Below are 54,468 nucleotides of genomic sequence, written 5' to 3' on the forward strand. Positions count from 1 at the left end.
GCACATCGCTGCGCGATGTGCAAGTGAAGGCCCTCGCTGCGCGAGGGCTGGGCGGCCCGCTGCGCGGGCCTTGCCCCGGCTTCGCCGGGGCGGATGCCCTGCGCTGCGCTCCGGGCATCCAGGGCGCCGGCCCGCTGCGCGGGCAGGCGGGCCAGGTGCTCCGCACCCGGCCTTGGGGGTGGTGGTGAACGGGTGTGGTGCGGGCGGTAGGTGGCGGGGCGTCAAGGCCGCTCCGCGGCCGCGATGGGTGGGTCCGCTGCGCTCCCCCACCCAGACGGGGTCTTCCGGCTTCGCCTCCAGACCCCTACAGGGCCCGCTCCGCGGGCCCGGCCAGCAGCAGGGGGAGGGTGCGGGTCGCTCGATCGTGTCAGGTTTCAGTGTAGCAGTGCATCAACCAGATGCAGCATGTACCTTTGGCGGAAATCTGGTGTACCTGGTGATGTAGTTTCGGCAGCTCGGGATTCGAGAACCAGGAGTGTGTGTCATTTTTTTCGCTCAAACAATGCGAGGAATTTTCCACTTGAGAAGCTTAGGGCCTCGGCCACAGAACAGAACCTGAGATATGGGAAAGGCTGAATTCCGGCGAGCGGAGGCGCCTGAGCCGAACGGCCCCTCGGGCCGAGCGGCGGAACCCTCCACCAAGGTCAGCCACTCCTTGTTGGTGTTTGTTCGTCACGGTCGGCACCACCCGAGACTCAGAGCCGTTGATGCCGACCACGACCTGCACGGTGCCCACAGAGCCGCACGCGAAGCCGCCTCAGCCACGTGGGTCCGGGTGGCAGGTGGTGACGGCGGGATGGATGCGTATAGAGCGTTCACGCATCTCTGCAGGTCAGCGCCCATGTGATGTATCGCTGAGGGCTATTCGAATGTCACTTTGGGACGCACCTTTCCCCTGAAGGGGAAATGATCACGTGTCCGATCGGGGCTGGGTTCAGCGTGTCGGGTTCCCCTCCAGGGGAAACGCCACTACGGTCAGGGCACGTACAACGTTCCCCTCAGGGGGAAAGTCCAGGTGAGGAGCGGTATGGGCCGGGCAAGGCCAGCAGCGAACACTGCCACCGGCGAGTTTCTCCAGCTGGAGCTGCTCGACAAGAACGACAAGCCGTTCGCCTGGAGCGGCGGGGGCCGGCACGTCAACGCCAGCAAGAAGCTGGGCGCGGCGCTGTACGCGAAGGACAGCGGGTACTCGAAGAACGACAAGCTGGTCTGGGGCTACTACCTGTTCAACTCGCCGCCCGGGGATGAGCCGCTGAGGCTGAGCTTCCGCGAGATCGGCGTCGACCTGGAGTTGCGTCCGAACGCGGTGAGCAAGTCCGTGGGTAACCTTCACCGTGGGGGCTATCTCCTGGAGGCGGAGAAGGTGGGCCGGGTGAAGTTCTACAAGCTGAACCCGCGGGCCGCCTACGACGGCTCCTCGGGACAGCAGCGGCACGCCACGCAGCACGCGCGCCACCCCTCGACCACCTGCCCGCCGGAGAAGAAGGAGGCGTCATGACCATGCAGATCGCCGAGCCACTCGCGCCGCGCTTCATGGAGGCCGCCGAGCTCAACGACCTCCTCCTTCGCTCCCAGCTCAAGCAAGGCGCCGACCTCAAGGTCCTGATGTTCTTCGCCACGGCCGTCCCGATGGGCGAGCCGGTGCGCAGCACCGCCACCGACATCGGCAAACTGGTCGGCCTGAGCACCACCAGCGCCTCACGCAGCATCGGCCGGCTCGCCGAAAACGGCTGGCTCCAGCTCGCCTACACCGCCGTCGGCGTGAAGTTCTACCGCCTCGGCCCCAAGGTGGGCCTACCGCCGACCCCGACCCCCGAGGACGACGACGACGCGCCCCTGGCGACCGTTCGACACCTACACGCCTCCTGACTCAGCCGCCCACCCGGGCACCATGGCGCTGCACCCCCGGTGCAGCGCCATTCTCATGTGTGCAGCCCCAGGCGATACATCGTTCCCCCGCGAGGGAAACCGCAGCTAGGGCCGCCTTTCAGTGCCGTTCCAGGGCCTCTGCCAACCAGGCCGACCTGCAACGACAGCGACCAGGAGCGCCACCGCGATACATCGTTCCCCTCCAGGGGAACGCCTTGCGGTCGCCCGCGCGTTTTGCCAGGTCAGGGGCGTATGCCGTGCGGCGCCGGTAACGCTGGTGCTACCGACTTGTTCTAGAGGAGCAAGACAAAGTCCCTGTTGGGTGCCGTCCGCCACGAGCAATGCGTACATCGTTCCCCTCCAGGGGAACGATCCAGCGAGCAGCAGCCAGCCCGACCTCCCGCGAGCAGCAGCGAGCCGGAGCCGATCCTCATGCAGCGGCTACTTGCTGCCGGCCGTGCTGCACGAGCAGCAGCCGTGTGCCGCCCGGGTCGTGCGCATGCTGCGCTGCACCCGCGGAGTCAGCCGTGCTGCATCCGGCCGGACGGGATGCAGCACGGGCAGCAGAACGCCTTGCACCCTTCGCCGCCGAGGGCAGCAGCGTGCAGCACGGCCGCGCTGCACCGGACTGCCGCCGAGGCCCGCGGCCAGTCCCGTCCCGGGGAGCCGCCTTGCACCCTATTAGTAGGTAGTACAGGCAGTACCTATGTGCGGGTTGTAGAGCCCTTCCCCCTGAGAGCAGACCTCGGAGCCGGGAAGGGTCGAGAGGCTGGCGACGAGGACTTCTCCGCGTGGGCGCCGATGCTGGCCTTCCGTGTCGTCGGCGTCGCGCGGGCGCCCGAGGCGCTGTACGCCGCTGTGAGCGCCTGGGAGGCCCGTGGCCGACCTTCGGGGAGCCGAAAGGGTGTCAGGAGGCCGCAGGGGGGCGTACGAGGCCGGGAAGGATCATGTGGGCGGGCGGGGCGACGGCTTAGGTGCAGGTGACGGCCGGGAACGCCGCGCTGAGCCGGGAGGTCGGGTTGTGGGCTCGGCCGGGCCTGCAACGTGGGTGCAACACGCACCCGGACGGTCCCGCTGCGTGGGGGTGTTGTCGCAGGTCAGGCCCGCAACGCGGGCCTGTTGCACCTGGGGTGTTGCAGGGCCTGTTGCAGACCCGCGCCGGTACGCGGGCGATGGGTGCAAGGCTGGGCTCCGAGCGAGGTCACAGGCCCTGGGCGAAGGTCTCGCAGTACGCGAGGGATGTCGCCGCCACTCCGAGATCACCCTCAGCTGCGGCCCGCCGGGCCACGTCCATCAGCGCCAGCATGTTCTGCAGCGGGCTGTCCTCGCCGGCGGCCGCGGCCTCGTCGACCCGGGCCGCCAGCACGCGGTCGACCTGGTCCAGGACGTCGACCCACGCTCCCCCGTACGCCGCCGGGTCCACGCCGGTCAGGGGCGTCAGCCACAGGTCCGCGTGCGACTGGAGCTGCTGCTCGCCGGAGCGGTAGTCGAGCACGGTGCCGCACGGCATCGCCCCGGTGTCCGGGTGGTCCGCGGCGCCGGGCCAGCCGTCGAGGCCCACGGCGTGCGCGGGGCACAGGTACGCGAGCCAGGCCGCGCCCGGCCCGGAGTCCTGCGCCGGACCCTCGCGCAGCACGGTGGCCGTGACCGGGCACTCCACCACCCTGCGCAGCCCGCCGAGGTCACGGTGGCCGGAGAGCTCCTGGACGATCGACGGCACGGTGGCTCCTTCGCGAGTCAGACCTCGATGTAGGCGACGACGACCACGGTGCGCAGCGCCGTGACCCAGTACAGGAGCCGGACGCGCTCGATGTCATCGGTGTACTGGCGCAGCTGGGGGCCGGCGGTATCGCCGGGGAGGGCCTCGCCGACGTCGGGGTCGACGGAGACGACGACCAGGGCGCGGTCCAGGGCGTGGATCTCCGCCTCGCTGGTGATGTTCTCCAGCTGCTTGGCGGCGGAGTCGGAGAACGCGATCCGGGCGCGGCGCGGGCTGTGCTGCGGGACCATCAGGCGACGGCCGGGCGCTGGGCTGCGAGCCGGGCGAGGTGGGCCTCGCGCAGCTCCTCCCACGGCGTGCAGTTCTCCACCGACGGCAACCCGTTGGCGGCGATGTCCTCCAGGACGGCGGCGAACTGGTCGGCGTTCTCACGAGTTCTGGCCGCGTACGCGCGGACCGCGTCGGCGGCCGCGGGCTCCAGCTGCTGCCGGGCGGTGTCGGTGGAGGCCGGCTGTTCGCTCATTGAGGGCTCCAGGGCGCGTAACTGGCGGGCCTCACCACGGTATCGCCGGGCGGAAGAGGCCGGGACCACTCCGACCAAACAAGCCCGGTCGTCCCGAGACCGATCCCGGCGGCTACGTTCCGTATCCGCTATCGGGTGGGGCGTCACGCTGTCCGGTGGAGTCGAGAGAAACCGGGGTTAGCCCCGTGGATACGGGGCCGATCGGTAGCGTGACACCCGGCGTGACAGCCGGATCGAGGGCGCGTGACACCCCAGCGTGACAGCCAAACCATCACCCTCGGTAATTACCGGGCGGGGTACCCCGCCCGGCTCTGGGCGTCTCAGGCGTTCTTCCAGCCGGCACGGAACTGCTCCTGGGCTTCCAGGGAATTCTCGGCGTTCTCCCTCCGCGCGTACAGAATCCGCCACGAGGTCCTCTCGACATCCTGGAGCCAGAGATCCCCGAGCCAGTCGGGCGAAGAGCCCCACATGCCAGCTTCTTCGAGGGCCTCACCGATCACTGTGCTGGCGGCCTTGCGCTGTGGCGCGCTCATCTCTGAGAGGGCGGTGATCAGCTGGTCGGCCAGGGCCTTGCCGTCGCCCTGCAGAGACCGCAGCACCTGGTGCCTGATGTTGCCGGGCAGGAAGATGGGGTTGCCCGATGCCTGCCACAGCTTGAACCAGAAGTCATGGGGCTCATCGGAGGGAAGCGGCAGCCCGCCCACCAATGAGACCAGGTGGGCGTTGGCCGAGTACTCCTCGGAGTGCGCCATCGCCAGCATCGCGATGTTGGCAATCCGCTCCACATCGAGCCCGCCAACCTGGAACTCCGGAGTCAGGTTCAGATGCTGACGCAGGTAGGCCGCCAGAGACCCCGGCTGCCGGACTTCGGGAACCATCAGCGCTCTCCTCCAGTACGAGGGCCTGGCGATCCAGGCCGGCCCTTGATCGTTCCGAATGAGCTCCGCCACCGCTCCCGTTCAGGAAAAGATGGCTTGGAGTCACCACAGCACCGCCGCTCCGGACGATGAGCGAAGCGGCGGGGTGAGAAGGCGGCCTCGCGGGCAGCCGGGTCGGCGTAGTGCCCGCGGTGCGTGGCCAGGGCGTCGCGTACGGTTTCGTCGCCTTCGGCCGGCTCGGCCTGGTCCAGGATGCCGAGGTCGCGCAGCGCCTGGAGCTGGTCAGCGCGGGCCGAGATCCGGAGGGCTTCGCGCAGCTCGGCCTCCCGATCAGCGGCGGCCGCGGCGTCGGCGGCGGCGAGCAGCTCGGCGATCCGCTCCCACTCCGCGAGCGCCGCCAGGCCGCGGACCTCGTCGGCCAGGTCCTTGTGCTGGGACGCCTGCCGCGCGTTGAACCACGCGTCCTCGAGGGCCGCCGCGACGGCACCGGCGCCAATGCCCCTGGCCCAGCGCCGTACGACGCGGGCCGGGTCGTACGGCTCACGGGGCGCAGTGACGTGTGGGGCGAGCGGACGGCGCGCGGTGCGCCGGGGTGGCCAAGTCGGGGTCGTCGTCGGCCTCGCCCTCGTCGTGCGCAATCAGGGAGCGGGCCGCCGCCAGAGCGTACGGCGACCCGCTGAATATGGTTTTTAGCAGCTTATGAATTCGGCCGTGTCAGAACCGGAATTCTATGGACACTACGTGTGTGAAATCTGCTCTCAGGCCAGCGGCCCGGGTGCCCCATTCCGTGAAATAGGACTCGGTGATGGCCTCGGCGACTATCGGATGCAGGTCTTCCTCCGTCGCACCGGCCTCCTGGAGCTCCAGGATCTGCTTGGCGTATGTGGGCGAGATCGCCGTGGTGATGGAGCGCTCGCGGCCGTCATCCGAGCTGCCCTTGCAGGCGAATCCGAAGTAGGCGGTCACGTCCACCATCATGCCGCTGGACGTGGCTGCCCGTTCACGTACCTGTGCTCTGACCTGCGGTTGCCACTCGGATTCGGTTTCCTCAACCAGGGCGGCCTGGAGCCGCTTCTGTGGGGTCGTCAGGCTCCCTGCCCGGTAGCGCTCCACGGTCCGGCGCGAAATGCCCAGGCGCTCCGCCACGGCCTTGGTCGACCCCTTCGCCCGCGTGAGGAGAAATTTCACCTGAGCCTTTGCGGACTTCGGCGCGGGCCGGGTGAAGACCTTCCGTTCCGCCCGGGTGAGGGCGGCCAGGACATTGCCCAGACGTGGGGTCGGCTGCTGCTGCTCGTGATCGTTCATGGCACCAAGGAGGCCATGGTGCGCCTGTGGACAGACTCCGGAGCAGGCACAGGACCAAGCCCATCTTGGCGGGAACCGGGTAGGTCCGCGTCGGGCTCACGGGAGACTGAGCGACAAAGCCGACTGACCCCGGCCCGCCCGGCCGACAACACTCTGGGAGATCACGTGACGTCCGAGCCTTCCGCGAGCCAAGACCTGACGGAGGCCATCGGCCACTACATGAACGCCGTGGCCACCACCCTGCTAGACGAAGGCGTACCGGTCATCGGCGTACGAGGATCCGGCCGCGTGCGCGTCCTGACCGACGACGACTTCGAGACCGACGTCGACGGGCACCTCAGCTTCAACACAGCCTTCGAACGCGACCTGCACCCGGACTCCGAGAACGTCGATCTGCACTGGTCGGGAACCTCCGGCTGGTGCCTGCTCCCGCTGAAGGATGATGACGCCGACTACTACGGCCACGCCCGCTGGATCGGGGCCGGCCTGGTCCCGCCCGTCGACCGCGTCGTCTCCTTCGTGGCAACGGCCAGGCTTTCACCGACAGAAGCAGGGAGCAGCGAGCGACCGTTCTACCGGACTCCGGGAAGCGACCTCACCGAGCTCCACCAGCGCCTGGCGGCGTTCGTCCCGGCCCCGGGAACCCTGCGGGGCCGTACGTACGGCATGTGCTTCAACCACCTGGTCGACAGCGTCTACACCGCCAGAGTGTCCGGCGCCCTGGACTCGCCGGACGACACCGAGATCTCGGTGGCCCTGCGGCCCGGGGAGATCGACGCCCTGCGCCATCTCCTGGAGTACACCCAGACGCACGCCACCGGGCTGCTCGGGGCGTACGCCCGCTACCTGACCGAGGACCTGGACAACCGCTGCCAGTTCGCCGCGACATCCTCCCACCGGGCGATGGAGGCCGCCCGCTCGATCCGCCAGCAGCTGCGCGACCGGCAGCAGCGCGGGGAGTAGCCACCGACGGTCGCCGGCCGTTGAGCACGACACCGCGTGCATAAGCATCCGTTCCCCCGCGGATACGCGAGCGAGCCCCAGACCTTGAGGGTCCGGTGTGACTGAGCGCTCCATCTGGCGAGGCTCGCCAGCACAAGCGCTCAGCACACGACGTCCCCGTCGGCTATTGGGGGCGGTCGAAGGTGGGCCAAGACGAGGGACTTTGCCGGTCGGGTGCGGCTAGGGCGGTGGGAGAGGGATGGCATGTCCCCCCTGGGCCCCCGGTTCATGCTCGGGAGCGTGAGTCACCTGGTCAGGTGACTCGGCGGGACTGGACCGTGTCGGTGGGCGTCGGCTCGCCGGCTCGGAGGCAGGGTATGGAAGATCGGCAAGGTAAGCAGGTCCGGCCATCTCACCGAAGGGCTCAGCGCATGGACGCCCGCGCTCTACTGAACCATCCGGATGCCGGCCCCTGTGTAGGTGGGGAGGGGAAGGCGACGTCGAGTGCCGGTCAGGACATGTCCTACGTCGATGCAGTGGCCAAGGGCGCGCCCATCGCCGCGCGAAACTACACGTTCGGGTCCGACGGGAAGACGTACCCACAGATCCCGCTGGGTCTTGCGGTGTTCACCGGTGACGGCGAGGACAGTCGTCTGAACCGTGCGCTTCGGCATATGGCCATGCATGGGGTGACGAGGGCTTGGACGGGCGGGAAGGTCGATCTGCCGAATGAGGAGATCGAGAAGATGTCCGCCGAGGAACTCAGGGCTGCCCCGCTGACCCCTCCGCTCCTGGAGGTTTACGGGACGACCACTAGCGACCTCTTCGGACTGCCCGGCCTCGGCGGGGCACCAGCCCGACGGGACACCCTTCGCTACGAGTTCGTCTCGGCCGACCCCACAGAGCGACATGGCTTCATCGGTGCGTGCCGGCCCCCGACCGAAACCGAGCGGCGGGCGATCGATGGCCAGGTGATCCGCGATCCCTCCAGCGGCATGAACACCGGCGTGTCGGAGCGCGAGTGGCACAAGATCAATGGCAAAGCGATTGCGCGGATCAGCCCGGCAGCATCTGATGGCAAGCCCAGACTGCAGGTAGACATCGGGGCAGACCTGTTCGCCTGGTCGGGACTGGGCTGGCTTGGCGCGTGGGGGCGGGCGGATTCGGCCCGCGTCGTCGGCAATGCGACCTTGCACAAGCAAGACGAGCACGGCCAGTACCTCAAGGCGTCCAACTTCGTCGAGCGCCAGGTGGAGAACACCACCGCCGGTGGTTTCTACTACGCAACGCTGACCTTCAAACTGCCACTGAACTACGGGCAGACCTACGAACTGCGCTGGTCGTGCTCACGCCCCTCGGACGATGGCACCCGTGATCGGCAGGACGGAGTAACCGCCAGCGGAATGATTGTCTTCACCGCCTGACTTCACAGCCCGCCAACTTAACCGCCTACTCGCCACGTGCAGCGCTCAGTCACATCCGGGGCTCGCCGGCTGTACGGGGTGTGGCCTCTACAGCTCGAACTCCAAGTTGAGCACGTCGTTGATCTGGATCTCCTGGAGGGAGCCGGCGCGGCTGCCGCCGTCCTGGAAGTAGACCTCTTTGAGGGCTTCGGCGGTGAGCTCGCGCAGCCGGTCGTCGGTGGCGCCCTGCTGCTGGGCGTCGAAGAGACGTGCCGCGTACTGGGGCGGTAGGGCCACGGTGAGGTGGCGGATGCGGTCCTCGTCCGTCGTGTCCATCGGCGCTCCGGCGTACCCGAGGCGGGCGTGGACGTCGATGACGATGCCGCCGGTCGTCGCCGCCCTCTTCCTCGCCTTCGCCTTGATCTGCGGCTGCCACCGGGCCTTCACCTCACGCTCTATGCGTTCGGCGAGGTCCCGGCGGGGCTTTTTGATCTGGTCCTTCACGTACCGCTCCACGGTGCGCTGGGAGACGCCGAGCAGCTGGGCCACCTGCCTGGTGCCCTTGTGCTGCTTGACCAGGTAGCGCATCTGCGCACCGGCCGTCTTCGGCACCGGGCGGGTGAACGCCTTCGCCACTGCCTGGTCCAGGCCGTCCCCGAACTCGTTGCTCATGACTACTCCCCGGTGTCCTTGGTGCTGACGACGCCGCTCGTGATGTACCGCGCGAGGTTGAGCTCGGGCGCCTTGTGCTCCTCCCGGATCTCCTTGGCCCACTGGACCCCGTGGCCATCTGGGATCCGCCCGGCGATCCGCTCCTCCCGCGTGAGGGCGACGGGCAGCCCGTAGCGCGCCAGCGCGGCCTCGGTCAGCACGATCAGCGGATCGGCCGCCTTGCCCGGACCCGACAGCTTCGGCGCCCCGAGCTTCGCCTCCTTCAGTGTCCAGTCCACCAGCGACGGCAAGCTCTTGGCGGGCACGTCCAGGACCAGGCCGTCGACGCAGTACGCCAGCACCTTGCCGTCCTGGACATCGACGACCGCCAGAGGACCGTTCTCGAACTGCGGATCCCTCACGCCCGCCGGGGTCTGCGGTAGGTCAGCGGCCGCCTTCGATGCGCTGCGTGACGTCGAAGGCGTTGTTGCGCTCGCGGTGGGCTCCGCAGCCGCCGGGGCGGCCACCACAGCCGTTGAAGTGGGCTCGGTGTTCTCGGTCTCCGTCGCGGCCGCCGCGTCTGGCGCCGGCTCCGCGAGGGGAGACGGCGCTTCCGTCGATGCAGGGGCGGCGGTGAACGTGGCGGGCACGGCGACGGCCGGGGCGGGCGCGGCGGTGTCTGCGGGGTAGAGCGCCGCGAGCTGGTCCAGCAGCCGGGCATACGCCTCCCGCTCCGGCGGCCTTGGTTCGGTCTTGCCCAGCTCCCACCCGGACACCGTGGCCCGGCGCACCTTCAGCGCGGTGGCCACCTCGTCGATCGTCAGGCCGTGCGCGGCACGCAGCCGCTTGCGCTCCGCCGGGGGCGGCAGCACGGAACGGGACGCGATCAGCGCGTCGACCGCATCGAACAGCTCGGACATGCAACACCTCCAATTCTTCGATTCTATCGCGCGAAGCGCACGAATGGCGTACGTTCAGCGTACGAATAGCGTACAGAGGTGTAGGGGTTGCGTTGAGAGACGAGAGCATCGTTCCGGTCGCCTTAGCCGAGAGGCAGCACGAGGAGATCTTGCTGACGGAGATCCTGCCGACCTGGACCAAGGACGCCGTCCCGCAGGACCAGCCGGTGGCGGTGATCGTCGCCGGGCCGGCGGGCAGCGGGAAGTCCGAGCTGTGCGACCTCCTGCTGGCAGTCCTCGCCCGGCGGGGTGGCGCAGTGCTGATCGGCCGCGACCTCTACAAGAGGGCCCACCCCCTCTATGACGGCCTCATGCGCAGTGACGACCGCACGGCCGGTGTGCGGACCCGGCCGGATGTACTGCGGTGGCAGGCGGAGGTCGAGGCGTACGCCCGGAGCCGGCGCTTCGACGTGGTGCTGGAAGAGCCCGTCGCCGACGTGGAGGAGGCATGTTCGAAGGCCCGCTCCTACCGCGCGGACGGCTACCGCGTCGAGCTGGTGGCGTTGGCCGTTGCGGAGGCCGAAGCGCAGCTCAGCGGCCTGGACCGCTACCTGAGGCAGGTCGCCGAGGATGGCGTCGGCCGGTACGTATCGTCGGGCAACTTCGCCCGGTGCGCCCGTAACCTGCCTCTCTTCTTACAGGTCGTCGAAGCCGAGCGGCTCGCGGACCAGGTCATGGTGGCGCGGCGCGGTCTTCAAGTCATCTACCTCAACGAGCTCACCGACAACAACTCCTGGCGCCGCCCACCAGCCGCGCCCCAGGCACTGACCGCGGACTGGGCGCGTCCGTGGACCGCGCCGGAGACCTGGCAGTTCCGCCGACAGCTCTCCGGCGCGGAGCAGCGGCTGCACCCTGCCGCTCTCACGCCGGAGCGGCGCCTGGCGGTGGCCAGCGGGCTGGAGCGCGCCTTCGCCTTGGCCGAGCCGGTGCGCCGGATCGCCCAGCCGCTCACCGTGGCGCCCGGCGTCGATTACCACCGCCTCTCGGCCAGCGAGCACCAGTGGATCTTCGACGAGCTGGTCGTTCCGATGTTCCTGAGCGCCATCACTCCGCAGGACGACCCCGTCAGCCTGTACGTGATGGGCCCGCAGGGAGCGGGGAAGTCCTACATGGCGCGCATGCTGCGTCGGGCGTTACGCCAGCGCAAGCCCACCGGGATCGAGGGTGGCCGCTTCAAGATGCTCCACCCCGACTACCGCCAGCTCCTCGAAGAGGAGCCGCGTACCGCCTCCTCGAGGATCAGGCCGGATTACCGGGCGTGGCAGGAGATGGCCGAGGCGTACGTACGGGCGCGCCGTGGCGACATGCTGATCGAGATCGCCCCGGACAGCATCAGCCACTTCCTGAACAGTGCGCGGCGCGACCACCAGGCGGGCCGCCGCGTGGAGCTGGTCGTGATCGCAGGACGTGCCGCGGACAGCAGGCTGGGTACCGCGACGCGGTGTGCGGAGGTGGCCCGCCTCGGCGGTCGTCCGAGGTTCACCACGGCTGCCGCCCACGACGCGACGTTCGACATCATCGCCGCCGTGACTGACGCCGCCGAACAGTCCCCGTTTGTACACCGCATCTCCGTGGTCCGCAGGGATTTGACCTCGCTCTATCGCAACGAGCGCACCCCGGACGGCACCTTGAGCAGTCGGCCCCGGGCCGGGCACGTGGTCGAGGCTGAGCAGCACCGCCCGTACACCCCGGTGGAGGCGGCTCAGCTCCTCGCCACCCTCAAGCGCCTGCAGGGCGAGCTGCCGCAGTACCGGTCGGATCTGGTCGAGATCGCCGCGTTGGCCTGGCCGCTGATGCCCGCCCGCCTGCAACCGCGCACCCTCATCTCCACGATCACCATGGCGCCGCTGCCCGCTCTGCAGCACACGTACGACTACTGGCCGCCGAGTTCCTGGGAGCGGGCCGCGTAGCGGGCGGCGATCTCGGCCACCTCGTCCGCGCTGGCGTACTCAAGCGCCAGCAGATCGGCGCCGCACACCGCCAGCTCCTCCTTCAGCGTCTTCAGGCGTTCGGAGTTGGGGCCGGCGGAGTCCCGCTCCTTCCTGATCTCTTCCGCGTACGAGTTGCTCACGTCCTGCACGAGTTGCTCGACGGCCTGGGGGCTCACGTTCTCTGACAAGGGCTTTCCTTCGCGTTCGGGCTTTGGTGGAGGCGTCATTGTCTCTGGCCGAGACGATGCGGATACGGCACCCGCGTTGCGGAAAGCAGCCACACCGCACGGCACAGGCCCTACGGTTGATACCGCCGATGATCATTCCTGGGGGGACCGACATGGCCGACCTGCGTGCGCTGTTCAGCTCCAACAACCCGTCGGAGTACGACGCGGTGGAGGCGTTCACCGACCGCCAGTACCAGTGGGCAGTAACAGCCGCCGCACTCGGGGAACACCTCCACCACGTGGCCAGCGCCGGCTTCGACGTCGAAGACCTCGAAGCCCCCCGCAGCAACCTGATCATGTTCCACGGCGTGGGCGGCGCCGGGAAGTCAACCCTCCTCCGCAAGATCGAGGCGGCGCTGACCGCGGCCGAAGAGCGGCCCGCGCAGTGGGGCGCACCCTCCTGGACACAGCGGCTCCTGCCGATCCGGATCGACCTCTCCCGGTCCGCGTCGACGGGCGCGGACTTCGAGCGGGCGATCCTGACGATCCGCCTCGCGCTCGCCGGGGCGCTCGGCAGGGGTCTGCCCTCTTTCGACGTGGCCCTGCGGCACTACTGGGAGGTGACCCACCCCGGTGAACTTCTCGACGAGTACGTCCGGCGTACCGGGATCGCGGGACGGTTCACCAACCTGCTGCCAGGCCAGCTCCAGGCCGGCGTCGGGGAAGTCGCGGCCGCCCTGGCCCTGCCCGGGCTGATCGGCTCGGCCGCCGGACAGCTCACCTCGGCCCTGGTCACCGCGCTGCGCGAACGCCACGAGCGCGCCCAGGCCCTCGCCGGCGCGAAGCGCACCGTTGACCTGCTGGAAGCGACGCCCGATCTGGAGGCGTTGTCCTTCTACCCGCACCTGTTGGCCTACGACCTGGACCAACTGCCCGCGAAGAAGCGCATCGTCCCCGTGGTTCTGCTGGACACCTTCGAGGACACCGCCGACCGTCATCGTGACCTCGAGCGGCTCCTGCAGCGCCTGGTCTGGCTCGCGCCCAACGTCTTCTTCGTCGTCGCCGGGCGCAGCCGGCTGCAGTGGGCCGATCCCGCGCTCCACGGCCAGCTGGACTGGACCGGCCCCACCGCCTGGCCCGGCCTGGCCTCGTCCCGGACGGTCCCCGCGCCCCGGACCGGCGAGCACTCCGCCCGCCAGCACCTGATCGGTGACCTTTCCCCCCAGGATTGCGAGACCCACCTCGCCCGACGCCTCACCATCGAGGGCCGGCCCCTCATCGACGCCGACGTCCGGGCCGCGATCACCGCCCGCTCCCACGGCCTGCCTCTCCACCTCGACCTCGCTGTCAGCCGTTTCCTCGAGATCCGCCGCACCGGCCGCGCCCCGGTCCCGGCCGACTTCGACTACTCCTTCCCGGCCCTGCTCGCCCGAACGCTGTCGGACCTCACCGCGGAGGAACGCCACCTCCTGCGCAGCGTCTCCCTGCTGGACGCCTGGGACCTTGACCTGGCCACCCGGACCGCCGGCCTCACCCACCAGGCCCCCGCCCGACGCCTGACCGAACGGCCCCTCATCGCGGAGAATTCATACGCACTGTGGCCGTACCACCTGCACCGCGCGATCCGCAGCGCTGTACGCGAGGACACCCACAGCGAGGACCGCTGGACGCAAACCGACTGGAAGCAGGCCGCCACCCGCGCCCTGGCCGCCCTCGGCGACCAGTGGACGACCGCCGCCGCACTCGGGCCCAGCCGGCTTCTCCTGGTCGCCTGTCTGCGCCAGGCCCTGCGACTGGCCCGCGACTACCGACTCACCGACCTGGGTTGGCTCACCGACGCCGCGTACGCGTACGCGGACGACTCGGTGTGGGAGCCCCTCACCCTCCCCACCGACACCACCGCGGGCCCGGTACCCGACACGGCCGCCGACGCCCTGGCCGAGGTCCTCACCGCTATCACCCGCCGCCAGCACGAACACCGCCAGCGCACCGTCGATCGGTTGAGCGCCGTACTGGACTCCGGGCTGCTGTCCTCCGAGCTCCGCGAACTGGCCCTGTACTACCGAGCTAAGGCGTACAAGGACCTCGGCCAGGGCGACGCCGCCCGCGCCGGGATGCGGCAAGTCGCCGTCGCCGACGGCCGCCTCGCGCCCAAGGCCCGCCGCGGCCTGGCCAACCTGTCCCGGCTGGCCGGCGATTTCCCCACCGCACTGGCCGCCGTTCCCACCTTGGGCTGGAAGGGACGCCATCATCGCGTCCTCGGCGATATCCGCTGGTCCCAGGCCGACACCGCCCAAGCCGTCGTGGCGTTCGAAGCCGGTCGCGCCGAAGCCGAGGAACGCGGCGTGGCCGGGGAGCGCGCGATGATGCAGGTCCGCCTGGGCCTCGCGCTGTCCTTCGCCGACCCGACCCGCGCGGCCGTCGAGCTCTCCCTCGCCCACCAGCTCCTTGAGAGCCTCGACCAGCGCTCCAACACCCTCCTCGCCCAGACCGCGGCCCTGATCAAGGACGCCGGAATCGACGGCGTCATCGACCGCGCCCAGGTCCTGGACACCGAGATCCAAGCCGCCGGACTGCCCTTCCTCCACCGCTTCGTCGCCCTCGCCACCGCCTTCCACCAAGCCGTCCGCGGCGAGGACCAAGAGCTGGGCGCCACCATCAGCCGTCTGCGTGAACTCACGGTCAGCGGCGACTTCGCGTACTTCGTCGACATCGCACACTTCATGGCCGGCCTCCCCCGGCCCGCCGCCTCCACCACCCGCTGGACCCAGACCGAAGGCCAGGTCCGCGCCGCGTGGCACGGCCTGGTCCAGGCCCGGCAGGAACACCTCCGCACCAGCAGCTGACCCGAACACCCGGCGGCTCCGGACCAGGATGTCCCTGGTCCGGAGCCGTCGCGTTTCGAGCGGGAACTGAGGGCCTGGTCAGCACAACGTGATTCGCACTGCCGTTCGAATCCTGGTTGAATTAATGGATGCAGTTCATCCACTTCCCTGACGATCTTCTGGCACTGCAGTCGGCCTGGCTGCGGGCCTACGAGGCCCTGGCCAGCACGCCCGCCGGGATGGGCACCACCGTCCATCGGCGCCGGCTCATCCTTCTCTCCTGCGCGATCGAGGCTCACGGGTTCTGGGCGGTGCCGGGCCGCTCAAGGGCGGCCAGGGCGGAGCTGCGGAGTCAGGCCCGCGCGGGCCGGTGGGCGAGAGCGGCATGAACAAGGTCACCGCCAGACAGCGGCTCATCCTCCAAACGCTCCTCGATCACCTGGCCGCGCATGGGGCCGGACTCACGGTCCGGGAGCTCGGCGCGAGGGTCGGTCTGTCCAGCAGCAGCAGTACGTCTCACCAGCTGCATCGGTTGGAGAAGGGAAGGCTCCTGACCCGGAGCGGGAAGGAGTGGACGACCGCGACGCTGACCAGCAGCGCCATCAAACTGCTGGCCCGCGCCCCCGGGGCCTGATGATCAGCCGGCGTAGGTGCCGAGGGTGAGGCCGGAGATAATTCCGCGATGGAGGCCGTCGGTATCCGTACTCTGAGATTCATGACTGCCACAGCCGTAAGGCCGGAGTGGGACGCTGTACCCGAGCAGGTTCGCACGTTCATCGAGGACCAGCTGGGCTGCCCTGTCGCAGAGGCTGACATGTGCGGGGGCGGGTTCACCCCGGGCCTTGCCGCACGGATTCTTCTTGCCGATGGAACCCGCGTGTTCGTCAAGGGCCTCCCTGAGGACCACCCGCTGTCCGGTGTCTACCGGGAGGAAGTGCGGATCACGTCGGCCCTGCCCGAGTCGGCGCCCGGGCCCGCGGTGCTCTGGTCAGCGCCCCCGGACCTCGCGCATGGATGGTCGTTGCTGTGTCTGGAGGATCTTCCGGACGGAAACCCTGACCTGTCGCCCGGCTCGGCGGACTTGGTCGCGGTGGTCGATGCGCTGCTGCGCATGCAGGACTGCCTGACACCGTCGCCGATCCCCGAGGCGCCCCAGTTTCCGGATGTTCACGGTGCCTACCTGTGCGGCTGGGGCCAGCTCGCCGAGGACGTGCCGGCCGACCTGGATCCGTGGGCGCGCAGGAACCTGGCCCGGCTGTCGGGGATCGAGAAGGGCTGGCTGGATGCGGCACGCGGATCCACGCTGACCCATGGAGACCTGCGCCCCGACAACATGGTGATGCGGGCCGGCGAGGCCGTCGTCGTGGACTGGTCCTACCTGAGCCAGGCGGCCGACTGGTGCGACGGCGTGTCCCTTGTGCCTCACCTGATCCTGGCCGGGCACGACCCGGCTTCCGCCGAGGCCGTCGTTGAACCGCTGTTGGGGTCCGTACCGGACCGGGACGCCGTGACGGCGCTGGCCGCGGCGTTCGGCGGGTTCTGGGAGCGGTCCTCGCGCAACCCCGCCCCCGCGAACGTTCCCTTCCTGCGCGGCTACCAGGCCCGCGCCGCCAAGGCGGCACGAGCCTGGATCGCCCATCGAACGGGCTGGGCGTAGCCGGTCAACTGCCTCGGGGAGGCAGGCCGTCCGCAGGGCTGCGGACGCGGCGGGCAGCGACGCTCTGGAGCTTTGTCTACCTGGGCCACAGGGAGAACACGGTGATCACGTGTTCGGTGATCTCCTCGCGCAGGTTCTTCCACTCGGGGCTGCCGTTGCGCCGTGCGGCTGCGGCGCGGTCGTAGGCCCTGCCGTCGACCTCGGGGAGACAGGCGTACATCTGGAGCAGGGCCGAGCCGTTGTCCTCGGGCGCGATGTCGGTGTCGGCGGTGAGCAGCGTGCGGATGGTGTCGGCGTGCATGGAGGCGTCGATGCCGGAGCCGGGGATGCTCTTGCTCATCTTCGGCAGGCCGTTCAGGCCGGGGATCATCTTGGTGTAGATGCCGGCGAGGCGCTCGGTGGAGAGTCCCGAGCGTTCGGCTCCGCGGCGGGCGAGGGCCACGTACTTGTGCTCGTCGACGCCGAGGGAGACCAGGACGTGGCGTCCTTCGGCGAGGAGGTGGATGAAGTCGGCGGTCATGAGGAGGGTGGCCTGCTTCATGCCGTAGGTGAGGCGGTCGAAGACGCCGTGGCTGCGGTAGAGGGCGGCGAGGTCCTCTTCGGCCCAGCGGAAGTCCTCGTCGTCGAGGTGGCGGGCGAGCAGGAAAGCGGTGGCCAGCACGTCTGACTGGTTTTCCTGGCGGCGCAGGATGCCGCGCTGCGGGTCAAAGCCGAGGCGGAGCACGAACTCCTCGTACTGGTCGGCGAGGTGGCGTACTGCCTGCAGGGGGATGCGGCGGGCGTTGTAGGAGTCGAGGTCTCCGAGGACGATCTGCACGTCGAGGCCCTGCTGCTGGAGCTTGATCGCCCGCAGCAGCTGGAAGACGGTGCCCGCGTGGGGCGGGCCGCCGAGCCCGACTCCGGTGGTGACGATCGCGGACTGGCCGCTGGAGACCGCGTCGGCGAACTCGCGGGCGCCGGTGTGGCAGACCCACTTGGTGGCGATGTCCTCGCGGCTCATGCCGGCGAAGTCGAAGTCGATGGCGCCCAGGCCCAGGCGCTCGTAGCGGTGTTCGTCGATGACGTGGTCGTAATAGGCGGCGTCGAACCTCACGGAGTCACTTCCTTCGGGGAGAGCGGCTGGGCGCGGAGGGCGAAGGCGCGGCGGACGAGCGGTTCGAAGCCGTCGGCCAGGAGGTTGCCGAGCACGGCGTTGCGCGCTGCGGTGACGCTGCCGAGGTCAGCGGTGACGGTGCCGTCGGCCAGGACCCAGATCCGCAGCGGGTAGGTGTCGTGCGCCTCCCGGGTCGGCTGGTCGAAGACCGGGATGCCGGGAACCAGGGCACGGGCGGTGTTCACAGCCTCGAGGAAGGCCTCGCGCCCGAAGCCGTACAGCTGCGCCTTCTGCGGGGTGGCGCGGCCGATGGGCCGGTACTGCGAGATCAGCCAGTACTCAACCGTGGTGGCGTCGGCGATCTCGCCGATGAGGCGGGCCAGGCGCGGGAGCGCCTGCACGGAGTGCTCGGTGGTGAAGGTGTTGAAGGCGAGAGCGCGCTGGTCGGCGGCGAGCATCGTGGCGTTGGTGTGGAAGCGCTGGAAGTAGCCCTGGCCGCGGAACCAATCAGCGGTCTCGGCGTCCGGGCCGTCCACGGCCAGGGAGTAGACGCTCACGAACTCGCGGATACCGGCGTAGCGGTCCTGGAGGAGGAGACCGTTGGTGTGCAGGTTCGTCTCGAAGCCGTTGGAGCGGGCGTGCTGGAGGGCGGCTTCGAGGTGGTTGTCGTAGGGCATGAGCGGGTCGCCTCCGGTGAAGACGATCCGGTCGGCCTGCGACTCCTGGCGCAGGCGATCGATCACGCGGGCGACGGTGGCCGTGTCGGTCTGGACGCGGTTGCGTTCGCGGTAGCAGAACCTGCACACACCCGGCGATGCGGTGGTGGCCGGCAGGTCCCACGCGTTGCAGTCGGTGTTGAGTACCAGGTGGATGATGCCCAGCTCGTCGCGGGTCAGCATGCGGTCCTCCCGCCGGGTATGAGGGCCAGGTCGGAGCGCGTAGGAAGCAGCAGGGCGTCGATGGCGCGGGGCGAGCCTCCGGTGAGGCGGACGAAGCGCAGCAGGGTGTCCAGGCCGGCGCCCTCGTGCAGGATGCTCAGCGCGGTGTCGAGCCCAGCGTGGAGGGTCGGGGTGACGCGGGCGGTGAGCAGGAGCAGGGCCGCGTTGAGGGCGACGGCGTCACGGGCTCCCGGGTCGCCGCCGCCGGCCAGGACCTGCAGGGCGGCGGCCACGTTGGCGTGGGGGTCGGGTTGCTGGGTGACGCTGTTCAGGCGGCGGGGCATGGACGCGGCGGCCCGTTCCAGGTCGGCGGTGAGGCCGGGGTCCTTGCGGGCGTTGCTGATGCGGCAGGCGCGCACGGTGGTTCCGGGCAGGAGCTCGTCGACCTGGACCGTGGTCTCGGTGCTGGAGTTGACGACGGTCACGTCGGGCAGGCCGAGCCGGGACAGGAGTCGCGCGGACACGTGGACGGCGGGGTGGGCCAGCCCGTAGACGTGGGCGGAGCAGACCACGGGGCTCAGCAGCGCGGGAAGGGCCAGGCTCAGCGCGTGGACCGCCTGGAACCGTCCGCCGTACCGGCGGTCGAACCGGGGCACTCGCTGCTCGATGGAGAAGAAGCCGAAGCCGGCCTCGGCGGTGATGGCGACCATCTCCTGGTGGTCGACGGAGGCGACGTCCGCGCCGACGAGGTCGATGAAGTCGCGTGAGCCGGTCTTGGAGGAGGCGCTGCGCGAGCCGAGCTTGGCGATGTGCGCGCCCCCTGCCGCGGCGACGAGCGCGGCGGCCGAGCTCAGGTTGATCGTCTTGAGGGTCTTCTTGCCGCTGCCGGTATAGCTGACGACGTGCAGCCCGGGGGGCGGCTGGTGGTAGTCCCAGGCGTCCCGGTCCAGGTGGGTGGCCGCGCGCACGGCGGCCTCGACTTCTTCGGTCCTCGGGCCGCGCAGCAGCAGGCCGGTCAGGACGCTTCCGAGCGTCACATCACGCGTGTTGCCCGCGGGGAGTTCGAGGATGGCGAGGATCCCGTCGTAGACGTCCTGGGGATCGATCGCCGCACGAGAATTGATCTTGTGGATCAGCGGGTGGATGAAGACGGCCATGGATGTTCCTCCGAGCTGGTCAGGGGTGCGGGGTCAGCAGGACCTTGATCGGGCGTTCCGGGCCCGGGTGCTGGATCGCCTCCAGGGCGCGGGCGAGTTCGCCCAGGGGGTAGCGGTGGCGGGTCAGGAGGTCGGCCCAGGCGCCGCCCGCTTCCAGGAGCGTGAGAGCGTCACGGAAGTCGTCGCGACCGCCGGCCCGGCAGTACGAGAAGGAGCCGCGCAGGGTGACCGAGCGGCGGAAGAGATCGCGGAGCGGGACCGAGAGGGTGATACCGGGGGCGTAGGCGTTCTGGACGAGGACCGTTCCCCCGTCCCGTACTGCTGCGGCGGCCTGGCGCAGCGCGGTGTCGTCCTGCCCGGTAGCGGCGTCCACCACCGCGTCGCACGGCGGCAGGGCGCCGTGGTGGATGGTGAGGCCGGGCCCGGCGACGGCGGCGTTCAACTGCTCGAGCCGTGCGGTGGAGCGGACCGCGAGGTGGACGTCCCAGCCCGCGGCCACGGCGCAGGCCGCAGTGCAGATTCCCAGCGCTCCCGAGCCGATGACGCCGAGCCGCCCGTGCGGGGCGGGCAGGCCGCAGCGGACGCCGTGCACGGCCACCGCCATGGGATCGGCCAGCACCCCGTGCGCCGGGTCGCGCAGGGCAGGTAGTTTCACCACGCTGGATTCCGGCACCCGCACCACGTCGGCGAATCCACCGGGGAGATCCCAGCCGATCCGTCGAAGGTCACGGCACAACTGCGGCCGTCCGCTCCGGCAGTCCCCGCACCGCGTGCATCCGATCAGCGGGTCGACGACGACCCAGTCGCCCGACCTCGTGTCCGTGCCGACGATCTCGTGTCCCGGGAACCAGGGCACGGGCACCGGCCCGGGCCAGGCCGGAGAAAGCTTGGGCAGGTCACTGCCGCAGACACCCGCGTACGCGACCTGGACGGCGATGTCTCCATGGGGCAGGGAAGCGGACCTGACGGGTGCGTCCGCGAGTTCCGGCGTTCCGCCGAGAATCCTCCATGCACGTGCTGGCGCGCTCATACGGTTCCCCCTTCTGGCTGTGCCCTTCCCGGGCGGTTGCTGAGGCCGGGATCAGAGAAGCGGCTGGAGCAGGGGTGATGCGATGTCAGGCAGCTTGGAAATGCTGATGAAATCGGCGCCTTGGCCACCCATTTCCAGCTCTCTGGGCCTGTCGCCGTAGGTGAGCGGGCCGCTACCGTCGAGGCAGAGAATTCGGCGCGGCTACGGCGCGGGGGTCCCCATGGGCAAGCCGAACGACACCTTCCGGCGCGTACGCGAGAAGGAATGGCAGATGGGCCGCCGCGAGGCCGCCGAGTTCCTCGTGAAGCAGTCGATCGAGTATGGCGAACCGGTCCACTGCGTCACCCGGACGATCGCCACCTGGGAGGACGGCACCACCGCCTGCCCCTCCCCGCAGTACCGGCGTCTGCTGCACCGGGTCACTGGCCGGACCGTCGCCGAGCTCGGGTTCACTCTGCCCGCCCCGCGAACGGCCGGGCGTACGACGGAAGGCGAGGATGAGGACATGCGGCGACGCACCATGCTCCTGGGAACCGGCGCCGCACTGCTGGCCGCCACCCAGCCCGCGCGCGGCGGACCCGCCCTCGGCGGTGACCACCTCCAGCTGCTACGCGACGCCGAGCACGCCCTCTACACCGAGGACCGCGATCACGGCTCCGCCGAGCTCGGACGCCAGGCCACCACCACGCTCAACACCGCGTACGTCTGGCTGAGGCAGGGCCGCTACAGCGAACCCATGGGTCGTCGCCTGCACTCCGCCACTGGCAACCTCTCCGTCGCCGCCGGATGGCTCGCCCTCGACTCCGGCCGCCCCCACGACGCTCGCTCCCACTACACCGAGGCCCTCGCGTCCGCCCGCCAGGCCGACGACCCCGGGCTCGAAGCCCACGCCTTCGCCTGCCTGTCCCTCCTCGCCCACGCCACCGGCCGGCCCCGCGAAGCCGTCACCACCGCCCAGGTCGCCCAGCGTCTCGTCGTCCCGCTCGGCTCCCCCCGCTGGCTCTCCCTCCTCGCCATGCGCGAGGCCCGCGGCTGGGCCCTCCAAGGCGACCGCACCCTGACCGAGCAGGCCCTCGTCCAGGCGCACCACCTCTACGCCCAGGGACCGCGCGATACGGACCCCGGCTGGCTCGCCTTCTACGTCCCCGCCGAACTCGCCGGCCTCGAATCCCTCTGCCGCGCCGACCTCGGCCAGCACGAGCGCGCCGCCGGCGGAGCCGAACAGGCCGTGATGCTCTTCGCCGGCGGCCACCCCCGCAACCGGGCCCTCTACACCGCCGACATCGCCCTCCACCACGCCCGCAAGAACACCCCGGACCTCGACGCCGCCGCCGACGCCGCACACCGCACCCTCGGCTACCTGCCCGACGTCCGCTCCGAACGGCTCCTGCGCTCCCTGCGCGACATCGCCGGAACCCTCCAGCCCCACCACAACACTCGCGCCGTCGCGGGATACCTCGACACCTACCGCGCCGCCGTCCCCGCGGCCTGAAGGGACCGCCGATGCCCGACTCCCTGACCCTGCGCCGCTACGGCGCCGGCGACGTCGACCTCCTCCTCGACACCCTCGTCGACACCTGGGCCGACGCCCATGCCGAACACCCCGACGTTGCCGACGCCGGCTTCACCCCCGACGCCCTGCGCCGTCAGATCCTCGGGCACGCCCGCCGCGACGACTTCACCCTCATCGCCGCCTACACCGACGGCCACCTCGTCGGCTACGGCTACGGCTTCCGCTGTACCCCCGCCTACTGGTACGGCGAAGCCCTCCTCGCCCACATCACCCCCGAAGACGCCCGCACCACCGACTCCCTCGCCGGAATCTGCGAACTCGCGGTACGCCCCGGCTGGCAAGGCCACGGCATCGGCACCCAAATCCACCACGCCCTCCTCGAGGCACTGCGCCCCCAGTGGGTCTCCCTCCTCGCCATGCCCGGCGCCCCCGCCCAACACCTCTACCGCCAACTCGGCTACCAGTACGCCGGCCCCTACAAAGCAGGCCCGGACGGACCCGAACTCGACCTGCTGCTCCTGCGTGCTGGTCCCTGAAACCGGCTCGCTGACGGATCCTTTGACGCCTAGCGCCGTCCGTATGGGGCAGGCCACACGCCCGTGCCGGGGTGGGGTGATGTGTTGATCTCAGCAATGGCCATAGGGTCGGGACCATGCTCATTGCGAACGTGTCCCCCAGGACGATGGCGAAGACGACCGACACGGCGTGGCTCAGTCACGCCCTGATGGAGTCCGATGCCGCGTACGAGATCGAGGGGTACGACGCGGACCACTCCATGCAGTTCTGGGACTGGTCGAAGCAGGCACCGTTCGACTTCGAAGTCCACAAGAAGGCGACCGCGCAGTTCCACGAGGAGTTCGTCCCGACGCCGGGCCGGCTGAGCATCGTGGACTGCGGGCACGCCGAGAACCACCCCCACATCACCGACAGCGTGCTGCGCGTCGCGGACCTGGTGATCCTGCACATGTCCCCGACCCAGGCGGACTGGCTCCGGGTGAGCAAGCCCCCGGAGGCCACTCCGTTCCAGGACATCATCCGCAGGGCCGGTCTCTTCCGCTCCAGCGGCAAGCCCCCGGAGACGTGGGTGCTACTCAACCGCACCGTCACCAACGCCTCCTCTACGGCGCACTACCGCGGCGAGCTGGAGGCCACGGGCTGGAACGTGTTCACCACCGTCATCCCCCGCGCCGAGATGTTCGCCCTGTCGATGAACTTCCCCGTCATCGGGGCGAAGAAGAGCGCCTTCGGCGCGCTGGTGACCGAGATGACCGAGCGGGGGCTGCTGCCGTGAGCCAGTACATGAAGCTCATGAAGAAGCAGCAGGCGGAGCGCCTCGCGAAGGAACAGCAGGCTGCCCAGGACTCCGCCGTTGCGACGGTTCCCGGTCCCAGCGCGGAGCCGACCCCCGCCCGGCCTAACGCGGCCATCGAGGCGCCGGCATACCGGCCGCAGCCCTTCACCCCCGACCTGATCCCCGAGCCGAAGGAGATCGAGGCCGAGGGGAACCTGACCCCGGAGGAGAGCGCCGATCTCGCGAACTGCGAGAAGGCTTTCGCCTACGCGGACCAGGCCGAGTGGATGCGCGGCAAGGCCGCGCACGCGGTCCGGTCGCGTCGGCTGTACCGAGCCGACGGCCGGCTGTGGCCGGACTACTGCGAGGAGGTCCTCGGAGAGTCCGAGTCCGAGGTCAACCGGCGCATCCAGCAGTGGCAGCTGGCCCGCGAGGTCTCCCAGCTCTGGACCCGCCCGACGCCGGCATCTCATCTCCAGGCCCTGCTCCCGGCCGTGGAGGCGTACGGCGAGGAGCAGCTCGCCCGCGGATACGTTGAGCTGCGGGGGTGGGCGGCCGAGAACGGAATGAGGATCACCGCCGCCGATCTCACCGGGTGGGTGAAGAAGGCCCGGTCCGCGGTGAGATCGAAGACCCCGCCGCCGGCGCTGACCGCCCAGACCCTGACTCAGGTGCGTGAGGACCTCCAGCGCCAGTCCGAGCTGACCGCGAGCCGGCGGGCGGCTCCGACTCCTGCGCGGGACGCGTCCGTGCCCGCGGACGGCAGCGAAGAATCGACACCCAAAAACATTAGTTCAATGTTGAATCACCCAAATTTGGGTGATTCAACATTGAACGAAATGGTTGAGGTTCAGACCCCGTCGCACGACGGCGACGGGGTCGGGGAAGAACGCGCCATCCGGGCATGGAGCGTTCTGGAGGGCATGGCCGAAGGCATGGTCACCGCCGGGGTCTTGCAGGGTGCGAGCACCGCAACCCTCCAGGAGATCGAGCGGACCGCCCGCAGGCTGGCCGATGCTGCCGCGGAGATCCTCAAGAATCGGTAACTCCGGCAGAGACTCACACCAAGATCGGGGCCACCCAAATCCGGGTGGCCCCGATTCGCCTTCTATCGCGGAGATGATCCGGCGCAATCCGAGGATCGGGCTGACCCGCTCCTGCAGGGAGTGGATCATCGGTGCCATGACCCTGCACGCGCGCGACACCGTCACGGGGCAGCTCGTCACACTGACCGCGGACCCGGGCAGCGCGGACCTTTTTGCCCCCGGCCCAGTTTCCTCCGGCCGGTACCGCTGCATGAGCTGCGGAGAATCCGTGGGACTCTCCCGCCGAAGCGGCCCTCACTCGTCCTACGCCCCTCGCTTCTCCCACGGCCACAGCTCCGAGGCGCAGCCCGACGGATGCCCGGCACGGGCCGGTGTCCAGCGGGAGGTCGAGGCGGACCTCCAGGTCGTCATCGACCTCCGGGACCACCTGGCGAAGGCGTGGCCCGGCGCACACACCCTCATCGAGTGCCCCGAGCCGCAGCTCCCCGGCGAACCTTCGCCGCCGGCCGTGATCGTCGCGACGGAAGGCGGCCAGACCATCGTCATCGAGTGCCCACGCGGGCCGCTCGATGAACACGGCGTCCAGCGCCGGGTGAACGCCGTGCGGGCACGGTACGGATCCGGCGCCGCCCACGTCTGGTTCTTCACCGAGGACGAGCACCACTTCCGCCAGGGCGGCCTCCGGGACAAGACCGTATGGCCCGCGGGCGCTCCCGCGTCCGTGCGGCACATGCGGGTGCGGCCCACCCAGCAGCACCTCCAGATCGTCGCCTTGGGCGGCTCCGTCTACTGGATCAACGGGGCCACGGTCTACATCCCCTACGGCGGCCATGAGCACGTACATGCGATCAAGGCCGGAGAAGACTGGGGTGGCGACGTCGCCTGGCGCCGCCGCGACTGGAAGATCAGCCACCCCCGCCCGCTGCCGGGAGCGCAGTGGTGGGGCCTCGTCCCCATCGGCCTCTCCTCGCTCCGGGCGAACCGAGTGGGATTCCATCCTGCCGAGGCGCACGAGATCATGGAACGGCTCGAGCGGTCCCAAGGGGCTCGGTGGGCCACCGCCCGCCGGCTCGCCCGAGAGCGAGACGAAGTTCTCCGCCAGCCCCCTCCCGCTGAAGCGGTTCCTGTGCTGACCCCGGCGCCCAGGCCGGTCGTACCGCCCCCTGCGCCAGCTGAGCCCGCCGTCACGACAGGGGCTCTGCCGGAGCGGCCCGAGCCGGTTCGGCAGCCTCCCGTGATTCCGCCGGTGCCGGTGCACGCGCCCTACGTTCCGCCGGTCCCGCTGCCGCAGCCACGCGGGCCGCTCTCCCGGCTGCGGCAGTGGATGCAGCGCAAACGCTGACCCGCGCGTGCCGAAGCGGATGCCGCCGAGAGGGTGTTCACCCGGCGGCAGCCCTTCCGGTGGGACACAAAGTGGCTCCGGCGTATCCGCCGGAGCCACTCGGGCCGCCTCGTACGCGGGCCTGTCTTTGAAACCCTCGACCTGGAGCTGCTAGTCCTTCTTCTTCGGGGTGCGCTGGGAGTGGGCCGCGATCCCGCCGGCCACGTTGTTCGGGGCTTTCTGGGTGCCGATGCTGCCGCCGCCGCGGGGGGTGTTGCCGCGGTCGGCGTGGGTGCTGATGCCGCGCTGGACGCCGGCGGCGGCGGATCCGCCACCGCCGGTAACGGCGCCTGCGGCGGAGCGCACGGTCCGGCCGACGGCCATGGAGGCTTTGACGCCGTCGCCGATGCCGGGGGTTTTCCAGATGAGCTGGACGGCGACGAGTACGGCGATGACGGTGACGGCCAGGCCGACGGCGATGTTGTTGTGGTCCGGGCTGGTCTGGAGGGCGGAGGCCAGGCCCACGATGATGACGATGACGGGCTCGACCATGATGAGAGCGACCATCACTCCCGCCCATCGGCGGACTTTGCCCCACCAGTCCCTGGAGACGAGTCCGGAGTACACCACGACGGACAGCAGTGCGCCGACGTACAGGCCGAGGTCGCGCAGGAGCAGCAGGACCCACAGGGCGCCGCAGAGGGCGATGGTGGCGAGGGAGGCGAGCAGCCGGATGATGGGGCCGCCGCCGATCTTCCCGGCTTCGAGGTCGGCGCCGAGGGAGTCGAAGACGTTCGTGGTTCCGTTGCCGAGGGCGCTGGAGAGGACGTCGGTTACGGAGCCGACCGCGGCGATCACCACGTAGAGGACGAGCGGGGTGAAGGCGGAGGCGAGCACGGCGAGCCAGAGGAGCCCTACGGCTTCGGACATCGCGGTGGCCATCGGTACGCCGCGGATCGCGCGCTTGGCGACGGCGAGGAGCCACAGGGTCAACACGAGGACCGTGGAGGCGGCGAACACCACCGCGTACTGCGCGAGGAAGCTGCTGTTCGTCAGGTCGACGCTGCTCCCGCCGGCGACGACCTTGCCGAGCTCGGTAGAAGTCCAGTGGGCGGCCTTGGCCACCGAGTCAGCGAGAGCGCTGAGCGGGTCCAGGGTGGTGCCGTCGGTGGGCGGGGCGACGGGGACCAGGCCGCCGGTGGACCCTCCGGTGGGGGGTCGGTTGCAGGCGACCGAGCCAGGTCCCGTGACGAGGTCGCACGGATCGTCGAGGGGCAGCATCAGACCCTCCGGCGGGTGTTGGTGATGGTGTGCGGGTGCACGGGGGTCCCCCCTAGGTCGGTCACGGTCAGTACAGGGTGCGGCGGGCGAGACGGAGCTGGGTCGCGGTGGTGACCGCAGCCTGGCCGGCCGAGTGGAGCGCGGCCGCGGACCGGGCGGTGTGCGGGGCACGCGGGTCGAGAGCGGCGGCCATCTGCTGGAGGGCCGTGGCGATCGCGTCGGCGACACGGGTCAGGTCCTCGGCGGCCTGGCGCACGGCGTGCGGGTGGCCCCACTCGGCCCGGCCGTCGCGGACCTCGCGGACAAGCCGGTCGAGGCAGTCGGCGGCCACGCGGGCGTGCCCAGCTGGATTATTCGGGGTCACAGGGCCTCCAGCCGGGGGGTCGAGATCTGCTGTGGTTGCTGTGTCATCGCAGGTCACCATGTGGATTCGTGGTGTGGCAGGGCTGCCACACAGCCACACCAAACAGTGCTCCGAACCACGATGGTGACGCACCATAACCACGTCGTGCCAGGCCGCGTCCACAGCAGAACCACATCACGCCACTGCCCGGAGAACGTCGGCCAGGCAATAGACCATGGGGCGGTCGGGAAGGTCGGTACGGCGGATCGAGGCCACAGTCAGGCCGGCCTTCTTCAGCTCGACCTGAAGGAGCGCCCCGACCCGAGTCCGCTCGTTCTTCGTACCGCGCCACCGTCCCCAGACAGCTGGATCAGATGCGACCAGGAACTCGGTGAGCTGAGCGAGGGTCAAAAGCTCGGGGTTGCTGTGCGTAGCGAACGCGGCGAGCAGCTGTTGGGCGATCAGGGGGTAGGAAGCCGCCTGCTGGCTGCCCGGTGCGGGTGCTGCCGGTGGCGGGGGCGGTGCGGGGTCGAGGGTGGGCCGGCCCGCGGCGAGGCGTTCCTTGGTACGGCGGGCGGCCTCGTCCGGGGGCAGCGGGGAGACGTAGCGCAGGACCGGGTCCCGGTGCCGGGGGGTGATGCAGTAGAACCGGCCGGCGTCCGCGGGGAAGTCTTTCTCCGGGGAGGGCACCAGCAGGTGCGGCAGCCAGCCCTGGGAGACGGCGTCCTTGCGGCCGACTACGAGGGGGACGTCCTCGACGCGGCAGGGCATCATGATCCGCACTCCGGGGACACCGGCGATGGCATCGCCGAGGGTGTCCTCGGTGGCGTCCTGCGTGATGATCACCTCGGTGATCATCGCCTCCCGGCCCAGGCGCAGCAGTTCGACCGCCAGCTTCTTGCCCTGCTTGGTCAGCTTGGGGTACTCCTCGACGACCGCGAGGATCGCCGGGTCCTCGAAGGTAGGAATCCACATGTCCTGGGTGGGCGGCATGGAAGCGATCCGCCGAAGAGCCCGGTCCAGGAGCGACTGCAGAACGGCCTCGGATTCCTCCGGGGTCCGCGCGGTCATCACGGCCAGGGGTGCCAGGGCCTTCAGTCCGCGCTTGGCCGGGTCGATGTCGACCACTACGGCGTCGTGGCAGGCCGTGACGTACTCGGCGATCGTCTGGACCATGGCGGTCTTGCCACCGCCGGTGTCCGCCACGATGATCACGTGCTGTCCGGCCAGGACGACCGGTGTCGCCTCGCCCTCCAGCGACATACCGAGGCTGAGCGGGTTCAGGATGGAGCACGAGAGCGGCGGCCGCTGCGGGTAGGGCAGCGGGTTGGCGAACGGGTCCCGGGTGAGGACCCTGAGGTCGACCAGGGCGGCATCTTCCGGGTCGGACGCCTGCGCCAGGAGGCGGGACTCCCCCACGCGCAGGGTCGTGGCCACCTGCTTGAGCACGTTGATGAGCTGGCCGGCGGTGCCGGACTCGAGGACGAGCGGCACCTTCCACCCGTAGGTCGTCGGTTCCGGTACGAGTACCTCGGCGACGGCGGCCTTGTGCTTCTTGAGCGCCCGGCGGACCGCTTCCCGTGCCGCCCGCGGGTCGTTGCCGGCTTCCCGGATCGCGAACGGCTCCGGCTCCAGGTCTGCTTCGGCGAGCTGCGTGTGCGCGGGCGGCCGGGGCGGCACGAACAGCAGCCGCGGTACGGGCGGCCGCCGCCGGGTCGGGCGTCGCCCTGCCGACCACGCCATGAGGGTCAGGATCAAGGCGGCGCCGACCGCGACCACGAAGGCCGCGAACGAGGAGAGCGACCACAAGCCGATCCAGAGGGCGAGCAGCGCGGTGATGGTGAAGAAGGCCGTGGTGTGACGGCGGGAGCGGAGCCGGCCGCGAGCGTCCGACAGCATCTGCGGGGTGACCTCTAGATGGCGGAACTCCTGCTGGGAGATGCGCATCCGCAGGCCAGCCCACTGCATCATCCGGTAGGCGATCATCGGGGAGGCACCCATGCCGCCTCCGTATCCCCCGTAGCCGCCTGCGCCGCCCCGGCGGTGCCGTTGGCGCTGCGCGTTCATCTGCATCATCTGGGACTGCCGCTGGAACTTCTGCTGCTGCTGGAGCAGCCCGATGTTCTGCTGCACCTCGCCCTTGTGGCGCTGCTGGAAGCGCTGCCACGTACGGAACTGGTCGTTCAGGACCCGGTGCGCGATGTGGTTGTCGCTCTGGTCCTCGGTTCGCCACCAGCGTCCGTACTCGGCCCGCAGGTGTGCGAATCCCGCTCTCAGCCCCCGGTTGCCGGTGTACCCCGTTGTCGCCACTGTTCTTCCCCTGGATCAGATGGTGCCGAGCAGCATGTTGCCGACGGTGTTGCCGCTGGTGCGGATGAGGCCGAGGGCCATGCCGATGAGGCCGGCGGAGGCGCCCAGCCAGACGCCTACGAGCGCGCCTCGCAGGAGTGGGGACTTGAGGTCGTAGCGGCCAGACTTGATCAGACCGGCGTACAGGGCGAGGAGGCACAGGCCGGCGATCGCGCCGCCGACGCCGACCTTCTCGCCGCCGGTGGTCGGCGGGTGCTGGCCAGCTGCCGCGACCGCGCCGGTCGCGCCTTCGAGCGCGTAGGTGCCGATGCCGTCGCCGAGCGCGGCCGCGGTGCCGCCCATCGTGCCGAGGATGCCGCCGCCGAGCAGCAGGAGCGCGGCGATGGCGACGCCGGCGATGAAGTGGATGGGAGGCGTGGGGTCGCCGCCGCGCCACCGGCCGATTTGGTAGAAGAGGAAGACGAGTCCGAGCGCGACCGCGCCGAGTCCTCCGGCCGTAGCCCCCACGTCGTTCATTTCATGCTCCAGTCAGCCAGTTGAGTACCGCGCCGCCGGCCAGGCGGATCACGGCGATGACGAAGGACCAGGCGGCGACGGCGACGAGCAGGCGCAGCACGTAGCCGATGTAGCGGGCGCGCCAGGCCCGGACGGTGAGATGGGCCAGGCCCCGCAGGATCTGCGCGAGCAGTGCGGCGAGCCAGTCGCCGAGCGGCAGCAGCATCACCGCACCGAAGAGGAGCCCGACCAGCAGCACGGCGCCGAGCGGCGCGAGGAACCCGTTCTCGGCTATGTAGCCGGTCATCGAGGCGACGCCGCTCTGCCCGCGCCAGGTCACCAGCAGCGCGATCCCGATCGCGGGCAGGTTGTACTTCAGGCCGAGCCAGGCCAGGTCGAGGCCGCGCCAGCCCTGCTCGGCGGCGGTCGGCGGCGGGGCCGGTATGTGCGCGGCGACGGCTTCACCGATCGTCACGCCGATTTCCCAGGCAGCTTCGCGCACTTCATGGCCCGGCCCCTGCTCCTGGCTGGCCCAGTCCTCGCGCGGGTCCGCGGTGCGCCACCAGTCCACCTCGGCGACAGGTTCGGGGGCCGGGGTGTAGGCCGGCTGCCCTTCGTAGCTGTACCCGTCGGGGGTGGCGGGCGAGTACGGATACGACGATCCGTAGCCGTCGGCGACGTCGTCGGGGACGCTTGCGGGCGGGTACTCGGGGCGGGGTGGCGGCACCCGGGGCGCGACCGGATACGGTCCGCCTTCCGCCGGGTCCCACCCGGCGCTCTGGCCGTCTGTCATCAGCGCCCCCTCGGTCTGCTGGGACCGGCGCCTTCTTCCCCGCGCTCACCAGCGGTCGCATGTCGCGCCGGTTCGATCACCACGCGTAAATCTATGGCGCTGGGACGGAGCAGACACAGGACTTACATCAGCCAACTCCCGCAGCTCACAGCCCATATGCAGTGCGTACCGGCGTGAACACGGAGATTTGGGGCTCCGTGGAGTGCCGAGACGTCACCCGCCCGTGGCACCGCTGTCGCAGCGTGAGGGGACTCAGCCCTCAAGCCGTACGAGGAGCGGTGCGGCGTGCTCCCCCCGAACGGAGGTCAGCGACAGCACGGCGTGGCCGGGCGGCACCGCGTGGGCGAGGTCGGAGGCCGACCAGCGTTCGCGTTCCTCCTGGCGCAGGGTGACGGCGTCAACGGTGACGGCCTTGCCCGAGACCAGCTTGCGGAAGGAGTGGATGGCCCGGGTCAGGGGCTGGTCGGCGAACACCTCCCGGTGGCTGACGGTGCGGGTCTCCACCCACTCGGTTCCCCACGTCTCGGCGAAGCGCTTGCCGTCCCAGGTGGTCACCCCGGCGAAGGACATCCGGCAGCCGACCGCGCCGAGCAGCGGGGTCCGCAGCTCTTCGGGCACCACGTCGAGGCTGTGCAGCGCGAGGAGCACGCCGGCGTTGGCGGACCGCAGGCGCTGGATACCGCGCACGGATGCGGAGGTGAGGATGTGGGCGGCGTCGTCGAAGGCGATGAACGCGAACAGCGAACGGTCGGTGCGCGCGGCGACGGAGGCGTTGAACTGGGCGAGCAGGAGGCGGGCCAGCATCCGGGAGGCGTCCGTGTGGGAGCGCTCGGGCAGGTCGATACGGACACGGAGCGGGTGCTCGAGGGCTCGCAGAGAGAAGGGCCGGCCCGCGCCGGTGGTGTCGAAGAAGCCGTGGAAGACGGGCCGGTCCAGCAGCGCGATCCGGTTGCCGAGCAGCGGGGCGAGGTCACCAGGGCCGCCATGCTGGCGCGCTCGGGAGTCGAGCTCGCGGAGCATGTGCTGCTGCCCGCTCGCCTCCAGTGCATCGCGCAGCGAAGCCAGTGCGGCGGGCACGTGATCGAGGAGCTCGCGCAGTTCCGGAACGGTGGGGAACCGCGTGTAGGCGGCCCTGAACGGCCCCAGGAGCTGTGCCAGGATGGTCGCGGCCTGGCGGACATCGACGGTGGGGACGTCGCCGACGAAGGCTTCCGCGAGGAACGTCGCGGCCTCGTCGGCGTCGGTGGTGCCGCCGTAGAGGTCGAGGTCGTAGACCGTGTTCGGGTCCCCGATGCGGACCACCACGTCGTACGCGCCGTCCGGCCCGAGCTGCGCGCCGGCGGAGGCGACGGTGACGACGGCGGCCTGCCCGGCCAGCGCCTGCAGGGCGAGCGATTCGACCACCGGGCGGATCAGCCGGGTCGTCTTCCCGGTCCCGGACGGGCCGACGGCCAGCAGGGACGTGCCCAGCACGCCGGGGTCGAGCGCGATCGAGGTACCGCGGCGCCCGTAGGGGTTGCGCTCCCCCGCGTCGGCGGTGCCGAGGAGGACCTGGCGGGCCAGCAGGTCGTGCCGGGCGGAGCGGACCGGCAGGTCCCGCGCCCCGGAGGGGTGCACACACGCGGCTGCGCCCTTGGAGCGCACGGAGTGGACGAAGGCGGTCATCTTCGAGGGGTCGGCCTTGACCGCCTCCCACGCGCGGCGGATCCGGGTGTAGTCGACGTCGTTCATCCGCCCGGCCGCCGCCTCAGCCGCCAGGAGGTCCGCGAGATCGGTGAGGCCGGCGGCGCGCAGCTGCGGCCAGGCGGCCAAGTCCTCCGCACCGGTTCCTTCCGCGGCGCGCGGGGCTGGGACCGCGGGCGGTGTGGCCGGTCCGGAGGGGCGGCCCGTGATGCGGCGCAGCAGTTCTGGCCAGCGGCCTAGGCGGCCGAAGCCGACGACGAAGGCGGCCAGGACGATGGCGTACCAGAGGTAGACGGTGACGACGGCGGCGTAGGTGCCCGCCCACGACTCCGGTGTGAACCAGTACAGCGGCCACAACCACCACGGCCCCAGGTAGCCGTTCCACATCATCGAACCGAGCATCAGGCCCGCCACGAGCGAGATCAGCGCCCCGGTGATCAGCTGCCGGGTCGGGGTGACCTCCGGGGCCGTCTCCGGCCGCGGCACGTATCCGTACGTCCACACCCCGGGGCCGTCGGAGGTGCGGGGCACGCGTAGCCAGTCCGCGACCGTCGGCCCGCTGCCAGCCGGTGCGTGCACCGGCTTCGGGGGGTGCCCGGGTACAGGCCCCGATGGCCGCGGGATCCCTGCCCCGTTCGTCGTCCCCGCCCGCTTCGTGCCGTCGGCATCCATCCGTACCCCCAGTGCTAGCTGCGGCGCTCAATGTAGTGGGCCGCGGCTGTGCTGCTCTGTCTGGCGGGGATGTACCGGCGGAAAGCGAGGGGAGCAACACACCTGCAGGGCCTTGGGCATGACGGAGGGGAGCCCTTGATCGGGGTGACTCCCCTCCAGCGTGCCGCCGGGTCAGTACGCGGCGTCGGTGTCCGTGCCCTTGCCTGCTTGGGGTAGAACAGCGGTGAGGCCCGCAGCGATTCGAGCGCTGCGGGCCTCACCTGCTCTGGAGTCGCACGGTTCAGAGCGTGGGGGGGCGGTCCGGGTCACTTCGGCGTGATGACGGAGGCAGTCACCACGGTGCCGTCGTCCAGGAGCGCCGAGCCGTGCGCAACGAACTCGTGCTCGCGGTCGTGGCGGTACTGGAGGGGGCCGGTGGCGTCCAGGAGCGCGGCCAGAGCCTCGTCCAGGGAGTCCTTGGACTTCAGGACGACGTGGACGCAGGGGGTTCCGTTCTCGTCGTACACGTGGAGGCTCTCGGCATGCTGTGTCCAGTCCTGCCGGGCCCACGGAATGAGGGCGCGCAGCCGGCCGCCGAGCTCGGAGGCGGACTGGGTGCACGGCTTCTTCACGGTGGGCTGGAGGTCCGAGTGCAGGTGGCCGGCGTAGACCTGCGTGCCCCTCCATGTTCCGTGCACCTCGGAGTGGTCGAAGTACTGGGCGTGGTCATGGGTGATCGGTGCGTTGAGCGCGGCGCCGACACGGTCCAGGGGGCCGACCTCGTCGGTGTAAGGGAGCCCGGTTTGCACCAGCAGGCGGATTCCTTCGGGGAGGGTCGGGTGGAGTCCGGCGCGCAGCCCGGCGGTGGGCCCGAGGTGGTCCAGGAGGTCGGCTGCGGCGTCGAGCAGCTCGGGGAGCTGGTGCGGCAGAGCGGGCCGGGTCACTTCTGGCTCCCGTACAGGTGGGTGATCAGGGTGTCGAGCAGCCGGTACAGGTCGGTGTGCTCGGTGACGGCCGGGTCGGCAATGTCCAGGTGGCCCAGCTTCCGGGCTCGGGCGGTGAGCCGTGCCGAGACGAAGCGGAAGCCGTACGGGCGGCTCTCCCCCTGCTGGGGATCGGGGTCGTAGGCGAAGGTGGCGAGGACCTCGACACTGCGGTGGACGTGCTCGGCGCGGGCCTCGACGGTGAGGTTGATGGTGTCCCGGCTGTCGCCGTGGGTCCGTGTGGAGACGGGGGTGAAGCCGGGCAGAGGGCTGATCCCCTCGGTGAGCAGGCCGGCTTCCCCGGTGACGTAGGCGCGTTCCTCGTCGTCCTGGTAGCGGATGAGCAGCTTGCTCTCACCCGTCTTGCGCTCCTCGCCCATCAGGCCAGGGAACTGGAACCGGTTGTGGCTGTAGGCGTGCCAGAGCGGGCGGGTGGTCTCGACGTCGGTGTGCTCGCGGGCGCAGGGGTTGCACAGCTGCTCATCGTCGGCCGCGATGACGGTGGAGAAGGCGTCGATGCAGGAGAAGCAGAGGAAGCCGTGGCGGTCCCGGTCCCAGCGGGGGATCGGGCTGCACGCCAGGACCAGGTTGCCCCAGGATCCGACGGTCTCGGTGACGGTGTTCTGGCGGCGGTCGGCGTACTCGGCGTAGACGGAGGCAGCGCGGTCGTGGCCGTGCACGGCGACCAGGGCGCGGGCCCACGCCATCTGGATCTCCTTGGCCTCCTCGGTCATGTCGGGGCGGCCGTTGTAGGCGACCAGGGCGCCGAGACCGGCGTCGGCGGCGAACAGGTGCCCCATCTCGGTAAGCAGGCGGGCCCGGGTGGTCTGCTGGGTCTGGAGGGTCGGTAACACGGTGGACTCCTTCTTGGTCAGCGGAGGAAGCGGCGGACGGCTGCGGGCGAGGTCGAGGTCGAGGTCAAGGTGAGTATCGAGTCGACCCGGAGCAGGTCCTGCAGGCGCCGGTCGACGCCGGAGAGGTCCTGCTCGGGCACCCGGTCGAGCGCGCGCCTGGCGCGGTTCGTCGCCCACTTCACCCGCAGCTCCGACAGCCGGGCGCGGCGGCGGTACTTCGTCTCGGCGGCCTGGCCGGCGGACTCGGCGAGGAAGAGGCGGGCCCGGTCCTGCTCGGCGACCGCGGACCGCAGCCGGTAGGCGAGACGAGCGGCCCGCCGCACCCGGCGGCTCGCGCGCGGAGTCACTGGCTGCCCGTGGCGGCCAGTCGCAGCGTCTGGGCGGCCAGCTCCATGCGGCGCTCGTGGGCCTGGTCGAGGTCGGCGCGCAGCACATGGTTCGTCAAGACCGGGTTCTGGTCGAGGTCGGCCATCGCGTCTTCAAGGGCGGGGTGCCCGGCTGCCTGGATCTGCTGGTAGGCGGCCTCGTCCCGGGGGGAGCTGCAGAAGAACGGGCGCTTGCGAGCGCTCTCGACGCGCTCGTACCACATGTCGATGGCGATACGGGCCTCGTCGACTGCGAGGACGTAGGTGTGGTGGGCGGCCATCCACGCGGCGGCGCTGCTCAGCGCCTCCCAGCGCAGTTCCACCTGGTGCAGCAGACGGTCCCGCTCGGCGCGGGCGACCTGCTCGTGGGCGAGGCGGTCGCGGACGTCGGCGTAGCGGTAGGTCGTGTCCGCCAGGCTCACCAGGCGCATGCCCTCGGTTTTCGCTTCCTCGCTGCCGGCGTCGGGGTGCTCGGCCCGCCAGCGCAGCAGCGCGGCGTCGATCTGGACTTCGAGCTGCTCACCGACGCCGGTGAAGCCCTCGATGTTGAGCGGGGAAAGGTTCGTGATCACGCTGGTGCCCTTCGGTCGGTGGTCGGGGTCGATGCCCCGGGATCGCAGGTCTGCGTACACGGTCGGCCGGCTGATCCGCGCGGCCTTGGCGAGAGCGGAGACGTTGGTCTCGCCTGCCTGCCACGCGGCGGCGAGCAGGTCTGCCCGGCGTCCGGGCTTCGACCAGTCCCGCAGTTCGGCCATCACGTCGTCTCGTCTCGTACTCACACAACGACAATGCTGTAAAACTGCTTTACATGGCAAGCAGTTTTACAGTGCTAGGCCGGAACGCATCGCCGATTGTCCGGATCGGTCCAGCGACATGGACAGGCCCCCGGACGTGTTCGGCGTCCGGGGGCCTGTCGGGCGGGGGTGGAGGTGCTTTGGCCTGCGGCGATTCGAGCGGCGCAGGCTCGCGCACCTACAAGCCGGTCCCGATCTCGGGGTTGTAGTCGGTGAACTGGCCGCACCAGTTCAGGCCGGTGGCACGCTGGGTGTGCGGTTCCAGCCCGCGCAGCCAGCTGGCCTCAGCGGTCGCAAGGTGCTTCTCGCAGGCGAACACGGTGCGGTCCAGGCTCTGCTCCTTGCCCTCGCCGCTGTAGCCCTCCACCAGCCAGACCGCGGCGGAGGCGCACGCCGTGACCTTCCCGAAGGTCGGCATCACTCCACCCCCACCCAGTCCGCGGCCAGTCGCAGCGAGCCGGTGGCGCGGGGGTCCAGGTGGAACTCGAACCGTCCGGTGGTGCCGTGCTCGCCGTCCGCGTTGATGGTCAGGACGGCGCTGCCGTCCTGGTGCGGGACGAGGGTGAGGCCGGTCACCGTGCCGGTGACGTCCATGTCGGGGACGCTCATGATCTTCTCCTCTACTGGGTGGGGTGGTGGATCTCGGGGTCGTAGCCGGTCGCCGGGTCGTAGCCGGCGCCGATCAGGGCGAGGGCCTGCTTCTTGTACGTGGAGGCGGTGGCCGGGGCCGCGCCGCCGAGCAGGGCCGCGATGTGCCCGTTGTCGATGTCGCCCTCGCGGTTCTCGCGGACGAAGGGGTGCACGTAGCGGGCGATCATCCGGGTCTTGATCTGGGTGGGCGACAGGTCGGCAAGGGCCTCGGCTTCGGCCGCCCGCTTGTTGTGTTCGGCGGTCGCCCGGCGCGCTTCGGCGGTGGCCCTCTCCGATTCGGCGATCGCCTTCTGGTACCCGGCCTTCTTCGACCGGAGCCGCTCTGTTTCCTCCTCGGTCCGCTCGGTCTGCGCCTTGACGGTGGCTTCGCGGTCGCGGATCTCGGCGGCCTTGACGGCGGCTTCGGCCGCGCCCTGCTCGTCTTCGGCGGCCCTGCGGTTGTGTTCGGCCGTCCGTGCACGCGTTTCGGCGACGGTCTCGGACTCGAGGGCCTCGGCTTCCTGAGCCTTGATCCGCTCGGTGGCGGTCGCCGTGAGGTTGGCCGTGCGCCGGGCGGAGTGCGCGTCGGCTTCGGCGGTCGCGGTGGCGGCTTCGGCGTTCGCCTTGGCCACTTGGGCGGTCGCGGTGACCTCCGCGCGGACGACGTCGACCTGCCCGTCGGCGCGCAGCGTCTCGATCTCCATCTGTGCCTTGGCGATCTTGCGGTTGGTGTCCAGGGCCAGGGTGCGCAGGCCGGCCTCGTGGGTGCGCTGCTGCTCGTCGGCCTGCTGCTGCTGGGGCAGGGCCAGGGCCTGGTCGACGGTGAGCCCGTACTTGGCCATGGTCATGGGCAGGCGGTCCAGGTCGGTGACCGGGGCCACGCCCTCTTCGCCGGCCTGCACCCGGGCCTCGCGGTGTTCGAGGAACACCTGGTAGACGGTCAGGTCCTGCTGGCGCTGGAGGGCTTGCTTGTAGCTGCGGATCTCCCACATGCGCATCTGCTTGGACATTCCCCAGGTCTGGCGGGGGGCGTAGAGCCAGCGGTGCCACGGGATCGTGTCGTAGCCGGTCTCCAGCTCGGTGCGCTTGATGACGAGCTTGCGGGCCGCTTCCATGATCATGACGAACAGGAACGGCATCGACCCGTGGCCGATAGCCCGGACCGGGTCTTCCGTGACCGAGCCCGCGGCCTGGGCGTTGTAGATGATGGTCGCGGCGGTGAGCACGTGAGCGGTCAGCCGCATGGCCGGCCACGGCGTCTTCTTGCGGATCATGTAGAGGTCCATGGCCAGGAACGCGACGATCGCGCCGTCCCATGCGACGGGCGCCCACGGCGCCAGCGCCGGGCTGAACCCCCACTTCAGGGCGACACCGACGAGCGTGTTGTACGAGCCGACGAACCCGATGCTGGCGACGACCGCGCCGCCGACGACGGCGAGGATCGGCACCACGATCCGCATGAGCCAGTGGTCCGAATCGCCCTCGGGCGTAACCGAATCCGGGGTGCTGGCCGCCGAATCGCCCGCCGCGAGGTCCGGGTCGGAGGCCGGTTCGCCGAGCCCGGCGGTGTGAGTGTCGGAAGCCGGTACGGGTGCCGCCGAACGGGGGGCCGGTGCCCCCGAACCGTCATGCCCCGTCCTCGAACCGGGGACCGTGGCGCCCGAAGCGGGCGACGGGATGGTGGTGGTCATTGCTCTCCTTGTCGAATCGGTGGTGCGGGTGACCGGGCGGGACCGAAGTCCCGCCCGGGTGCTGCTGTTGCCACGGTGGCGATGCCCCATGGTGCCCGGGGTGCTCTTCCGCGGCTGCGGAAGGGCCCGATCAGGAGACGGGCTTCGGGTGCGGGCGAGCCGGCGGAGGCTTCGGCTCGGTGCGTCCGTCCCGCTCGTGCGGGGTGGGCCGGACCGGCAGGCGGGCCGTCATCAGCAGGCCCCGCAACTGGTGCCCCAGGTCGGGGTGTCGACCCAGGCCCCGCACTTGGCGCACTGCCACAGGTGGGCGCACACGCCCAACAGCCGCCTCACCGCAGCACCTCCGCCGCCAGGTCGAGCAGGCGGATCGTCCAGCCGCCGCACCGCGCGCACACGTACTGGCGGGCGCCCTTGTCCACCTTCATCCGCTTTCCGTGGCAGCGGGGCGCCGTCGCCCGGCTCACCGCCGGCCCCACAGCCGGCCGCCGCTGCTGTCCTTGTCCGCGGCCGGGGTCGGCTTGGGCTCCGACTTGACCCAGCCGCCCTGGGAGGCGCTGTAGTCGGTGCCGTGCCGCTCGCGGTCCTCGGGCGTCAGCTTCTCGGCGAGCTCGCTCTGGGAGATCGACTTCCTGAATGCCATGATGGGTTTTCCTGTTCCGTGAGGGACGGGTATCCCCCGGGGCGGCCGCCCATCTGCCAAGAGTTCGGCCGCCTCGGGGTGTCTTGTTTTTGCGCTCCCGACCCCTCTCAGGAGGTCGGTGTCTGGGTGTCAGGGAAGGGCGTCAGGGGCCCGGTTAGGCCCTGTTAGACCCCCGATAGACATGCAGGTCACAGGGCCGATAGGCCGGTCTAACGCGCTTCCTGGCCCTGCCCCTGAGAAGGGGGCGGGGAAGGGGTTCGTGCCGGGTCCTGCAGCCCACCGGGAATCAGCCGCAGGACGGCCGGAACGGGGGTGGCGACAGGGGCCTCGACGGGGGTGCCGACGGGCACCTCGGAGAGCTCCTCCTCGACCGCCGGCGCGGGCACCTGAGCGGGGTCCGGGACGGCCATCGCGGGGGCCTTCCCCGGGGCCTGGACGAGGGCTTGGGAGTGCGCCTCGAGCAGGGTGGTGGGCGTCATGCCCAGGGCCGCGGTGGCAGCGTCCACCCGGACTCCCACCCGGGTCGTGGGCGTGCCCGCGATCCGCATCCCGAGCTTGTCCACGGTGGGCAGTCCGGTGGACTCCACCCACGCCCGGAAGTCGCTCAGTTCCGTACCGGTGTCGAGGAGGCCCCGTGCCACCGCCGAGGCGAGCACTGCGTCGAGGTGCACCCCGGTCCGCTTGGTGTACTCGGCATCCGACAAGGCGAGCAGCACGTGGAGGAGCAGTTCGGTACCGCGCCGCTCTTCCGACTGCTCCTCGCCGAGCTCCTGCTCGTCCTCCCGCTGCTCCTGGTCCTCCTGGTCCTCGTCCTCGGGCTCCTCGTCCGGGGACGGAGGGGCGAGGGCGAGGGCGGCGGCGGTCCAGGCCACGGCGGCCGCCGCGAAGACGTACGGGCCGATCCCGTCAGGCACCACGGCCAGGAGCCGGGGGCCCGCGACGGAGAACGCCGTTCCCAGAGCCCCGAACCCGACGACGGCGCCGACCGTGAGGAACCCGAGGGCCTCGCCCCGGGGACGGCGGACCGGTACGACACGGGGGATGTCACCGGGCTCGGGGTCGGCCTCGTTCGCCTTGCGGGCTGCAGCCAGCGCGGCGTCGAAGGCGCGCTGCTGCTTCTCGTCGGTGGCCTGCGCGTCGCGGCACGCCATCGCCCACAACGCCGGGCCGAGGGCGGCCAGCCGGGGCAGGCACCGGCAGATCCGGCCGGTGAGAACGGCTGAGCCGCGCAGCAGGGAGGAGAGGATGGTGCTGCTCCCCTGCGTGATCATCTTGACCTCGTCGCTGGTGCTCACGCCGGTCAGCCGAGCTTCTGCGCGACGGCGAGGCCGATGGTCTGGCCGACCGCCCAGATACCGCCCGCCTGCGTGTAGATGACCCCCGCCGAGATGCCGATCAGGGCGGGCCACCACAGGTTCTTCCAGCGCGGCCCGAGCGCGCACAGCGTGACGAAGATGGCGGTGCAGCCCAGACCGGGGTTTCCGTCGGCCATCGCGTTGGAGAACGTGACCGGCACCTCCGCGACGCCCCGGACGGCGTCCGCGAGGGTGCCACCGGCCGCAACGGCCAGAGTCGAGAAGCCGATCCCCCAGCCCGTGGCCTTCTTCTTGTTGTCGATCTTGATCGTGTCGGAGCCTCGCAGCCCGAACAGCAGGACCGCACCGGTGACCAGGGTCAGGCCGGACAGCGTCATGGGTCCGGCGAAGCCGGTTCCGGCCGCGAGGGTGACGTCGGCGGCGATCTGGTGAATGGTCACAGCGTGCCTCCGGGGGCGTAGAGGGCGATGCCCAGGACGAGCGTGGCCAGGGGGATTCGGGCGGCCCAGCGGACCGGGGCACGCCAGGAGGCGGAGCGGGAGTCCATGGCCCACCAGCAGATGCCGGCCAGCGCCCCGGCCGCGATGAGCGGCAAGAGCATCGAGGACCACGGCTCGGTCGCGGCCAGCGCGTCCGAGATCAGCGGTGCGGTGCCCTGGCCCCACAGCGCCGCGCCGAAGGCGGCGGCCGGACGAGCTGCGAGGCCGAGCAGACCGGGCAGGACGCGCAGCAATCCGCCGGCCTTCCACGCTCCGTACGTCGCCGCGCACGTGACCGCGAACATTCCGCAGTTCGCGATGGACGCGGACTGCGTGGCGGCCGCCATGAGCGGCTGCGCCCCCCACGGACTGCCGGTGGCGAGCCAGAGCGCACCGTGCCCGACGAGGGCGGCAGACCCGTTGAAAGCCAGCCAGCGACGGCCCTTGCTGTCGGCCGGGATCAGGGCGGCAGCGGCCGAAGAGAGCTGCTCGGTGACCTGTGCCCGGCCCATACGGCCCGTCAGGGCCTGGATCGTCGCGCGGGCCGTGCCCTTGGCGACCGGGGCCGCCACCGGAGCGGCGGGACCGGCGGCCGTACGGCGACGGCGCGCCCGGCGGGCCGACTTGGTGGCCGGAGTGCCTGCGCTCATCGCCGCACCCCGTTCTGCGGACGCTTGCCGAAGACCCTCACGTACAGCGCGCGACGGTCTCCCTGCCGCATCCCGGCCCGTACCCCGACGATCTTCGAGGGGGTCGAGGAGCCGTTCAGGTCCTGCTCCAGGCACCAGGCCAGCACCGGGCACTGGCTGCACAGCGCCAGCGCCTTGCGCTCCGCCTCCGACGGCTCGGCCGTGCCGGACGTCGTGTCCTGCGGGCTCGGGAAGAAGAGCCGCGGGTCCTTGCCCAAGCAGGCCGCCGTGCCGTTCCGCTCCTGGCGCACCGACGGGGCCGGGGCCAAGTCCTCGTGCTCCCACAGCCGGTCCAGCCAGTCCGCCGGCCGCGCCGCGGTCCAGCCCTGCGGCAGCGGGGGAACCCCGCCCGCCCGGCTCACAGCGCAACTCCCATCGCACGCAGCCCCGCACGGACACGCAGCTCGTCCCCACCCGGGCCGAGCGACTCCGGCACCACCGCGGTGGGCGTGATCAGCGCCGCGGTCCGGCACCGGGACGGCAGAACCGTCCGAGTCCGCACCACGGCGCAACGCACACCGCGCTGAACCCGCCACCTGCGCATTACCTCTGTCACCATCGCCATGTCGGCGTCCTCTCAGAGGGACCACCCGACAGCGGCTGTGGGGGTGCAACCCCACAGCCGCCGCCCGGTTGGTGTGTCAGCACCAACCGGGCACCTGCTTTTGCAGGCGGGCACTTCAACCGAGGCAGAGCCGGGGCGAACCGCGACGTTATTGCCTAGGCATTAACGAGAATGCCGGGGTAGGCGCGTGTTGTCAATAACGACTAGGCGATAAGGTGGGGGTGTTGCCCCGTCGGGGCCGATCGCAGGAGGTGACGCACATGACCAGTTCGGGAGACATCTCCGCCGACCTTCGCCAGCGCATCCGCGCGGGGGAGTGGTCCGAGGGCGAGAAGATTCCGACGAACGCCGAGCTCATGGCCGCGTACGGCGTGTCTAAGGCGACCGTCACCAAAGCGGTCTCCGCGCTCGCCGATGAGGGGCTGGTGTTCTCTTCGAAGCGCGCGGGAACGGTCGTGCGGTCGCAGGCGCCGGTTCGGATCCCCCTGAGTCGCTACGGGCAGGTCCTTTCGCCCGGTGGCGCGCGAGGCCCGTGGGAAACGGCTACGGCTGCGCAGGGCGTCGACGGGCACATGGAGCTCGTGTCGGTAGAGCGGGTCCAAGCAGACGCTGAGACGGCGGCCCTCTTGAGCCTGTCCGAGGGGGATGCGCTGGTCTATCGCCTCCGTCACGCACTTATCCGGCCGACCGACGTGGTTCAGCTTCAGCACGCCTGGTACCCCGCGGATCTGGCCGAGCAAGCTGGTCTCGACAGCACGGGCAAGATCACGGGCGGCATCTACGGAGCACTCACCGCCTCAGGGCACCGCCCCGCATCCGCCACGGAGACGGTCAGTGCCAGAATGCCGACCGAGGACGAAGCTGCACAGCTGCGCATCGGTGGCCGCGTCGCCGTACTCACGCTCACCCGGCTCACGCTCGACTCCTCCGGGAAGCCGCTCGAGGTGCTCCGCGCTGTCGCCCCAGCCGACCGCCTGCATCTCTCCTACGACAACCTTCCCCTGTAGTGGGCCGACTCCGCGAACCTCGCGACACGCGGAAAGCGGACTGCATTGCAGCCTCCCGGGGAGGTATGTTTCGTCTATCTGTCTGTGGGGGTGAGGAAGTGACGACCGTTCATGATCCGGTCGCAGCGGTGCAGGTGCTGCTGGAGAACCATGCAGAGCTCCCGCCCGTAGCCGTCCGTGCTCAGCTTCGCCGCGCCGCCGGCCTGACCCAGCAGCAGGTCGCCGAAGTCGTTGGTGTGAAGCCTCTGGCTGTCCTGCGCTGGGAGTCAGGCGCCGTGGAACCGCGGCCCGGAGTGAAGCGCAGCGCGTACATCCAGCTGCTCCATGGGCTAGCCCGGCGATACCCCGGCGCGGCCACGACCTCCAACGGAGACCCCTAGGAACGCTGAAGGCCGCCCCTGCGCCAACAGGAACGGCCTTAATACAGCTCGACTCGTCCACCTCTCACAGCTTCGAGTCGTGTCCGGTGAGGTGACCTCGCCGGGGGTGATGCCCGTGGGCCTAGGCCCGCGTGGTCACCAATACCCAGGATAGGCGGGCTCTCATCCAGAGGCCACCATCTATGGGCCCTATCTGGTCACATTGCCGTCCGCGACTCCCCTCCCAGGGGAGACCTTCCCGTGCTTGACCTGCACGTCCTTCACCACTGCTGCGCACCGTCACGGCAGCTCCGTGCCGTCGATGGCCTGATCTCGGCCGGGGGCGCGCGATGAGCCTTTACCCCGAGGTACGGCGCGGTGGGAACCTGCCGTTCGGCCAGTCGTGCAACCAGTGGATGTGTGATCCGCGGTACTCGACGAACTGCCGGACCCTCTACGGGATCCTCGTCTCGTACGCCGACACCGGCACCCGTGACACCCGCCGGGGCCGGCCGTACCGGCCCGAGCTCGCCCGTCAGCTCGGCTGCTCCCTGTCCACCCTGGACCGCACCCTGTTCGAGGGCGAGGTCGCGGGGCTGTGGACCGTGCGCGAGCGCAAGAACCCGGACAACCCCGAGCTGCACGACGCCAACGTGTACGAGCTGCATGACGCGCCGCTGATGTACGCGGGCCAGGGCGAGTGGACCGATCCGCTCCCGGCCGGCGTCCTCGCCGCGGACCTGGCCAAGCAGCTCGTCGAGGAGCGCCGGGCGGCCAAGCGTGAGGCCGGTGAGCTCCGCAAGGGAGGCGTGGCCAAGGGCGTCAACACGAAGAAGTTGCGCGCGGAGCGGGCGTCCGATGGATCGGATGGCAGCGAATCCGGCGGTCAGGAACAGGCGTCAGCCCCGGTCGGACCGTCCCCGGACGAAGGGGGGGGTAGCAGCACGGGTGCTGCTGGGGTGGCAGCACCCGTGCTGCCCAATGTCTATAGCCCTGTCTATAACCGTGATCCAGAACCCGAAAAGCCCCGTGGATCGGCCGTAGGCCAAGGTGCGGGTGGTTTCGCGCGTGCGGGTGCGCGCTCGAGCGCGGGTACCCAGACTTCGACCGGGCCGGGCGGCTCCGCCGCGATCCAGCAGGGAGTCGGCAGCAAGAAGTCTCGGCGGCGGGCGCCGCAGCAGCTCGGTGAGCTTGTTCCGGTCGCGGGGGAGGACGAGGTGTACGCGATGCTGGACTGCCTTGGGGTGCTGGGGTCGCCGGCCTCTCGGATCAAGACGGTCCGCCGGGCGGTGCGCGAGCTCCTGGGCCACTGCGCCGACGCCCGGCCCACGGCCTTCTCGATGTACCCGCGGACTCCCGCACAGGCTCAGGCCCGGATCGACCTGAAGTGGCACCGGTCCGGTGCGGCTCTCCGTGCGGCCGAGGGCTACACCGGGTCGGACCAGATCCGGCGCCCCGTCGGCTACCTGGCCCGGATCTTGACCGAGCAGGACTGCAGCCTGCCGAACTGCGAGCTCGGCGTTCTCGACACCGGGGCCGAGTGCGCGCAGTGCGGGTACCGGGCCGCCGAGCGGATCGGCACGGCCCAGGCAGCCCGGTACGACGCGGACCTCGTCGCGGCCGGGGAGCGCGAGCGCGCGGCGGCCGCAGAGCGCCACCAGGCGGAGATCGACGCCGTGTACGACGACGCGGTCGCACAGAACGAGCAGCGGGACCGGATCCGGGCCGCACGGGCAGCCGAGGTCGAGGAGACCGCCCGTCTGCGCGAACAGCTGGCCGCCGAACACCCGGAGCTGGCCGCTGCGACCGTGGTCGATGTCCCGGGACCTCGCGATGGTGCCACCGGCTATGCCCGGGCCGCCGGCCGGGGGCGCCAGGCAGCGGAGGAGCAGCGCGCGCGAGCCGCCCTGGTATCAGAGGGGATGTACGGCGCAGCCCTGGACAACGAGCTCCGGCGCCACATGATCGCGTGGAGGGCCGAACGCAATCAGGAGGCCAAAGCCGCGGATCTGGCCGCCGTCGCGGCCCGCCCCGTCGGTGCCTGGCCGAGCACTGGCGCCCAGCAGTCGGCGGAAGCGCCGTTCTAGCTGACCTGTGAGCGCCGCTGAGCGCCTCTCGGCCGCTGGGGTCGAGGAGGGGCCTGAAAGGCGCTCAGAGGGTCGCCTGTGGCGTCCTGTTGCAGGTGGGGGCCGACTTGTCCGCGCGAACCCGCCGGGACATTCCGTCCCGGCACGCCCAGAAGCGTGCGGGGCAGCCTCAGCGCCTTGACTACCCGCACTTCGCCTACGGCGGGAGAAGGAGCTCGCTCGTCATCAGGTCAGTCAGTCATAGGTCATTCCATATACGCGAGCGATCCCTCACCACACGATGAACCCGACCCCTCACCGAACAGCGCACTGCCTGGACTCCTGGTCGTCGGCTACCTCGCCCTGATGGTTGCCGACGTGTTCGCCACGTACGTGGCGCCGTTCCTGGGGAACCCCGTTCAGAACGCGACGGGCGGTTGGCGCCGTCCGCAGTCCTGGCAGCGCGGGTACAGGTGGGGGGAAGTGTCGGGGGAGGTATGGGGGGAGATGTGAGGGGAAGTGTCGGGGGAGGTATCAGGTGAGGTGTACCCGGCAGCACGTTCGCGTTGTGCCTGGTGAGGACCAGTTTTGAGCTGGTGAGTGCGCGGACTTTCTTCTGTGTGGGGGTTGAGTGGTCTAGGTCTGCGGAGTTGCGGAGCTTGTTGGCCGGGGCCTGGCGCTGCGCGTAGCTCTTGAATGGGCTCGGGGTCTGAGGTAGGGCCGGTTGTCGGTGGGGGCACTCGGATTCCTTGAATGGATCTGCGTCGGGGGATCTAGCTGGGTCTGCCGTCCAGGGGTTGCGCCGCTTGGTGCGTGGTCCCGCACGGTGCCGTCCTGCGGATCGACCGCAGCCCGTTCGGAAGGACACCCCGTCATGACCACGCCCGCGACCGACTCCCAGCCGCAGCAGCCGTCCACCTGGCGTCGGCTCGGTCCGCTGCTCCTGGCGCTCGGCGCCATCGCCGTCTTGGCCACCGTCGCAGCCGTCACCTATGCGATGCCGGCCCTGGGCGACCCCATCCAGAACGGCCTCACCGCGGCCGCACTCCTCGCGAGCCTGCGCCCCACCCGCGTCGTGGTCATCCAGGACGGCGGTGCGGCCGGTGCCAGCCCCGCTTAGGTGTTGGCGCCGCCGCCAACGCCGAGCACCCGCCGCTGCGGCCGCAGGACGGCCTCGGGCGCCCGTTCCGCGGCCGGGGGCACCACCGGGCCAGGTTCGGCGAGTTCGGCTGCCACGCGGCCGCGCCGCACCGGCCCGTCAGGGTTGACGGGAGTCAAGCGGGGTCCTGAGCCCAGCGGGCGACGGTCACTCACCAGCACAGTCTCCCCTACACGTTGCTGCCCCCGGCCGTGGGCCAGCCACTCTGGACACTGGCCCACGACCCCGGCTGTGGGCCAACCAGTGGCCCAGGGCCAGGCGCGCCGCGATATCACACGCCCCCTTGTCCGCGGTCTGACCCGGCGGCCGTCACAACGTCGTCAACGGGGAACGCGCGGCTGGCCGAAGCCCGTCAAGGGGCAGCGCACTACGCGGCCGTGATGCGCGCCAGGCGCGCTCCGGCCGGTCCGGGGTGGGCCTCCAGTGCCTGGCCCAAGGCGACGGCGTTCATCTGGTGCAGGGCCTCGGCGACGTCCTCTTCGTTCGTCGTGAGGATCTGCGCGATGAAGCGGGTGATCGCGAGAGCGATGCCCGCGGCCGCGTCAGCGCCGGCCTGTTCGTGCCAGGACCGCAGGGTGCCCAGGAGGCAGATCCCGAGCTCGAACAGGGCGACCGAGTCGTCACACGGCTCCACTCCCTGGACCCGGTTGGGCAGGTCGGTGGCCGGGACGATGACGCACTGCGCTATCTCCAGGAGCAGCGCGGCCATGTGCGGCTCCGCCCTGGCGATCTTGGCCGCGGTTTCGGTGTCGCCGGCTTCCACCGCCCGGAGGTAGTTGAAGGTGATCATCACCTCGTAGGGGGTCATCGGGGTGAGCGGCGCGGTGGTTGTCTCGGGCATGTCGGCTCCGGATGTGCGGGCCACCGAGCTGATCGCGGTGGTCCTCGAGACGGGCAGTGGGGGTGCATCCCTGTGGATCAGGGATGCATGGCGACGGGGTCGGACCGGGCGGTGCGGTGACCCGCATGGTGACGGGCGTGGGGTTCACCAGCAGCAGCGCGGCATGGAGGGGCCCTGCTGAGAGCGCGCGGCGGATACGGCGCGCGCGTTGAGGCGCAGCTCGGCCTTGGCGACATGCTCGAAGACGTTCAGGTAGTTGGCGACGTCGTCCTGTTCTTCGCTGAGGATCACCGTGATGAATTCGAGCAGCGTTCGGGCGATGCCCTGCGCAGCATCCGGTCCGGCTTGCTGCCAGGTGTGCAGGGCGTTCAAGAAGACGTTCCCGAGGGCCACGAGGTCGAAGGTGTCCCACGTCGGTTCGTAGTCGTCCGGGCCCGGCAGCGAGGTGCGCTCGCGGACGATGTTTTTGGCGACAGCCGCGAGGAGCGTCGGCATCCGCGGTTCGGCGGCGACGAGTTCCGTAGCTGCCTGGGCGTCGTCAGCCTGGACGGCCCGCAGGTAGCTGAAGGCGCTGGCCACCGATTCCTCGGTGAGCTGGATGAACGGCGTGGCGGCGGAGTTTTGGTGCACGGACAGCTCCTCACAGACGGGCCACCGCGCTGGTCGCAGCGCCCTTGAACCGAATTCTGGGATCGGAGCCCTGTGTACAGAGTCCGCAGATCAGACAGGGTGCGGTGCGTGGTACCAGTCACGGACAAACCCGCCCGGTCAAGGGGTATTCATGGGCAAACCGCCACGGCCGGGCCGGACTGCCAGAGCGCCTTGAGCCAGTTATCCACAAGAGGATGAGGGCATCTCGGATCTTGGACGGATGCAGGGTGCCGGCGGCCTTGGTGTGGTGTCCGCCACGGACAAACCCGCTCGGTCAAGGGTGGTAAGGGGGCAAAACGGGAATCCCGGGGGACGGGTGATCAGACCGCGGTCAAGGGGGTCCTTCGCAGGGTGGCGGCCGTCCCGTACGCGCCGGTCGCGTCCGGACGGACAACTGCTGCCCACCCCAGCCGTCCCGGCCGGGAGGAACGAGGACCCCGTGCCCGCCCCCACACCGCGCTCCACCCGGCGCCACCACCCCGCCCGTGCGCACTCCGGGCCCTGCCGCGACGTTGCCGTACGATCCGTTCCGCTCGTACTCAAGCCCACGACGGCGCAGGCAGGCTCCTGCGGCGCCCTGCCGCCGGCACTCGCGCTCCCACTGCCGAAGCCACTTCCGTGCCCGGCACCCCAGCACCCCGCATTTCCCCTGGACAGCACCGCTTTCCGGGACTCCGCCGCTTTGTCACGACCCTCTTCTCACCTATGGACGGTGGAGAAGAAGCTCGCCGTGCCCGGGGCCCCGGGGCCCCAACCGGCCGGGAGCCGGCCGCGCGTGAACGTCGGGCGGGCGTGATGGCGAAGCGCACGACGAACGCGGCGGGCTCCACGAACGCCCTGCGCACCGACGTGCTGCGCACCCTGGGGGTCCTGAAGATCGCGACCGCCGACCAGATCCAGCGGCTGTCCTCGCCCCACCTGACCTACCGCCACACCCTCAAGGACACCCCCGCCCGGCAGAAGGAAGCCCGTACCGCCTCCCACCGCGGCGCCCTGAACGACCTGCGCCGCCACGGCCTGGCCATCGACGGCGGCCGCACCCGATCCAACGAGGAGAGCCGGCTGCTCACCGCGGGAGGTCTGGCCGCGGCCGCGTTCGATCTGGACCGGGCGCCGGAGGAGATGGGAGGCATGCCCAAGACCGCGGGCCGCTCGGGCGCCTCCCACGCGATGACGGTGAACGAGACCGTCCTCGCGCTGCTCCGCCCCAAGCCCGACCTCGCCCTGCTGGCCGGGGAGCCGGCCGAAGCGGTCGCGGCCGCGCAGGCCGCCGTCGCCGCACCGAAGGGGATCGGCACCCTCACCTCCTACGCGACCGAGGTCGCGCTCCCGGTGAAGGGCACCTGGAAGAACCCCGCGATCGGCAGCGCCCGCGCCGACATCGTGGTGGTCGCTCCGCAGGACAAGGTGCCGCTGCTGTTCGTCGAGGTCGACAACTGCACCGAGGAGGCCAGCCTGATCGCCGCCAAGTTCGACAAGTACGCCCGGTTCTTCACCAAGACGGAGAAGGACACCGACGGCACCGAGGTACCGCTGTGGCGCACCCGCTGGGCCGCGCCCTCGTGGGAGGACTACGAGCGGGTCCACCCGCCGGTCCTGCTCGTTTTCCACCAGGCCGGCACCCGCTCGCCCGAGAACCAGATGAACAGGGTCGCCGCCCTGACCCGGCACCACTGGCAGGGCATGCTCAAGGCTGGCGCCTACCACTCCTACGACCGTCGCATCCCGATCGTGGCGACCACGCTGGAGAAGCTGCGCGCGCACGGCCCGGCCGGCCCCGCGTTCTGGCGCTTCGGCCGCGAAGGGTGGCAGCCGCTGCTTGAGGCGATCGGCAACCCCCGCCGCGACGCCGCCGTGGCCCGCGACCGCACCGCTGCCCGGGAAGCCCAGCGGCGCCGCGAGGAGCAGGAGAAAGCCCGGCGGGAGGCGTGGCGGCCGGTGTGCGCGGACTGCGGAGAGAAGTTCACCGACGAGCGGTGGAAGGAAACCGACCACCGCCATCAGCGCACCAGCCAGTCGCATCCGCAGCTGTGCGGGGACTGCCAGACCCGGGCCGTCACGGACCAGCCGCGGGGCGAATCCGGCGAGCGCGGCCGCCAGGAGCACGTGCACCTCCGCGGGGGAGCAGAGGAGCCACCCGCAGCATGGGACGGCTGGTCGCGGCCGATGTCCACGCACCCCGAACCGGGAGCAGGGGAGGACCAGGACATCGTGGCGGGCAAGCCCCGGCGCGGACTGTTCCGGCGGCGGATCTGACTGGGCAAGCCGAAGGGTTACCTGGGCAAGCCCCCGTGCGGAGGGGCTTGCCCAGGGTCGCCTTCGGCTTGCCCAGGCCCCCGCCGACGCCCGGGCGGATCCCCCTGCTGTCGCGCCGGTCTTGTTCGCCGCGGTCACCGACACCGTCCTCGCGGTGGTCGCCGCGAGGAGCACAGTTCAGGAGCCGGCTGGGTCCCAGGCGAGGCGCGAGCCGAGACGAAACCGCATATCGCTCGCCGCCAGGCGGATCTCCTCCGTGGGCGGGTGCTCCTCGAGGACGCCGAGCAGGACCATCAGGGCTCCGGCCTCGTCCTTGCTGAACAGCTTCAGGCGGGGTTCGGTCGCTCCGTCGAGCAGCACGTCGAGCATCTCTTCCATGCGGGACCCAACGCGCGCAAGGTCCGCCAGGTCACCCCGAGCCAACAGTCCCGGGGCGCTCGGGCCGAGCCCGCGGCGTGGCCCAGGTAGCGGGGACAGGACGAGAGGGGATGGGGTCGGGGAAGGGACGGAGCGGAGGCTGGATCACCAGCTGGTCGTCGGCCAGGGAGCGCGCGGTGAACCCGGCGGTGTGGAAGCAGGTTTCGCCTTCGAGGGTGATGAGGGTGCCCACGGACTCGCCGGCGGCCCGCTCGATGATCCGCAGCAGTTGGTCCGCCCAGGCGCGCTCCGTGTCGGCATCGGCATCGATGTCGTCTTCGCTGCCGGGGTCGGGGAGCTCCAGAGCGAGGCAGTCGCGGTGCCCGGTGACCTGGAGGAGCAGGTGGTTGTAGCCGATGGTGATGGCAGTGATCTTGTCGGCGCGGACCCGCATATCGCCGACGGCCAGCCAGACGCGAGAGCGCCCGGCACTCACCACGCCGAAGCCGGCCGCGGGGCGGCCGGCTGGCGTGTGGAGATGGTCAGGTTCATGAGGCTACGGTCCCAGGCGACCTGGAGCGCGCGCGGCCGGTTGACGGAAACGGATCAGGGTCCCCATCCGTACGGGAGCCGCATTACAGGTGCCCGAGCTTCTCCTCGACCTTCATCACGAAGTAGGCCACTGCCATGCCGGCGGTACCGGCCGAAGCGAGAGCGGCGACCGCGGTCCCGCCGACGTGCCGGATCAGCTCGTACGCCGCGACGGCGCCGACGAACCCGAACATTCCGGAGAGCCAAAGCGCCTGCGCCCTGACGGTCTTGGAGAGCACCGGGGCGGCCTCCTGGGCGTACGCGACGGCGGGGGCGGCCTGGGTGGTGACGGCCTGGTGGGTGTTCATGATGGGTGGTTCCTCCTCTAGCGAGCGTGCACGGTGCACGCTGGGGCCGTGCCGCGACCCAGCCCTTTGTGCTGGTGCGGCGGTGAAGCGAGGCCACTGTCGAGGCCGGGCACCGTTAACGTCGAGCGCTCGCGAATTTCGGGCTTCGTACCTGATCAGAGGTCACCAGGGAGTCCTCGGCGACGGATTCGCGAGAGCTTGACGGCATGGGGCGCAGCGCCGCAGTGGTCGCTTCGGCAGGAGGATGACCCGCGCACGAGTTAGCCCCGCAACCCCGCCGGTCTGACGGTCGGGCGCGGGGCTGCGTCGGCGACCCGGCCGCGGATCACCGTCGTGAGGCTTGTTCCCGGTACTTGCGTTCCCGTCGCTTGCGCAGCAGCTGCCAGGGTCGGGGGTGGTAGTCGAGGTCGCGACGGGCCGCCTCCAGGAAGACGGCCTGAGCAGCGGTGCACTGGTCGTGGGCGGTGAGGTACTCCTGTTCGGGCAGGGTGTGGCGGGTACCGGGCCGATAGAAGCGGGGAATGGAGGCGACCAGATCCTCTGCAGCTGTCAAGACCGGGGCCGGGGCGCACAGCCGGATGCCGAGCAGCGCGGCGTGCACTTCGATCTGGGCCTGCGTGTACTGACGCCATGCCACTTCGCGCAGGTGGATGCGGCGCAGGCGTAGTCGGGGGCGTATGCCGCGTACTGCCTCGGCGTCACGGCGCCGGTAGTAGTAGAGGATCTGGGCGTCGGAGGCGTGTACGACGGCGTCGAGGAACCGGCGGTAGCTCTGAGCCCGGTCTTCGGCGCTGCCGACCCGTACGACGCCGACGGGGCGGTAGCGACCGAGGGCGGCCCCGGCGATGGTGCCGGCGGCGCGGACGACGGCGGGCGCGAGAGGGTCCATCCCGACGTTCTACAGCCGGGGCCCGGGTGGGCCCGTGGGTTTCGGGAACATCCCCGGACAGTTGGCTGATCATCACCTCGCGCGGCCCGTAGCCGAACCGGCACAGTGACGCGATGGACGCAGGACTCGCCGCCGTGCTCGGCGCCACGGTCGGAGCACTCGGCGCAGGAGCGACCGGCCTGGCAGCGGCGCTCCTGGGCCGCAGCACGGTCCGCCACCAGGTCCGGGCCGAGAGCATGCGAGCCCTGCGGGAATCCCGCAGGACCACTTACCTCGCCTTCGCCGAGACGCATGCGCGCTACCTGGACCTGCTCTCGACGACACTGATACCCCTCGATCGTGTCGGGCGCTTTCCGGATGAACGCGAAACGTGGGTTGAGAACGCGCACAAGCGCTGGAAGCAGGCACTGAAGTACCGGCAGAGCGAGATCCAGAAGATCGAGGTCCTCCTCGCCCTGGACGCCACCCGCCCGGTGGCTGACGCCGCACTTGAGGTGAGAGAGAAGTTCACCCTTCTCAGCGGCGCGACTCGCCGTGCCATCGAGGCTCTCAAGGGGCAGGCACTGGATACCGGGCCGATCACGCCACCGCTGCCGGGCTACGTCCAGCTCCTAACGGCAGCTGGACTGGACCCCCAGGCGCCCGACCTCGGTGTTCTTCAGGACCGTGCGCAAGAGGCGTACAAGGCGTTCCTGCGCACCGCGGCTGATGCCGTCGGGGAGAACGGAGTCCTTCCCTCGGGCTGACGGCTTCATCCGACCGGTCGACGGGAGCTGGGCAGCGGTGCTTTCACCCCGGGACCCTGGTCCTGACCGGGGCTGGCCGACGCGCGGGTGCGGCGGGGTGCCGGTCGGGTTGGGGACGCGGGCGGAAGACTTCTGGTCATGGATGTTGAGTCGGTGGCGGTGGAGCTGTCCGAGCTGAAGCCGTCGGAGTTCACCGCGGCGCGGGACGAATACGTGGCCAAGGCCCGTAAGGCGGGCGACAGGCCGCTCGCCGCCGCGATCGCGGCGTTGCGCAAGCCGACGGTCGCGGCGTGGACGGCCGGCCTGCTGGCCCGCCGCCGGCCGAAGGAGGCGCACGGCCTGGTCCAGCTCGGCGAAGCGCTCCGTACCGCGCACCGAACGCTGGACGCCGGGCAGCTGCGGAAGCTGTCGCATGATCAGCACGTGGTCATCGCCGAGCTGGCGCGTACGGCGCGCGCTCTGGCCGTTGAGGCCGGGCAGGCGGTGAGCGAGCCGGTGCTGCACGAGGTCGAGCAGA

Annotated in this window: 59 protein-coding genes and 1 pseudogene (1 of these 60 only partly in view); 22 read left to right on the forward strand and 38 right to left on the reverse strand. The window is 70.5% G+C overall.

Features of this window, described 5'->3' with window-relative positions; translation table 11 throughout:
• The 3 genes from ACTVZO_RS41430 to ACTVZO_RS41440 all read left to right on the forward strand — a co-directional run.
• Positions 1-188: hypothetical protein (locus ACTVZO_RS41430; RefSeq protein WP_443303766.1), on the forward strand; the 188-nt coding region annotated here is incomplete at its 5' end.
• Between the two features lie 839 nt (positions 189-1,027).
• The gene (locus ACTVZO_RS41435) at positions 1,028-1,498 is read left to right on the forward strand and encodes a helix-turn-helix domain-containing protein (RefSeq protein ID WP_443303767.1); all 471 of its coding nucleotides are present in this window, start codon (positions 1,028-1,030) and stop codon (positions 1,496-1,498) included.
• Positions 1,495-1,869 carry a hypothetical protein gene (locus ACTVZO_RS41440; protein ID WP_443303768.1) on the forward strand — a complete coding sequence of 125 codons (375 nt, stop codon included), beginning with the start codon at positions 1,495-1,497 and terminating at the stop codon, positions 1,867-1,869. Before ACTVZO_RS41435 ends, ACTVZO_RS41440 begins: the two co-directional genes overlap by 4 nt.
• A gap of 1,201 nt (positions 1,870-3,070) precedes the next feature.
• Here ACTVZO_RS41440 and ACTVZO_RS41445 read toward each other — a convergent pair.
• The 6 genes from ACTVZO_RS41445 to tpg (ACTVZO_RS41470) form a co-directional block, all read right to left on the reverse strand.
• Positions 3,071-3,589: a hypothetical protein gene (locus ACTVZO_RS41445; RefSeq protein ID WP_443303769.1), complete on the reverse strand. Its 519-nt coding sequence runs from the start codon at positions 3,587-3,589 to the stop codon at positions 3,071-3,073.
• Positions 3,590-3,606: 17 nt separating this feature from the next.
• A complete protein-coding gene (locus ACTVZO_RS41450; RefSeq protein ID WP_443303770.1) occupies positions 3,607-3,879 on the reverse strand; it encodes a hypothetical protein in 273 nt (90 codons plus the stop codon).
• The gene (locus ACTVZO_RS41455) at positions 3,879-4,112 is read right to left on the reverse strand and encodes a hypothetical protein (protein WP_443303771.1); all 234 of its coding nucleotides are present in this window, start codon (positions 4,110-4,112) and stop codon (positions 3,879-3,881) included. Before ACTVZO_RS41455 ends, ACTVZO_RS41450 begins: the two co-directional genes overlap by 1 nt.
• A gap of 320 nt (positions 4,113-4,432) precedes the next feature.
• The gene (locus ACTVZO_RS41460) at positions 4,433-4,990 is read right to left on the reverse strand and encodes a hypothetical protein (protein WP_443303772.1); all 558 of its coding nucleotides are present in this window, start codon (positions 4,988-4,990) and stop codon (positions 4,433-4,435) included.
• The gene (locus tag ACTVZO_RS41465) at positions 4,990-5,628 is read right to left on the reverse strand and encodes a hypothetical protein (protein ID WP_443303774.1); all 639 of its coding nucleotides are present in this window, start codon (positions 5,626-5,628) and stop codon (positions 4,990-4,992) included. The genes ACTVZO_RS41460 and ACTVZO_RS41465 overlap by 1 nt, the downstream gene beginning before the upstream one ends.
• A 76-nt stretch (positions 5,629-5,704) precedes the next feature.
• Positions 5,705-6,295 carry a telomere-protecting terminal protein Tpg gene (gene tpg, locus ACTVZO_RS41470; protein ID WP_443303775.1) on the reverse strand — a complete coding sequence of 197 codons (591 nt, stop codon included), beginning with the start codon at positions 6,293-6,295 and terminating at the stop codon, positions 5,705-5,707.
• A 165-nt stretch (positions 6,296-6,460) separates the two neighbouring features.
• Between tpg (ACTVZO_RS41470) and ACTVZO_RS41475 the strand changes: the two genes are divergently transcribed.
• Entirely contained in the window at positions 6,461-7,258 is a 798-nt protein-coding gene (locus ACTVZO_RS41475; protein WP_443303776.1) for a hypothetical protein, read from the forward strand.
• A 497-nt stretch (positions 7,259-7,755) separates the two neighbouring features.
• Entirely contained in the window at positions 7,756-8,661 is a 906-nt protein-coding gene (locus ACTVZO_RS41480) for a hypothetical protein (protein ID WP_443303777.1), read from the forward strand.
• 87 nt (positions 8,662-8,748) lie between these two features.
• On the opposite strand, the gene tpg (ACTVZO_RS41485) is transcribed toward ACTVZO_RS41480, so the two are convergent.
• The gene (tpg, locus tag ACTVZO_RS41485; RefSeq protein ID WP_443303778.1) at positions 8,749-9,312 is read right to left on the reverse strand and encodes a telomere-protecting terminal protein Tpg; all 564 of its coding nucleotides are present in this window, start codon (positions 9,310-9,312) and stop codon (positions 8,749-8,751) included.
• A 104-nt stretch (positions 9,313-9,416) separates the two neighbouring features.
• Positions 9,417-10,211, reverse strand: a pseudogene (locus ACTVZO_RS41490) (helix-turn-helix transcriptional regulator); the annotation flags it as partial.
• Between the two features lie 149 nt (positions 10,212-10,360).
• Here ACTVZO_RS41490 and ACTVZO_RS41495 point away from each other — a divergent pair.
• On the forward strand, positions 10,361-12,160 hold the full coding sequence (locus ACTVZO_RS41495; protein WP_443303779.1) for a zeta toxin family protein: 1,800 nt from the start codon (positions 10,361-10,363) through the stop codon (positions 12,158-12,160).
• Here the strand turns inward: ACTVZO_RS41495 and ACTVZO_RS41500 are convergent.
• A complete protein-coding gene (locus tag ACTVZO_RS41500) occupies positions 12,124-12,369 on the reverse strand; it encodes a hypothetical protein (protein WP_443303780.1) in 246 nt (81 codons plus the stop codon). The genes ACTVZO_RS41495 and ACTVZO_RS41500 overlap by 37 nt on opposite strands.
• Positions 12,370-12,521: 152 nt before the next feature.
• Here ACTVZO_RS41500 and ACTVZO_RS41505 point away from each other — a divergent pair, with 152 nt between their 5' ends.
• From ACTVZO_RS41505 to ACTVZO_RS41520, 4 genes are all read left to right on the forward strand, one after another.
• Entirely contained in the window at positions 12,522-15,194 is a 2,673-nt protein-coding gene (locus tag ACTVZO_RS41505; RefSeq protein ID WP_443303781.1) for an ATP/GTP-binding protein, read from the forward strand.
• 128 nt (positions 15,195-15,322) lie between these two features.
• Positions 15,323-15,562, forward strand: a complete 240-nt coding sequence (locus tag ACTVZO_RS41510; protein WP_443303782.1) for a hypothetical protein — start codon at positions 15,323-15,325, stop codon at positions 15,560-15,562.
• The gene (locus ACTVZO_RS41515) at positions 15,559-15,807 is read left to right on the forward strand and encodes a LexA family protein (RefSeq protein ID WP_443303783.1); all 249 of its coding nucleotides are present in this window, start codon (positions 15,559-15,561) and stop codon (positions 15,805-15,807) included. Before ACTVZO_RS41510 ends, ACTVZO_RS41515 begins: the two co-directional genes overlap by 4 nt.
• 81 nt (positions 15,808-15,888) lie before the next feature.
• Complete coding sequence (locus ACTVZO_RS41520; protein ID WP_443303784.1) at positions 15,889-16,830, forward strand: phosphotransferase; 942 nt, start codon at positions 15,889-15,891, stop codon at positions 16,828-16,830.
• A 76-nt stretch (positions 16,831-16,906) separates the two neighbouring features.
• On the opposite strand, the gene ACTVZO_RS41525 is transcribed toward ACTVZO_RS41520, so the two are convergent.
• Genes ACTVZO_RS41525 through ACTVZO_RS41540 form a run of 4 tightly spaced genes read right to left on the reverse strand, consistent with a single transcriptional unit; the run spans position 16,907 to position 20,988 of the window.
• A complete protein-coding gene (locus ACTVZO_RS41525; RefSeq protein ID WP_443303785.1) occupies positions 16,907-17,923 on the reverse strand; it encodes a hypothetical protein in 1,017 nt (338 codons plus the stop codon).
• Entirely contained in the window at positions 17,920-18,822 is a 903-nt protein-coding gene (locus ACTVZO_RS41530; protein WP_443303786.1) for a radical SAM protein, read from the reverse strand. The genes ACTVZO_RS41525 and ACTVZO_RS41530 overlap by 4 nt, the downstream gene beginning before the upstream one ends.
• On the reverse strand, positions 18,816-19,958 hold the full coding sequence (locus ACTVZO_RS41535; protein ID WP_443303787.1) for a hypothetical protein: 1,143 nt from the start codon (positions 19,956-19,958) through the stop codon (positions 18,816-18,818). Before ACTVZO_RS41535 ends, ACTVZO_RS41530 begins: the two co-directional genes overlap by 7 nt.
• Before the next feature lie 19 nt (positions 19,959-19,977).
• Positions 19,978-20,988, reverse strand: coding sequence for a zinc-dependent alcohol dehydrogenase (locus tag ACTVZO_RS41540; protein ID WP_443303788.1), 1,011 nt, complete (start codon positions 20,986-20,988; stop codon positions 19,978-19,980).
• 220 nt (positions 20,989-21,208) lie between these two features.
• Between ACTVZO_RS41540 and ACTVZO_RS41545 the strand changes: the two genes are divergently transcribed.
• From ACTVZO_RS41545 to ACTVZO_RS41565, 5 genes are all read left to right on the forward strand, one after another.
• Entirely contained in the window at positions 21,209-22,480 is a 1,272-nt protein-coding gene (locus tag ACTVZO_RS41545; RefSeq protein ID WP_443303789.1) for a hypothetical protein, read from the forward strand.
• 11 nt (positions 22,481-22,491) lie between these two features.
• Positions 22,492-23,037 carry a GNAT family N-acetyltransferase gene (locus ACTVZO_RS41550; RefSeq protein ID WP_443303790.1) on the forward strand — a complete coding sequence of 182 codons (546 nt, stop codon included), beginning with the start codon at positions 22,492-22,494 and terminating at the stop codon, positions 23,035-23,037.
• A gap of 116 nt (positions 23,038-23,153) precedes the next feature.
• Positions 23,154-23,792: a ParA family protein gene (locus tag ACTVZO_RS41555; RefSeq protein ID WP_443303791.1), complete on the forward strand. Its 639-nt coding sequence runs from the start codon at positions 23,154-23,156 to the stop codon at positions 23,790-23,792.
• On the forward strand, positions 23,789-24,838 hold the full coding sequence (locus ACTVZO_RS41560) for a hypothetical protein (protein WP_443303792.1): 1,050 nt from the start codon (positions 23,789-23,791) through the stop codon (positions 24,836-24,838). Before ACTVZO_RS41555 ends, ACTVZO_RS41560 begins: the two co-directional genes overlap by 4 nt.
• A 136-nt stretch (positions 24,839-24,974) precedes the next feature.
• Complete coding sequence (locus tag ACTVZO_RS41565) at positions 24,975-26,180, forward strand: hypothetical protein (RefSeq protein ID WP_443303793.1); 1,206 nt, start codon at positions 24,975-24,977, stop codon at positions 26,178-26,180.
• Between the two features lie 150 nt (positions 26,181-26,330).
• Here ACTVZO_RS41565 and ACTVZO_RS41570 read toward each other — a convergent pair whose 3' ends face one another.
• From ACTVZO_RS41570 to ACTVZO_RS41655, 18 genes are all read right to left on the reverse strand, one after another.
• Entirely contained in the window at positions 26,331-27,440 is a 1,110-nt protein-coding gene (locus ACTVZO_RS41570) for a hypothetical protein (RefSeq protein ID WP_399455936.1), read from the reverse strand.
• 67 nt (positions 27,441-27,507) lie between these two features.
• A complete protein-coding gene (locus ACTVZO_RS41575; RefSeq protein ID WP_443303794.1) occupies positions 27,508-27,804 on the reverse strand; it encodes a hypothetical protein in 297 nt (98 codons plus the stop codon).
• A 174-nt stretch (positions 27,805-27,978) separates the two neighbouring features.
• Entirely contained in the window at positions 27,979-30,093 is a 2,115-nt protein-coding gene (locus ACTVZO_RS41580) for a hypothetical protein (RefSeq protein ID WP_443303795.1), read from the reverse strand.
• 15 nt (positions 30,094-30,108) lie between these two features.
• Positions 30,109-30,609 (reverse strand): hypothetical protein, encoded by a 501-nt coding sequence (locus ACTVZO_RS41585; RefSeq protein ID WP_443303796.1) that lies wholly within the window; start codon positions 30,607-30,609, stop codon positions 30,109-30,111.
• A gap of 1 nt (position 30,610) precedes the next feature.
• On the reverse strand, positions 30,611-31,381 hold the full coding sequence (locus tag ACTVZO_RS41590; protein ID WP_443303797.1) for a hypothetical protein: 771 nt from the start codon (positions 31,379-31,381) through the stop codon (positions 30,611-30,613).
• A gap of 252 nt (positions 31,382-31,633) precedes the next feature.
• Positions 31,634-33,736, reverse strand: coding sequence for an ATP-binding protein (locus ACTVZO_RS41595; RefSeq protein WP_443303798.1), 2,103 nt, complete (start codon positions 33,734-33,736; stop codon positions 31,634-31,636).
• Between the two features lie 305 nt (positions 33,737-34,041).
• On the reverse strand, positions 34,042-34,659 hold the full coding sequence (locus ACTVZO_RS41600; protein WP_443303799.1) for a hypothetical protein: 618 nt from the start codon (positions 34,657-34,659) through the stop codon (positions 34,042-34,044).
• Complete coding sequence (locus tag ACTVZO_RS41605) at positions 34,656-35,552, reverse strand: hypothetical protein (protein WP_443303800.1); 897 nt, start codon at positions 35,550-35,552, stop codon at positions 34,656-34,658. Before ACTVZO_RS41605 ends, ACTVZO_RS41600 begins: the two co-directional genes overlap by 4 nt.
• 17 nt (positions 35,553-35,569) lie before the next feature.
• Positions 35,570-35,899, reverse strand: coding sequence for a hypothetical protein (locus tag ACTVZO_RS41610; protein ID WP_443303801.1), 330 nt, complete (start codon positions 35,897-35,899; stop codon positions 35,570-35,572).
• On the reverse strand, positions 35,896-36,696 hold the full coding sequence (locus ACTVZO_RS41615) for a hypothetical protein (protein ID WP_443303802.1): 801 nt from the start codon (positions 36,694-36,696) through the stop codon (positions 35,896-35,898). Before ACTVZO_RS41615 ends, ACTVZO_RS41610 begins: the two co-directional genes overlap by 4 nt.
• A 193-nt stretch (positions 36,697-36,889) precedes the next feature.
• Positions 36,890-37,129 carry a hypothetical protein gene (locus ACTVZO_RS41620; protein ID WP_443303803.1) on the reverse strand — a complete coding sequence of 80 codons (240 nt, stop codon included), beginning with the start codon at positions 37,127-37,129 and terminating at the stop codon, positions 36,890-36,892.
• Entirely contained in the window at positions 37,129-37,320 is a 192-nt protein-coding gene (locus tag ACTVZO_RS41625) for a hypothetical protein (protein WP_443303804.1), read from the reverse strand. The genes ACTVZO_RS41620 and ACTVZO_RS41625 overlap by 1 nt, the downstream gene beginning before the upstream one ends.
• A gap of 11 nt (positions 37,321-37,331) precedes the next feature.
• Complete coding sequence (locus ACTVZO_RS41630; RefSeq protein WP_443303805.1) at positions 37,332-39,032, reverse strand: DUF2637 domain-containing protein; 1,701 nt, start codon at positions 39,030-39,032, stop codon at positions 37,332-37,334.
• A gap of 460 nt (positions 39,033-39,492) precedes the next feature.
• Positions 39,493-39,672 carry a hypothetical protein gene (locus ACTVZO_RS41635; protein ID WP_443303806.1) on the reverse strand — a complete coding sequence of 60 codons (180 nt, stop codon included), beginning with the start codon at positions 39,670-39,672 and terminating at the stop codon, positions 39,493-39,495.
• Positions 39,673-39,881: 209 nt separating this feature from the next.
• Positions 39,882-40,967: a hypothetical protein gene (locus ACTVZO_RS41640; RefSeq protein ID WP_443303807.1), complete on the reverse strand. Its 1,086-nt coding sequence runs from the start codon at positions 40,965-40,967 to the stop codon at positions 39,882-39,884.
• A 5-nt stretch (positions 40,968-40,972) separates the two neighbouring features.
• Positions 40,973-41,428, reverse strand: coding sequence for a hypothetical protein (locus ACTVZO_RS41645; protein WP_443303808.1), 456 nt, complete (start codon positions 41,426-41,428; stop codon positions 40,973-40,975).
• Positions 41,425-42,117: a hypothetical protein gene (locus ACTVZO_RS41650; protein WP_443303810.1), complete on the reverse strand. Its 693-nt coding sequence runs from the start codon at positions 42,115-42,117 to the stop codon at positions 41,425-41,427. Before ACTVZO_RS41650 ends, ACTVZO_RS41645 begins: the two co-directional genes overlap by 4 nt.
• Positions 42,114-42,518 (reverse strand): WhiB family transcriptional regulator, encoded by a 405-nt coding sequence (locus tag ACTVZO_RS41655; RefSeq protein WP_443303811.1) that lies wholly within the window; start codon positions 42,516-42,518, stop codon positions 42,114-42,116. The genes ACTVZO_RS41650 and ACTVZO_RS41655 overlap by 4 nt, the downstream gene beginning before the upstream one ends.
• A gap of 463 nt (positions 42,519-42,981) precedes the next feature.
• On the opposite strand from ACTVZO_RS41655, the gene ACTVZO_RS41660 reads away from it, so the two are divergent.
• From ACTVZO_RS41660 to ACTVZO_RS41675, 4 genes are all read left to right on the forward strand, one after another.
• On the forward strand, positions 42,982-43,728 hold the full coding sequence (locus ACTVZO_RS41660) for a GntR family transcriptional regulator (RefSeq protein WP_443303812.1): 747 nt from the start codon (positions 42,982-42,984) through the stop codon (positions 43,726-43,728).
• 65 nt (positions 43,729-43,793) lie between these two features.
• Positions 43,794-44,108 carry a helix-turn-helix domain-containing protein gene (locus ACTVZO_RS41665; protein WP_443303813.1) on the forward strand — a complete coding sequence of 105 codons (315 nt, stop codon included), beginning with the start codon at positions 43,794-43,796 and terminating at the stop codon, positions 44,106-44,108.
• A 329-nt stretch (positions 44,109-44,437) separates the two neighbouring features.
• Positions 44,438-46,174 (forward strand): hypothetical protein, encoded by a 1,737-nt coding sequence (locus ACTVZO_RS41670; protein ID WP_443303814.1) that lies wholly within the window; start codon positions 44,438-44,440, stop codon positions 46,172-46,174.
• Positions 46,175-47,027: 853 nt separating this feature from the next.
• Positions 47,028-47,273, forward strand: a complete 246-nt coding sequence (locus ACTVZO_RS41675) for a hypothetical protein (protein WP_443303815.1) — start codon at positions 47,028-47,030, stop codon at positions 47,271-47,273.
• Here the strand turns inward: ACTVZO_RS41675 and ACTVZO_RS41680 are convergent.
• The 3 genes from ACTVZO_RS41680 to ACTVZO_RS41690 form a co-directional block, all read right to left on the reverse strand.
• On the reverse strand, positions 47,270-47,431 hold the full coding sequence (locus ACTVZO_RS41680; RefSeq protein WP_443303816.1) for a hypothetical protein: 162 nt from the start codon (positions 47,429-47,431) through the stop codon (positions 47,270-47,272). The two genes, ACTVZO_RS41675 and ACTVZO_RS41680, sit on opposite strands and share 4 nt — an antisense overlap.
• A 248-nt stretch (positions 47,432-47,679) precedes the next feature.
• Complete coding sequence (locus ACTVZO_RS41685; RefSeq protein ID WP_443303817.1) at positions 47,680-48,153, reverse strand: hypothetical protein; 474 nt, start codon at positions 48,151-48,153, stop codon at positions 47,680-47,682.
• Between the two features lie 144 nt (positions 48,154-48,297).
• Positions 48,298-48,783 carry a hypothetical protein gene (locus ACTVZO_RS41690; protein WP_443303818.1) on the reverse strand — a complete coding sequence of 162 codons (486 nt, stop codon included), beginning with the start codon at positions 48,781-48,783 and terminating at the stop codon, positions 48,298-48,300.
• An 816-nt stretch (positions 48,784-49,599) separates the two neighbouring features.
• Here ACTVZO_RS41690 and ACTVZO_RS41695 point away from each other — a divergent pair.
• Positions 49,600-51,060, forward strand: coding sequence for a replication-relaxation family protein (locus ACTVZO_RS41695; RefSeq protein ID WP_443303819.1), 1,461 nt, complete (start codon positions 49,600-49,602; stop codon positions 51,058-51,060).
• Between the two features lie 177 nt (positions 51,061-51,237).
• On the opposite strand, the gene ACTVZO_RS41700 is transcribed toward ACTVZO_RS41695, so the two are convergent.
• The 4 genes from ACTVZO_RS41700 to ACTVZO_RS41715 form a co-directional block, all read right to left on the reverse strand.
• Positions 51,238-51,438 (reverse strand): hypothetical protein, encoded by a 201-nt coding sequence (locus tag ACTVZO_RS41700; RefSeq protein WP_443303820.1) that lies wholly within the window; start codon positions 51,436-51,438, stop codon positions 51,238-51,240.
• Positions 51,439-51,469: 31 nt separating this feature from the next.
• Positions 51,470-51,913, reverse strand: a complete 444-nt coding sequence (locus tag ACTVZO_RS41705) for a hypothetical protein (RefSeq protein WP_443303821.1) — start codon at positions 51,911-51,913, stop codon at positions 51,470-51,472.
• A 139-nt stretch (positions 51,914-52,052) separates the two neighbouring features.
• Complete coding sequence (locus ACTVZO_RS41710) at positions 52,053-52,316, reverse strand: hypothetical protein (protein ID WP_443303822.1); 264 nt, start codon at positions 52,314-52,316, stop codon at positions 52,053-52,055.
• A gap of 325 nt (positions 52,317-52,641) precedes the next feature.
• Positions 52,642-53,205 carry a hypothetical protein gene (locus ACTVZO_RS41715; RefSeq protein ID WP_443303824.1) on the reverse strand — a complete coding sequence of 188 codons (564 nt, stop codon included), beginning with the start codon at positions 53,203-53,205 and terminating at the stop codon, positions 52,642-52,644.
• 113 nt (positions 53,206-53,318) lie between these two features.
• On the opposite strand from ACTVZO_RS41715, the gene ACTVZO_RS41720 reads away from it, so the two are divergent.
• Together ACTVZO_RS41720 and ACTVZO_RS41725 are read left to right on the forward strand one after the other, a co-directional pair.
• The gene (locus ACTVZO_RS41720; protein ID WP_443303825.1) at positions 53,319-53,951 is read left to right on the forward strand and encodes a hypothetical protein; all 633 of its coding nucleotides are present in this window, start codon (positions 53,319-53,321) and stop codon (positions 53,949-53,951) included.
• 138 nt (positions 53,952-54,089) lie between these two features.
• A protein-coding gene (locus ACTVZO_RS41725) for a hypothetical protein (protein WP_443303826.1) crosses the window boundary here: on the forward strand, positions 54,090-54,468 show its 5' end (the start). The gene runs 530 nt beyond the window's last position; the window shows 379 of its 909 coding nt (coding positions 1-379); its start codon is at positions 54,090-54,092; its stop codon lies off the right edge, out of view.

The organism is Streptomyces sp. IBSNAI002 (assembly GCF_052244475.1).
Taxonomy (GTDB): domain Bacteria; phylum Actinomycetota; class Actinomycetes; order Streptomycetales; family Streptomycetaceae; genus Streptomyces.

What these genes read in the sequence shown, in the direction of transcription:
- ACTVZO_RS41435 (WP_443303767.1), top strand. Translation starts at nt 1,028, where the DNA reads ATGGGCCGGGCAAGGCCAGCAGCGAACACTGCCACCGGCGAGTTTCTC.
- ACTVZO_RS41440 (WP_443303768.1), top strand. Translation starts at nt 1,495, where the DNA reads ATGACCATGCAGATCGCCGAGCCACTCGCGCCGCGCTTCATGGAGGCC.
- ACTVZO_RS41450 (WP_443303770.1), bottom strand. Translation starts at nt 3,879, where the DNA reads ATGGTCCCGCAGCACAGCCCGCGCCGCGCCCGGATCGCGTTCTCCGAC.
- ACTVZO_RS41455 (WP_443303771.1), bottom strand. Translation starts at nt 4,112, where the DNA reads ATGAGCGAACAGCCGGCCTCCACCGACACCGCCCGGCAGCAGCTGGAG.
- ACTVZO_RS41460 (WP_443303772.1), bottom strand. Translation starts at nt 4,990, where the DNA reads ATGGTTCCCGAAGTCCGGCAGCCGGGGTCTCTGGCGGCCTACCTGCGT.
- tpg (WP_443303775.1), bottom strand. Translation starts at nt 6,295, where the DNA reads ATGAACGATCACGAGCAGCAGCAGCCGACCCCACGTCTGGGCAATGTC.
- ACTVZO_RS41480 (WP_443303777.1), top strand. Translation starts at nt 7,756, where the DNA reads ATGTCCTACGTCGATGCAGTGGCCAAGGGCGCGCCCATCGCCGCGCGA.
- tpg (WP_443303778.1), bottom strand. Translation starts at nt 9,312, where the DNA reads ATGAGCAACGAGTTCGGGGACGGCCTGGACCAGGCAGTGGCGAAGGCG.
- ACTVZO_RS41505 (WP_443303781.1), top strand. Translation starts at nt 12,522, where the DNA reads ATGGCCGACCTGCGTGCGCTGTTCAGCTCCAACAACCCGTCGGAGTAC.
- ACTVZO_RS41510 (WP_443303782.1), top strand. Translation starts at nt 15,323, where the DNA reads ATGCAGTTCATCCACTTCCCTGACGATCTTCTGGCACTGCAGTCGGCC.
- ACTVZO_RS41515 (WP_443303783.1), top strand. Translation starts at nt 15,559, where the DNA reads ATGAACAAGGTCACCGCCAGACAGCGGCTCATCCTCCAAACGCTCCTC.
- ACTVZO_RS41520 (WP_443303784.1), top strand. Translation starts at nt 15,889, where the DNA reads ATGACTGCCACAGCCGTAAGGCCGGAGTGGGACGCTGTACCCGAGCAG.
- ACTVZO_RS41530 (WP_443303786.1), bottom strand. Translation starts at nt 18,822, where the DNA reads ATGCTGACCCGCGACGAGCTGGGCATCATCCACCTGGTACTCAACACC.
- ACTVZO_RS41535 (WP_443303787.1), bottom strand. Translation starts at nt 19,958, where the DNA reads ATGGCCGTCTTCATCCACCCGCTGATCCACAAGATCAATTCTCGTGCG.
- ACTVZO_RS41540 (WP_443303788.1), bottom strand. Translation starts at nt 20,988, where the DNA reads ATGAGCGCGCCAGCACGTGCATGGAGGATTCTCGGCGGAACGCCGGAA.
- ACTVZO_RS41545 (WP_443303789.1), top strand. Translation starts at nt 21,209, where the DNA reads ATGGGCAAGCCGAACGACACCTTCCGGCGCGTACGCGAGAAGGAATGG.
- ACTVZO_RS41550 (WP_443303790.1), top strand. Translation starts at nt 22,492, where the DNA reads ATGCCCGACTCCCTGACCCTGCGCCGCTACGGCGCCGGCGACGTCGAC.
- ACTVZO_RS41555 (WP_443303791.1), top strand. Translation starts at nt 23,154, where the DNA reads ATGCTCATTGCGAACGTGTCCCCCAGGACGATGGCGAAGACGACCGAC.
- ACTVZO_RS41565 (WP_443303793.1), top strand. Translation starts at nt 24,975, where the DNA reads ATGACCCTGCACGCGCGCGACACCGTCACGGGGCAGCTCGTCACACTG.
- ACTVZO_RS41570 (WP_399455936.1), bottom strand. Translation starts at nt 27,440, where the DNA reads ATGCTGCCCCTCGACGATCCGTGCGACCTCGTCACGGGACCTGGCTCG.
- ACTVZO_RS41585 (WP_443303796.1), bottom strand. Translation starts at nt 30,609, where the DNA reads ATGAACGACGTGGGGGCTACGGCCGGAGGACTCGGCGCGGTCGCGCTC.
- ACTVZO_RS41590 (WP_443303797.1), bottom strand. Translation starts at nt 31,381, where the DNA reads ATGACAGACGGCCAGAGCGCCGGGTGGGACCCGGCGGAAGGCGGACCG.
- ACTVZO_RS41595 (WP_443303798.1), bottom strand. Translation starts at nt 33,736, where the DNA reads ATGGATGCCGACGGCACGAAGCGGGCGGGGACGACGAACGGGGCAGGG.
- ACTVZO_RS41620 (WP_443303803.1), bottom strand. Translation starts at nt 37,129, where the DNA reads ATGCCGACCTTCGGGAAGGTCACGGCGTGCGCCTCCGCCGCGGTCTGG.
- ACTVZO_RS41625 (WP_443303804.1), bottom strand. Translation starts at nt 37,320, where the DNA reads ATGAGCGTCCCCGACATGGACGTCACCGGCACGGTGACCGGCCTCACC.
- ACTVZO_RS41630 (WP_443303805.1), bottom strand. Translation starts at nt 39,032, where the DNA reads ATGACCACCACCATCCCGTCGCCCGCTTCGGGCGCCACGGTCCCCGGT.
- ACTVZO_RS41635 (WP_443303806.1), bottom strand. Translation starts at nt 39,672, where the DNA reads ATGGCATTCAGGAAGTCGATCTCCCAGAGCGAGCTCGCCGAGAAGCTG.
- ACTVZO_RS41650 (WP_443303810.1), bottom strand. Translation starts at nt 42,117, where the DNA reads ATGAGCGCAGGCACTCCGGCCACCAAGTCGGCCCGCCGGGCGCGCCGT.
- ACTVZO_RS41660 (WP_443303812.1), top strand. Translation starts at nt 42,982, where the DNA reads ATGACCAGTTCGGGAGACATCTCCGCCGACCTTCGCCAGCGCATCCGC.
- ACTVZO_RS41665 (WP_443303813.1), top strand. Translation starts at nt 43,794, where the DNA reads ATGTTTCGTCTATCTGTCTGTGGGGGTGAGGAAGTGACGACCGTTCAT.
- ACTVZO_RS41670 (WP_443303814.1), top strand. Translation starts at nt 44,438, where the DNA reads ATGAGCCTTTACCCCGAGGTACGGCGCGGTGGGAACCTGCCGTTCGGC.
- ACTVZO_RS41675 (WP_443303815.1), top strand. Translation starts at nt 47,028, where the DNA reads ATGACCACGCCCGCGACCGACTCCCAGCCGCAGCAGCCGTCCACCTGG.
- ACTVZO_RS41685 (WP_443303817.1), bottom strand. Translation starts at nt 48,153, where the DNA reads ATGCCCGAGACAACCACCGCGCCGCTCACCCCGATGACCCCCTACGAG.
- ACTVZO_RS41695 (WP_443303819.1), top strand. Translation starts at nt 49,600, where the DNA reads ATGGCGAAGCGCACGACGAACGCGGCGGGCTCCACGAACGCCCTGCGC.
- ACTVZO_RS41700 (WP_443303820.1), bottom strand. Translation starts at nt 51,438, where the DNA reads ATGGAAGAGATGCTCGACGTGCTGCTCGACGGAGCGACCGAACCCCGC.
- ACTVZO_RS41710 (WP_443303822.1), bottom strand. Translation starts at nt 52,316, where the DNA reads ATGAACACCCACCAGGCCGTCACCACCCAGGCCGCCCCCGCCGTCGCG.
- ACTVZO_RS41715 (WP_443303824.1), bottom strand. Translation starts at nt 53,205, where the DNA reads ATGGACCCTCTCGCGCCCGCCGTCGTCCGCGCCGCCGGCACCATCGCC.
- ACTVZO_RS41720 (WP_443303825.1), top strand. Translation starts at nt 53,319, where the DNA reads ATGGACGCAGGACTCGCCGCCGTGCTCGGCGCCACGGTCGGAGCACTC.